The organism is Halorhodospira sp. M38, assembly GCF_022227985.1.
Classification (GTDB): domain Bacteria; phylum Pseudomonadota; class Gammaproteobacteria; order Nitrococcales; family Halorhodospiraceae; genus Halorhodospira; species Halorhodospira halophila_A.
Map to the genome: position 1 here is coordinate 112,704 of NZ_JAJNQP010000004.1, position 57,671 is coordinate 170,374.

Annotated in this window: 51 protein-coding genes and 1 tRNA gene (2 of these 52 cut by a window edge); 14 read left to right on the forward strand and 38 right to left on the reverse strand. The window is 68.4% G+C overall.

Annotated features, from left to right (window positions below; translation table 11 throughout):
- A protein-coding gene (locus tag LRA98_RS04395; RefSeq protein ID WP_238632511.1) for a hypothetical protein crosses the window boundary here: on the reverse strand, positions 1–198 show its 5' portion. It extends 384 nt beyond the left edge of the window; 198 of the gene's 582 nt are visible here — the first part of the coding sequence; it begins with the start codon at positions 196–198; the stop codon falls past the left edge of the window.
- A gap of 108 nt (positions 199–306) precedes the next feature.
- The gene (locus LRA98_RS04400; RefSeq protein WP_238632512.1) at positions 307–909 is read right to left on the reverse strand and encodes a DUF4175 domain-containing protein; all 603 of its coding nucleotides are present in this window, start codon (positions 907–909) and stop codon (positions 307–309) included.
- Positions 910–1,179: 270 nt separating this feature from the next.
- On the opposite strand from LRA98_RS04400, the gene LRA98_RS04405 reads away from it, so the two are divergent.
- A complete protein-coding gene (locus tag LRA98_RS04405) occupies positions 1,180–1,926 on the forward strand; it encodes a glutathione peroxidase (RefSeq protein WP_201171231.1) in 747 nt (248 codons plus the stop codon).
- 75 nt (positions 1,927–2,001) lie between these two features.
- On the opposite strand, the gene LRA98_RS04410 is transcribed toward LRA98_RS04405, so the two are convergent.
- The 22 genes from LRA98_RS04410 to LRA98_RS04515 all read right to left on the reverse strand — a co-directional run bounded on the left by LRA98_RS04410 (position 2,002) and on the right by LRA98_RS04515 (position 28,481).
- Entirely contained in the window at positions 2,002–2,691 is a 690-nt protein-coding gene (locus LRA98_RS04410; protein ID WP_238632513.1) for a TIGR04219 family outer membrane beta-barrel protein, read from the reverse strand.
- 80 nt (positions 2,692–2,771) lie between these two features.
- Positions 2,772–4,331 carry a SpoVR family protein gene (locus LRA98_RS04415; protein ID WP_238632514.1) on the reverse strand — a complete coding sequence of 520 codons (1,560 nt, stop codon included), beginning with the start codon at positions 4,329–4,331 and terminating at the stop codon, positions 2,772–2,774.
- Positions 4,332–4,386: 55 nt separating this feature from the next.
- The gene (locus LRA98_RS04420; protein ID WP_201171240.1) at positions 4,387–5,667 is read right to left on the reverse strand and encodes a YeaH/YhbH family protein; all 1,281 of its coding nucleotides are present in this window, start codon (positions 5,665–5,667) and stop codon (positions 4,387–4,389) included.
- 24 nt (positions 5,668–5,691) lie between these two features.
- Entirely contained in the window at positions 5,692–7,638 is a 1,947-nt protein-coding gene (locus tag LRA98_RS04425) for a PrkA family serine protein kinase (RefSeq protein WP_201242955.1), read from the reverse strand.
- A gap of 192 nt (positions 7,639–7,830) precedes the next feature.
- On the reverse strand, positions 7,831–8,802 hold the full coding sequence (locus tag LRA98_RS04430) for a cysteine synthase A (protein WP_238632515.1): 972 nt from the start codon (positions 8,800–8,802) through the stop codon (positions 7,831–7,833).
- Between the two features lie 143 nt (positions 8,803–8,945).
- Positions 8,946–9,908: a protein translocase subunit SecF gene (secF, locus tag LRA98_RS04435; RefSeq protein ID WP_201242956.1), complete on the reverse strand. Its 963-nt coding sequence runs from the start codon at positions 9,906–9,908 to the stop codon at positions 8,946–8,948.
- Positions 9,909–9,910: 2 nt separating this feature from the next.
- On the reverse strand, positions 9,911–11,767 hold the full coding sequence (gene secD / locus LRA98_RS04440; protein WP_201242957.1) for a protein translocase subunit SecD: 1,857 nt from the start codon (positions 11,765–11,767) through the stop codon (positions 9,911–9,913).
- Between the two features lie 3 nt (positions 11,768–11,770).
- Positions 11,771–12,112, reverse strand: coding sequence for a preprotein translocase subunit YajC (gene yajC / locus LRA98_RS04445; RefSeq protein ID WP_201171261.1), 342 nt, complete (start codon positions 12,110–12,112; stop codon positions 11,771–11,773).
- A 17-nt stretch (positions 12,113–12,129) separates the two neighbouring features.
- Positions 12,130–12,495, reverse strand: a complete 366-nt coding sequence (gene yajC, locus LRA98_RS04450; protein ID WP_201242969.1) for a preprotein translocase subunit YajC — start codon at positions 12,493–12,495, stop codon at positions 12,130–12,132.
- 83 nt (positions 12,496–12,578) lie between these two features.
- A complete protein-coding gene (tgt, locus tag LRA98_RS04455; protein WP_238632551.1) occupies positions 12,579–13,691 on the reverse strand; it encodes a tRNA guanosine(34) transglycosylase Tgt in 1,113 nt (370 codons plus the stop codon).
- A gap of 116 nt (positions 13,692–13,807) precedes the next feature.
- A complete protein-coding gene (locus tag LRA98_RS04460; RefSeq protein WP_201242958.1) occupies positions 13,808–14,455 on the reverse strand; it encodes a carbonic anhydrase in 648 nt (215 codons plus the stop codon).
- 86 nt (positions 14,456–14,541) lie between these two features.
- Positions 14,542–15,204, reverse strand: coding sequence for an MOSC domain-containing protein (locus tag LRA98_RS04465; protein ID WP_238632516.1), 663 nt, complete (start codon positions 15,202–15,204; stop codon positions 14,542–14,544).
- Positions 15,201–16,079 (reverse strand): ribonuclease H-like domain-containing protein, encoded by an 879-nt coding sequence (locus LRA98_RS04470; protein WP_201242959.1) that lies wholly within the window; start codon positions 16,077–16,079, stop codon positions 15,201–15,203. Before LRA98_RS04470 ends, LRA98_RS04465 begins: the two co-directional genes overlap by 4 nt.
- Before the next feature lie 22 nt (positions 16,080–16,101).
- The gene (locus tag LRA98_RS04475) at positions 16,102–16,923 is read right to left on the reverse strand and encodes a TlpA disulfide reductase family protein (protein ID WP_201171272.1); all 822 of its coding nucleotides are present in this window, start codon (positions 16,921–16,923) and stop codon (positions 16,102–16,104) included.
- Positions 16,920–17,543, reverse strand: a complete 624-nt coding sequence (locus LRA98_RS04480; RefSeq protein WP_238632517.1) for a gamma-glutamylcyclotransferase — start codon at positions 17,541–17,543, stop codon at positions 16,920–16,922. The genes LRA98_RS04475 and LRA98_RS04480 overlap by 4 nt, the downstream gene beginning before the upstream one ends.
- A 19-nt stretch (positions 17,544–17,562) precedes the next feature.
- Positions 17,563–19,536 carry a putative bifunctional diguanylate cyclase/phosphodiesterase gene (locus LRA98_RS04485; protein WP_238632518.1) on the reverse strand — a complete coding sequence of 658 codons (1,974 nt, stop codon included), beginning with the start codon at positions 19,534–19,536 and terminating at the stop codon, positions 17,563–17,565.
- 175 nt (positions 19,537–19,711) lie between these two features.
- Positions 19,712–20,443: a sulfite exporter TauE/SafE family protein gene (locus LRA98_RS04490; protein ID WP_238632519.1), complete on the reverse strand. Its 732-nt coding sequence runs from the start codon at positions 20,441–20,443 to the stop codon at positions 19,712–19,714.
- Positions 20,444–20,515: 72 nt separating this feature from the next.
- A complete protein-coding gene (locus LRA98_RS04495) occupies positions 20,516–21,949 on the reverse strand; it encodes a coniferyl aldehyde dehydrogenase (RefSeq protein WP_238632520.1) in 1,434 nt (477 codons plus the stop codon).
- A 22-nt stretch (positions 21,950–21,971) separates the two neighbouring features.
- Positions 21,972–23,192 carry an iron-containing alcohol dehydrogenase gene (locus LRA98_RS04500; protein WP_238632521.1) on the reverse strand — a complete coding sequence of 407 codons (1,221 nt, stop codon included), beginning with the start codon at positions 23,190–23,192 and terminating at the stop codon, positions 21,972–21,974.
- A 118-nt stretch (positions 23,193–23,310) separates the two neighbouring features.
- Positions 23,311–25,734: a DEAD/DEAH box helicase gene (locus LRA98_RS04505; RefSeq protein WP_238632522.1), complete on the reverse strand. Its 2,424-nt coding sequence runs from the start codon at positions 25,732–25,734 to the stop codon at positions 23,311–23,313.
- Positions 25,735–25,808: 74 nt separating this feature from the next.
- Positions 25,809–27,896, reverse strand: a complete 2,088-nt coding sequence (locus tag LRA98_RS13125) for an ATP-dependent helicase (RefSeq protein WP_238632523.1) — start codon at positions 27,894–27,896, stop codon at positions 25,809–25,811.
- Positions 27,897–27,899: 3 nt separating this feature from the next.
- Positions 27,900–28,481 carry a DUF1439 domain-containing protein gene (locus LRA98_RS04515; RefSeq protein WP_238632524.1) on the reverse strand — a complete coding sequence of 194 codons (582 nt, stop codon included), beginning with the start codon at positions 28,479–28,481 and terminating at the stop codon, positions 27,900–27,902.
- Positions 28,482–28,872: 391 nt separating this feature from the next.
- Here LRA98_RS04515 and LRA98_RS04520 point away from each other — a divergent pair, with 391 nt between their 5' ends.
- From LRA98_RS04520 to LRA98_RS04530, 3 genes are read left to right on the forward strand one after another with little or no spacing between them, the layout of a single operon-like run.
- Positions 28,873–30,144, forward strand: a complete 1,272-nt coding sequence (locus LRA98_RS04520; protein ID WP_238632525.1) for a metallophosphoesterase family protein — start codon at positions 28,873–28,875, stop codon at positions 30,142–30,144.
- Complete coding sequence (locus LRA98_RS04525) at positions 30,141–33,677, forward strand: ATP-binding protein (RefSeq protein WP_238632526.1); 3,537 nt, start codon at positions 30,141–30,143, stop codon at positions 33,675–33,677. Before LRA98_RS04520 ends, LRA98_RS04525 begins: the two co-directional genes overlap by 4 nt.
- The gene (locus LRA98_RS04530) at positions 33,674–34,189 is read left to right on the forward strand and encodes a SprT family zinc-dependent metalloprotease (protein WP_201171298.1); all 516 of its coding nucleotides are present in this window, start codon (positions 33,674–33,676) and stop codon (positions 34,187–34,189) included. The genes LRA98_RS04525 and LRA98_RS04530 overlap by 4 nt, the downstream gene beginning before the upstream one ends.
- Before the next feature lie 29 nt (positions 34,190–34,218).
- On the opposite strand, the gene queA is transcribed toward LRA98_RS04530, so the two are convergent.
- Positions 34,219–35,256, reverse strand: a complete 1,038-nt coding sequence (gene queA / locus LRA98_RS04535; RefSeq protein ID WP_201171300.1) for a tRNA preQ1(34) S-adenosylmethionine ribosyltransferase-isomerase QueA — start codon at positions 35,254–35,256, stop codon at positions 34,219–34,221.
- Positions 35,253–37,274 (reverse strand): methyl-accepting chemotaxis protein, encoded by a 2,022-nt coding sequence (locus LRA98_RS04540; protein ID WP_238632527.1) that lies wholly within the window; start codon positions 37,272–37,274, stop codon positions 35,253–35,255. The genes queA and LRA98_RS04540 overlap by 4 nt, the downstream gene beginning before the upstream one ends.
- A 176-nt stretch (positions 37,275–37,450) precedes the next feature.
- On the opposite strand from LRA98_RS04540, the gene LRA98_RS04545 reads away from it, so the two are divergent.
- Positions 37,451–37,536 (forward strand) — tRNA-Leu (locus LRA98_RS04545).
- 207 nt (positions 37,537–37,743) lie between these two features.
- Here LRA98_RS04545 and LRA98_RS04550 read toward each other — a convergent pair.
- Entirely contained in the window at positions 37,744–38,775 is a 1,032-nt protein-coding gene (locus LRA98_RS04550; RefSeq protein WP_238632528.1) for an IS30 family transposase, read from the reverse strand.
- Between the two features lie 178 nt (positions 38,776–38,953).
- Between LRA98_RS04550 and LRA98_RS04555 the strand changes: the two genes are divergently transcribed.
- The 5 genes from LRA98_RS04555 (at position 38,954) to LRA98_RS04575 (ending at position 43,689) form a co-directional block, all read left to right on the forward strand.
- The gene (locus LRA98_RS04555) at positions 38,954–39,295 is read left to right on the forward strand and encodes a hypothetical protein (protein ID WP_238640825.1); all 342 of its coding nucleotides are present in this window, start codon (positions 38,954–38,956) and stop codon (positions 39,293–39,295) included.
- 33 nt (positions 39,296–39,328) lie between these two features.
- A complete protein-coding gene (locus LRA98_RS04560; RefSeq protein ID WP_238632529.1) occupies positions 39,329–39,538 on the forward strand; it encodes a DUF3185 family protein in 210 nt (69 codons plus the stop codon).
- 220 nt (positions 39,539–39,758) lie between these two features.
- A complete protein-coding gene (locus LRA98_RS04565) occupies positions 39,759–40,307 on the forward strand; it encodes a hypothetical protein (protein WP_238632530.1) in 549 nt (182 codons plus the stop codon).
- Positions 40,308–40,454: 147 nt separating this feature from the next.
- Positions 40,455–42,851, forward strand: coding sequence for a Lon protease family protein (locus LRA98_RS04570; RefSeq protein WP_238632531.1), 2,397 nt, complete (start codon positions 40,455–40,457; stop codon positions 42,849–42,851).
- A complete protein-coding gene (locus tag LRA98_RS04575; protein ID WP_201171310.1) occupies positions 42,844–43,689 on the forward strand; it encodes a universal stress protein in 846 nt (281 codons plus the stop codon). Before LRA98_RS04570 ends, LRA98_RS04575 begins: the two co-directional genes overlap by 8 nt.
- Here the strand turns inward: LRA98_RS04575 and LRA98_RS04580 are convergent.
- The 7 genes from LRA98_RS04580 to LRA98_RS04610 all read right to left on the reverse strand — a co-directional run bounded on the left by LRA98_RS04580 (position 43,686) and on the right by LRA98_RS04610 (position 51,461).
- Positions 43,686–44,474 carry a hypothetical protein gene (locus LRA98_RS04580; protein WP_201171312.1) on the reverse strand — a complete coding sequence of 263 codons (789 nt, stop codon included), beginning with the start codon at positions 44,472–44,474 and terminating at the stop codon, positions 43,686–43,688. The two genes, LRA98_RS04575 and LRA98_RS04580, sit on opposite strands and share 4 nt — an antisense overlap.
- On the reverse strand, positions 44,471–45,526 hold the full coding sequence (locus LRA98_RS04585) for a hypothetical protein (RefSeq protein ID WP_238632532.1): 1,056 nt from the start codon (positions 45,524–45,526) through the stop codon (positions 44,471–44,473). The genes LRA98_RS04580 and LRA98_RS04585 overlap by 4 nt, the downstream gene beginning before the upstream one ends.
- 19 nt (positions 45,527–45,545) lie before the next feature.
- Positions 45,546–46,622 carry a hypothetical protein gene (locus LRA98_RS04590; protein WP_238632533.1) on the reverse strand — a complete coding sequence of 359 codons (1,077 nt, stop codon included), beginning with the start codon at positions 46,620–46,622 and terminating at the stop codon, positions 45,546–45,548.
- A 115-nt stretch (positions 46,623–46,737) separates the two neighbouring features.
- On the reverse strand, positions 46,738–48,126 hold the full coding sequence (gene mgtE / locus LRA98_RS04595; protein ID WP_238632534.1) for a magnesium transporter: 1,389 nt from the start codon (positions 48,124–48,126) through the stop codon (positions 46,738–46,740).
- Positions 48,111–48,509, reverse strand: a complete 399-nt coding sequence (locus LRA98_RS04600; protein WP_238632535.1) for a nuclear transport factor 2 family protein — start codon at positions 48,507–48,509, stop codon at positions 48,111–48,113. Before LRA98_RS04600 ends, mgtE begins: the two co-directional genes overlap by 16 nt.
- 19 nt (positions 48,510–48,528) lie before the next feature.
- Positions 48,529–49,896 carry a glutamate--cysteine ligase gene (locus tag LRA98_RS04605; protein ID WP_238632536.1) on the reverse strand — a complete coding sequence of 456 codons (1,368 nt, stop codon included), beginning with the start codon at positions 49,894–49,896 and terminating at the stop codon, positions 48,529–48,531.
- Between the two features lie 38 nt (positions 49,897–49,934).
- The gene (locus LRA98_RS04610) at positions 49,935–51,461 is read right to left on the reverse strand and encodes an AAA family ATPase (protein WP_201171333.1); all 1,527 of its coding nucleotides are present in this window, start codon (positions 51,459–51,461) and stop codon (positions 49,935–49,937) included.
- Positions 51,462–51,542: 81 nt separating this feature from the next.
- Here LRA98_RS04610 and hisI point away from each other — a divergent pair, with 81 nt between their 5' ends.
- Entirely contained in the window at positions 51,543–51,980 is a 438-nt protein-coding gene (gene hisI / locus LRA98_RS04615; protein WP_201171338.1) for a phosphoribosyl-AMP cyclohydrolase, read from the forward strand.
- Here hisI and znuB read toward each other — a convergent pair.
- The 3 genes from znuB to LRA98_RS04630 are packed head-to-tail and all read right to left on the reverse strand — an operon-like array spanning position 51,977 to position 54,064.
- Entirely contained in the window at positions 51,977–52,810 is an 834-nt protein-coding gene (gene znuB, locus LRA98_RS04620; protein ID WP_207189713.1) for a zinc ABC transporter permease subunit ZnuB, read from the reverse strand. The genes hisI and znuB overlap by 4 nt on opposite strands.
- Complete coding sequence (locus LRA98_RS04625) at positions 52,767–53,525, reverse strand: ATP-binding cassette domain-containing protein (protein ID WP_238632537.1); 759 nt, start codon at positions 53,523–53,525, stop codon at positions 52,767–52,769. The genes znuB and LRA98_RS04625 overlap by 44 nt, the downstream gene beginning before the upstream one ends.
- A gap of 2 nt (positions 53,526–53,527) precedes the next feature.
- Entirely contained in the window at positions 53,528–54,064 is a 537-nt protein-coding gene (locus LRA98_RS04630; protein WP_274519762.1) for a Fur family transcriptional regulator, read from the reverse strand.
- A 35-nt stretch (positions 54,065–54,099) separates the two neighbouring features.
- Between LRA98_RS04630 and znuA the strand changes: the two genes are divergently transcribed.
- Positions 54,100–55,023, forward strand: coding sequence for a zinc ABC transporter substrate-binding protein ZnuA (znuA, locus tag LRA98_RS04635; protein ID WP_238632538.1), 924 nt, complete (start codon positions 54,100–54,102; stop codon positions 55,021–55,023).
- Positions 55,024–55,030: 7 nt separating this feature from the next.
- Here znuA and tsaB read toward each other — a convergent pair whose 3' ends face one another.
- The gene (gene tsaB, locus LRA98_RS04640) at positions 55,031–55,693 is read right to left on the reverse strand and encodes a tRNA (adenosine(37)-N6)-threonylcarbamoyltransferase complex dimerization subunit type 1 TsaB (RefSeq protein ID WP_238632539.1); all 663 of its coding nucleotides are present in this window, start codon (positions 55,691–55,693) and stop codon (positions 55,031–55,033) included.
- Between the two features lie 200 nt (positions 55,694–55,893).
- Between tsaB and ectA the strand changes: the two genes are divergently transcribed.
- Both ectA and ectB read left to right on the forward strand, forming a co-directional pair.
- Entirely contained in the window at positions 55,894–56,385 is a 492-nt protein-coding gene (gene ectA / locus LRA98_RS04645) for a diaminobutyrate acetyltransferase (RefSeq protein WP_238632540.1), read from the forward strand.
- A 65-nt stretch (positions 56,386–56,450) separates the two neighbouring features.
- Positions 56,451–57,671, forward strand: partial view of a diaminobutyrate--2-oxoglutarate transaminase gene (gene ectB / locus LRA98_RS04650; protein WP_238632541.1) — the 5' portion only. It continues 63 nt past the right edge of the window; only the first 1,221 of its 1,284 coding nucleotides appear in the window; its start codon is at positions 56,451–56,453; its stop codon lies off the right edge, out of view.

A 57,671-nucleotide genomic window follows, 5' to 3' on the forward strand; every position in this document is an offset into this window, starting at 1 on the left:
TTCGTCGCTGGCCTCGAAGGTCTCCTGCTGGATCTGCCCCAGCTGCCGCTGCAGCTGTTGGAGCCGCTGCTGCGCCTCCATCAATTCCGCGTCCTGGGCCCCGGGGGCCTGTTGCTCGCCCCCCTGAGCCAGCGAGGCCTGCAGCGGGGCTGCGGCAATGAGCAACGCCAGGAGCGCCGCCGTCGTCGTGCGAATCATTGGTGAACTCCCTTAGCTATTCCCACCACGGAAGCGGCCCGGTCGCCCCCGCGCTTGTCCATGGTAGCACTCGACGACGACGGCGCACCTGTTTCCCCGAGATGCCGTTTACTGAGGCATCTCGCCCTCAGGCATCGGCTGCTCACCGCCCATGCCCTGCTGCATCTCGGCCTGCAGCTCCTCCATCTCCTGCATCAGGGCCTCGGCCTCGGGGTTCTCGTCATACATGGTGTCGATCAGGTCCTGCTCCAGCTGCTGGCGATCCTCCTGCCACGGCTGGACGAAGTCCTCATCCTGCATGGCCTCCTGCTGGGCCTGCTGCAGCTCCATGTGGATCTCCTGATCCTCCTGCATGCGCTGCTGGACCTCTTCCTGAGACATCTCGCCGGAGTGCATGGCCTCCATGGTCTCCTCCAAGCGCTCGATGTCCTGGCGGACGTTGTCGTAGCCCATGTCCTCCATCTGATCCAGCAGCCGGTCGTCCAGCTCCTCGGCGCGCTCTTCCAGCTCCGGGTTGGACTCGAGGGTGTCCTGCTGCATCTGACCCAGCTGCTGCTGGATCTCCTGCATGCGCTGCTGGCCCTCGGACATCTGCGGCTGCATGCCCTGGCCGCCCTCGGGCGCCTGGCCGCCCTCCGGAGCCATCTGGGCGTAGGCCCCCGAGGTGGCGAGCATCAGCACGAGCGCGGAAGCGGCAGTCTTGCGGAACATATACAACTCCTCATCAAACGAGTTCGGTGCGTTGAAACCGTCGCAACGGCCTTACCCCGGCTGACAGCATCCCGGGGTGGATGGTTCCGGGATAGCGGCACCGAATCGCTCTCCGGCGGACACCGTCGCAAACCGTGCAGCCCCCCCATACGGCGCGTATCAGGACTTGAGGCATCTTGTATCAGTTTTTCTTATTGCAACGCCCGGACCGCTGCCGACAGAATATGGATAGTTTTGATCTGTTCTTATTCCAGAACCAAGGAGGCAACGATGTCGCACCCGATGGAAGGACAGCCTGTCCCGCGTGTCACCTTCCGGACCCGCGTAAACGGCGAGTGGCAGGACGTCAAGACCGACGAGCTGTTCAAGGGCAAAACGGTGGTGGTGTTCGCCCTGCCGGGGGCTTTCACTCCGACCTGCTCCTCCACCCACCTGCCGCGCTACAACGAGCTGGCGCCGGTGCTCTGGGACAACGGCGTAGACGACATTGTCTGCCTGTCGGTGAATGACGCCTTCGTGATGGAGGAGTGGCGGCGGGATCAGCACGCCGAGAACGTCACCTTCATCCCCGACGGCAACGGGGAGTTCACCGAAGGCATGGGCATGCTGGTGGACAAGAACGACCTGGGCTTCGGCAAGCGCTCCTGGCGCTACGCGATGCTGGTCCGCGACGGCGTCATCGAGAAGATGTTCGTCGAGCCGGAGAAGCCCGGCGACCCGTTCGAAGTCTCCGACGCCGACACCATGCTGCGCCACATCAACCCGGATGCACCACACCCGTCTTTTGTGACCCTGTTCAGCAAACCGGGGTGTCCGCACTGTTCCCGCGCCAAGGCGCTGCTTGAGGAGCACGGCTACGACTACGAGGAGATCTGCCTCGGCGAGGGCATCACCACCCGCTCGGTACGGGCAGCCACCGGCTCGGGCACAGTGCCGCAGGTGTTGATCGACGGGCGTTTGGTCGGCGGTGCCGACGACCTGGAGGCGCGACTGGGCCGGGCCCGCTCGGCGGCCTGATCCGGCTGCGGCCGTGTCAAAAGACCCGGGGCGGCCCCGCGCTGCCCCGGGTCTTTTATTGCGTCGGCATCCGGCCTAGAAACGCAGGAAGGCGCCAGCGTAGGGTCCGCTGAAGTCCACGTCCAGGGTCACGTCACTGAAGTCGTCCATGTCCACCGAGAACTCCCGATAGCCAAGCATCGCCCCCGTGTACCAGCGCCGGTAGACCAGGTGGGCGCGGAAGTCGGTGATCGAATGATCCCCCACCGGCAGCGTCTGCAAAGAGCCCTCGAAACCGATCCGCGAACCGGGTATATCCACACCGACCCGACCGAAGAACATCGGTAGGGTTCCGGAAAGTGAGGTGTCGGGATCTGGCTGAGCCTGCGGGGTACGCACCTCGCCATCGAAGTGGCGCGCGGTGACGCCCACATCGATGTCCACCATCGGCAGCGGCAGCGGCGACCAGAACAGGGTCAGGTCCGTGTGGTCGAGGTTGACCACGGTGCTCCCGGTCCCGTCCTGCTCGAGATGGGTCCGCTCCAAGCGGACGCTGGGCACACCGGGGAGGATGTGATCCCACTCGAACCAGAGGTTCCAGTCCCGATCGCTGTCGAGGTCGATGTCATCCCCCTCGACGTCTTCGCCAAGAATCTCCCCTTCCGGGTCGTGGAACCAGAGATTCGCACCGCCGGAGATGCCCATGATCCCGCCGGTGGCGTGCGCGGCTCCGGCTCCGAGAACCAGCGCCGCCGCCGTGAATCCACTGAGTAGGGTTCGCCGCATGCGTTACTCCTGCACTGTCAAAAGCGTTGCCCTGAGCATACCACCCCGCCGCAGCCGCCCCAATCGGCGTCCGCCGCCCTTCAGGCCACCGGATCCGCGGGGGACATCTGGGGAAACTCGTTGATCACCCGTTCCGTCTCCGGGTCCACCTCGTAGAGCTTCACATCGTAGCCCCAGAGGTTGGCCAGGTGCCGCAGCACCGCCGTGGCCTCGCCCTTGTCCAGGATGACCCCGTCGCTGACCCGGTGCTCGAGCACCAGGGTCCGGTCCCCGGCCAGATCCACGTCCACCACCTGGATATCCGGTTCCAGCCGGGCCACGTCGTGGCGCTGCGCCAGTGAGCGCCGCACCGCCCGGTAGCCGGCATCGTCGTGGATCGCGTCGACCACCAGCTCGGGCTCGTCGGCGTCATCGTGGACCCGGAAGAGACGGAAATCGCGGATGACCCGGGGGCTGAGGAACTGCAGGATGAAGCTCTCGTCGCGGTACTCCTGCCAGGCGTGGTGCCAGACACCGAGCCAGTCCCCGCTGCCGGCCACCTCCGGGAACCAGCGCCGGTCCTCGTCGGTGGGATCGGTGGCCATGCGCCGGAGATCCTCCAGAATGGCGAACCCGAGGGCGTAGGGATTGATGCCCGAGTAGCGCGGATCGTCGAACTCCGGCTGGAAGACCACGCTGGTGTGGCTGTGCAGGAACTCCAGAAAGGCGCCGTCGGTCAACTGCCCGTTCTCGTGGAGCCGGTTCATGATGTAGTAGTGCACTGCCGTGGCGCAGCCCTCGTTCATCACCTTGGTCTGCTTCTGCGGATAGAAGTACTGCGCCACATTGCGCACGATGCGCAGCACCTCCCTCTGCCAGTGCTCCAGGCGCGGCGCGCGCTTTTCGAGGAAGTACAGGAGGTTCTCCTCCGGCAGCCCCAGCCGCTGCATACGCAGCTCCACCGGGTCCGCGCCGCCGGGCAGCTCGCCGTCCGGATCCGTGGGCACGGTGCGCCAGAGATCGTTGTAGGTCTGCTCCTCGTAGCGAATCCGCTCGATCTCGCGGTCGCGCTCCTCGCGCAGGCTACGCGTCTGCGGCTTGGGGTAGCGGTGCACCCCCTGGCTCATCAGGGCGTGGGCGGCGTCGAGCACCCGCTCGACCGCCTGCACCCCGTAGCGCTCCTCGCACTCGGAGATGTAGCCCTTGGCGAAATCCAGGTAGTCGAGAATGCCCTCGGCGTCGGTCCACTCCCGAAAGAGGCGGTTGTTCTTGAAGAAGTGGTTGTGGCCGAAGGCGGCGTGGGCCACCACCAGCGTCTGCATGGTGAGCGTGTTCTCCTCCATGATGTAGGAGATGCACGGCTTCGAGTTGATGACGATCTCGTAGGCGAGCCCGGTGTAGCCCTTGCGATAGAGCATTTCGTCCCGGGCGAAGTGCTTGCCGAAGGACCAATGCCGATAAAACAGCGGCATCCCCATCGAGGCGTAGGCGTCGAGCATCTGCTCGGAGCTGATGACCTCGATCTGGTTGGGATAGATGTCGAGCTTGAGCTCCTCGCGGGCAATCCGCTCGATGGCGTCGTAGACGCGCATCACATCGCGGTAATCCCAGTCGAGGCCGGTGAACAGGGGTTTTTGCTGAACCGCCGCATTCGATGCCATCGGGATCCTCTCCAGTCTCTGAGGGTTCAGGGGGTCAAGGTTCAGCGCTCAGGGTTCAAGCCTTCAGTTCAGCCGGCGTGAAGAGGTCCCGGAACACCGGGAAGATGTCTCCGCGGGTCTGCACCCGGCGCATGGCCAGGGGCGACTCCCCGCGGGCCAGCCGGTCGTAGGCCCGCCACAGGTCCGACGGGACATGGAAGGCCTGCCCGCCACCCACCTCGATGTAGGCGAAGTACTGGCACAGGGGAAGGATCCCGTCGGCCATCAGCCGGGTGGTGGCCGGGTTGTCCGCGGGGGTGTTATCCCCGTCCGAGGCCTGCGCCCCGTAGATGTTCCAGTCGTTGACGGGATAACGGTCCTCGATGATGTCACGCATCATCGTCAGCGCCGGCGAGACCAACGTCCCCCCAGTCTCGCGGGAGTAGAAGAAGGTGTCCTCGTCGACCTCCTGCGCGATGTGGGTATGGCGGATGAAGACGATATCCACATGGCGGTAACGGCGCTCGAGGAAGAGGTAGAGGAGCATGAAGAACCGCTTGGCAAGATCCTTCATGTCCTCGGTCATTGAGCCGGAGACGTCCATCAGGCAGAACATCACCGCCTGGGAGATCGGCTGCGGAACGTGGTCAAAGCGGTTATAGCGGATGTCGACCGGATCGATGTAGGGGATCGCCCGGGACCGCTCCTGTTTGCTTCGGCGGAGCTCGATGAGTTCGCGCAGCCGCTCCGGCTCGGCACCGGAGCGCTCCAGACGATCAATCTCCTCGTCCAGGGCCTGCAGATCCTCCCCCTTGGGGCGGCGCAGGGCAATGCGCCGTGACAGGGAGTTGCGCATGGTCCGCTCGACGTTGAGGTTCGAGGGGGAGCCGCTGACCGAATAGCCCGCGCGCTGCTGGGTGTACTGCTCGGTCTTCTTGACCTGGCGCTTGACCAGATCCGGCAACTCCAGGCCCTCGAAGAAGAGGTCGAGGAACTCGTCGCGGCTGACAGCAAAGGTGAACTCGTCTTCCCCCTCGCCGTCGGGGCTACCCTCGCGCCCGCCACCACTGCCCTGCCCTTCGGGGCGCGGAATGGTATCGCCGACCACGTACTCCTTGTTGCCGGGAACCACGTGCTCGCGCACCCCGCGGTCGGCGGCCTTGCGAAAGCTCGGCTCGTGGAGGCCGTCGGCGGGGATGGTGATCTGCTCCCCACCGGCCACGTCGGTCACCTTGCGCCGGCCGGAAGCCTCGTTGACGGCATCCAGCACCTGGCGCTTGGCCCGTCTGAGGAAACGCTGGCGGTTGGCCAGGCTCTTGCCCTTCGGATTGCGGCGCCGGTCGATGATATTGACCAAGGACGCACCCCCCTTCTTGCCGGATCAGCCGGCCTGCTTGACGCGCATGTACCACTCCACCAGGCGTCTCACCTGGCGCTCGGTGTAGCCCCGCTCGACCATCCGCCGGACGAACTCGCTGTGCTTGCGCTCCGTCTCCGAGTCGCCCTTGGTGGTAAAGCTGATCACCGGCAGCAGATCCTCCACCTGACTGAACATCCGCTTCTCGATGACCTCGCGGATCTTCTCGTAGGAGGTCCAGCTCGGCATCTGCCCGCCCTGCTGCGCCTTGGCACGCAGCGCGAACTTGACCACCTCATTGCGGAAGTCCTTCGGATTGGCGATGCCCGCCGGCTTCTCGATCTTAGTCAGCTCCTGGTTCAGCGCCTGGCGGTCCATCAGCTGCCCGGTGTCGGGATCTTTGAAGTCCTGGTCCTCGATCCAGGCATCGGCATACCCCACGTAGCGCTCGAAGAGGTTCTGACCGAAATCATCGTAGGACTCCAAATACGCCTTCTGGATCTCGTTGCCGATGAACTCCGCATACCGCGGGGCCAGCTCGGCCTTGATGATCTCCAGGTACTTGCGCTCGGTCTCCTCCGGGAACTGCTCGCGCTTGATGTTCTGCTCGAGCAGGTACAGCAGGTGGACCGGGTCAGCGGCCACTTCCTCGGTCTCGTAGTTGAAGGTCTGCGAGAGGACCTTGAAGGCGAAGCGCGTCGAGATCCCGTCCATCCCTTCGTTGACCCCGGCCTGGTCCCGGTACTCCTGCATCGACTTCGCCTTGGGATCCGTCTCCTTGAGGCTCTCGCCGTCGTAGATCCGCATCTTCGAGTAGAGGCTGGAGTTCTCGTGCTCCTTGAGCCGGGTGAGCACCGAGAACCGCGCCATGATCTCCAGGGTCCACGGCGCGCAGGGCGCGTCGGCGAGCTCGCTCTCCCGGATCAGCTTGTCGTAGATCTGCCGCTCCTCGGAGACGCGCAGGCAGTACGGCACCTTGATTACCGAGATCCGGTCGAGGAACGCTTCGTTGTTCTTGTTGTTGCGGAAGCTCTGCCACTCCGACTCGTTGGAGTGCGCCATGACCAGGCCGTGGAACGGGATTGCACCGATGTTCTCGGAGCCGACGTAGTTGCCCTCCTGGGTGGCCGTGAGCAGCGGATGGAGCATCTTGATCGGCGCCTTGAACATCTCCACGAACTCAAGGATGCCCTGGTTGGCGCGGTTGAGGCCGCCGGAGTAGCTGTAGGCATCCGTATCGTTCTGGCTGTAGAGCTCCAGCTTGCGGATGTCCACCTTGCCCACCAGCGAGGAGATGTCCTGGTTGTTCTCGTCGCCGGGCTCTGTCTTGGCCACCGCGATCTGCCGCAGCTTGGACGGATAGAGGCGAACCACCCGGAAGCGGTTGAGATCGCCGCCGAACTCGTCGAGGCGCTTGACCGCCCAGGGCGAGAGCAGCCCGCTGAGCTTGCGCCGCGGGATGCCGAAGCGCTCCTCCAGCTCCGGGCCGTGCTGGTCCGGATCGAAGAGCCCCAGCGGGCTCTCAAAGATCGGGCTGATCTCCTCGCCGGCCTTGAGGACGTAGACCGGGTAGCGCTCCATCAGCTGCTTGAGCCGCTCGGCCAGCGAGGACTTGCCACCGCCGACCGGACCGAGGAGATAGAGGATCTGCTTGCGCTCCTCCAGCCCCTGGGCCGCGTAGTTGAGGAAACCGACCAGCCGCTCGATGGTCTCCTCCATGCCGTAGAAGTCCTCGAAGGCCGGATAGATCTTCAGGGTGCGGTTGAGGAAGATGCGCCCCAGTCGCTCATCCTTCGAGGTGTCGTAGACCTGCGGCTCACCGATCGCCGCTACCAGCCGCTCGGCCGGGGAGGCGTAGGCCATCGGGTCGTCCCGGCAGAGTTCCAGATACTCGGCCAGGGTCAGCTGCTGCTCCTGGCGGCGTTCGTAGCTGCGAGCGTAGCGGGCAATCAGGTCTTCGGCGGTATCCATATGCAGCACCCCCCTCACGGAGTCTTGAGGTGAAGTCGCGAAAGAACGAAGGCGGCTCCGTTTGATTGGACGCAAAAATGCGCACGAATGTTCCGGAAGAAAGGCGGCGCCCGGCGCAAACCGCCGGCGGGGTCGACTGGCCATGCCCCCGGACGAGACCGGGCGGCGACCGAACCACGGCAGCGGAGGGGTTCAGGCGAGTCCCCGCTCCGCCAGCCAGGCCTCGTTGAAGAGTCTCGAGTAATAGCGGCCCCCTCCATCACAGAGGATCGTCACCACCGTGTGCCCGGGACCGAGCTCCTCGGCGGCGCGGATCGCCCCGCAGACATTGACCCCCGACGAGCTGCCCAGGAACAGCCCCTCTTCCCTCAGGAGCCGGTAGACCATCGGCACCGATTCGGTATCCGGTATGCAGAACGCGTCATCGATGTCCGTATCCTGAAGATTAGCTGTTACACGGCTACTGCCAATCCCCTCGGTGATGGAATTGCCTGCCGACGGGGATGGCTCACCCTCGCGCACGAAACTATAGAGGGCGCTGCCCGCCGGGTCGGCCAAGTAGATGCGCGTATCCGGCGCGCGTTCCTTGAGCGCCCGAGAGACCCCGGCCAGGGTCCCGCCGGTTCCGGTAGCCGCCACGAAGGCGTCCACCCGGCCACCGGCCTGCGCCCAAATTTCCGGCCCGGTGGTGCGGTAATGGCCCTGGCGGTTGGCGGTGTTGTCAAACTGGTTCGCCCAGACCGCGTTGTCCATCTCTGCAGCCATGCGGCCGGCAACCTTCTGGTAGTTGGCCGGATCACGGTAGGGGGCGGCGGGTACGGTATGCACCTCGGCACCGAGGGTGCGCAGCAGGTCGATCTTCTCCTGGCTCTGCGTCTCGGGGATGACAATGACGCAGCGATAGCCGCGTGCGTTACAGATATGGGCAAGCCCGATCCCGGTATTCCCGGCGGTGCCCTCCACTACGGTCCCGCCGGGGCGCAACTCGCCGCTGCGCTCGGCGGCCTGGATGATCACCAGCGCCGCCCGATCCTTGACGGACCCGCCCGGATTCATGAATTCAGCCTTGCCGAGGATCTCGCAGCCGGTCTCCTCGCTCAGCCTCGGCAGGCGAATCAGCGGCGTATTCCCGACCGCGCCGACGAACCCATCGCAGATCGACATGCTTGACTCCCGCTTGCTTGACTTTCCCCAATCCTCAGGGGGGTGTGGGGACAGCATAGCGCGGAGCCGTCGCAGAAATCAGCGGGAAAGTTGCAGGGCTGACACACGCGGGCTCCCGGGGGGCGCCCCCGGGAGCGCAGCGGTCACGGGCGCTCGGCGGGGGGAATCGCCGATTCGTGATCCTCCTGGTCCTGTCCCTCCTTCTCAGGCGGCAGGAGGTCCTGCTTGCTCACGCCCATGGCCAGCGAGGAGGCGCTGGCGATGAAGATCGAAGAGTAGGTACCAACCAGGACACCGACGAGCAACGCCATGGCGAAGCCGTGGATGATCTCGCCGCCGAGCAGCAGCAGCGAGCCGACCACCAGCAGCGTCGTGAACGAGGTTACCAGGGTCCGGGACAGTGTCTGGTTGATCGCCAGGTTCATGACGTACTCGGTGGTGCCCTTGCGCACCTTGAGGAAGTTCTCGCGGATCCGGTCGGAGACCACGATGGTGTCGTTGAGCGAGTAGCCGATGGTCGCCAGCAGCGCCGCCAGCACGGTCAGGTCGAAGGTCAGGCGGGTGAGCGAGAAGAACCCGAGGATGAGCACGATATCGTGGACCAGCGCCGCCACCGCGCCGAGGGCGAAGCGGTACTCGAAACGGAAGGCCACGTAGACCAGCACACCACCGAGGGCGTAGAGCAGCGCCAGCAGGCCCTGCTCGGTGAGTTCACGGCCAATCTGGGGGCCGACGAACTCGACCCGCCGGAGTTCGACGCCGTCGTGGGCCTCGCGCAGCTTGGCCAGGATCTCCTCGGAGACCGCCGCCTGCTCCACGTCCTCCATCGGCGGGATGCGCACCATGATCTCGCGCGGCGAGCCGAAGTGCAGAACCTGGGCATCCGCATAATCGGTCCCCTGCAGCGCCGCCTCGACCTCGGCGACCTCCACGGACTCCTCGTAGCCGACCTCGACCAGGGTCCCGCCGGTGAAGTCGATGCCCAGATTCAGCCCCTGCCAGAGCAGCGAGCCGATGGAGAGCACCAGGAGCACCGCCGAGAGCCCGAAGCCGATACGGCGCCGGCCGAGGAAGTCGAAGTTGGGATCGTTCTTGAAGATCTCCATGGCTAGATCTTGAGCTCCGAGACCTTACGCCCGCCGTAGATCAGATTGATCACGGCCCGCGTGCCGACAATGGCGGTGAACATCGACGTGGCCAGACCGATGGCCAGCGTCACGGCGAAGCCCTGGACCGGCCCCGTGCCGAAGAGGAACAGCACCAGGGCGGCGATCAGCGTGGTGACATTGGCGTCGGCGATGGTCGACAGCGCCTTGCCGTAGCCCGCATCGATGGCGGTCTGGATCGGCGCGCCGGCCTTCAGCTCCTCACGGATGCGCTGGAAAATGAGCACATTGGCGTCCACCGCCATACCCACGGTCAGCACGATCCCGGCAATGCCCGGCAACGTCAGGGTCGCCTGGAGCATAGAGAGCACGGCGACGATGATCACCAAGTTGCTTAAAAGGGCCAGGTTGGCCACCAGGCCGAAGGTCCGGTAGTAGAGAGCCATGAAGGCGATCACCAGCAGGAAGCCGATCACCACCGCCATGAAGCCGCGCTCGACGTTTTCCGCACCCAGGCTTGGCCCGATAGTGCGCTCCTCGACGATGTCGATCGGAGCCGCCAAGGCACCGGCACGCAGCAGCAGCGCCAGGTTGCTGGCCTCTTGGCTGGAGTCCAGGCCAGTGATCCGGAAGCGGCTGCCGAGCCCCTCACGGATCCGCGCCACCGAGATCACCTCCTCGATCTCGCGGATCACCCGCTCCGGCTCGCCATCGATCATCTCGGTCTCGGAGACCCGCTCCTGGAAGAGCACGGCCATGTGATCGCCGACCCGATCCCGGGTGGCGCGATTCATGATCCGCCCGCCGGTGCCCGAGAGGCGGATGTTCACCTCCGGCGAACCACTCTCCTGATCAAAACCCGACGAGGCGTCGATGATGCGATCCCCCGAGAGGATGCGCTGGCGCTCCAGGGCCACGTAGCCGCCATCCCGCTGCGGGAAGACCTCTGCGCCCTCAGGCGGATCATCCGGGTCGCCGGTGAAAGGGAAGTTGGCGTGATCGACAAAGCGGAACTCCAGGGTCGCCGTGGCGCCGAGGATCTCCTTGGCCTGCCCCGGGTCCTGGATGCCGGGCAGCTGGACCACGATCCGATCCGCCCCCTGGCGCTGGACCACCGGCTCGGCGACGCCCAGCTCGTCAACCCGGTTGCGCAGCGTGGTGATATTCTGCTGGACCGCCAGGTCCTTCATCTCCTGAAGCTCCTCCTCGTCCATGGAGGCGATCAGGAGGTAGGCGTCTTCGTTCGTCTCCTCGCTGTAGGCGAGCCCGTCGATGTGCTCCTCAAGCGCGCTGCGGGCCCGCTCGCGCAGCTCCGAGTCCACGAAGGCCATGCGGATCTGCTGCTCGTCGGTCACCTCCAGCGCGGAGAAGCGGATCCGCTCCTCCCGGAACAGGGTCCGGATATCCTGCTGGTGCCCCTCCATGGTCTCGCCGACCATGGCGTCGATGTCCACTTGGAGCAGGAAGTGCACCCCACCGCGCAGGTCGAGCCCGAGGAACATCGGCTCGGCTCCCAAGGCCCGGAGCCATTGCGGCGTCGACGGCACGAGCGTCATCGCAACGGAGTAGTCCCGGTCGAGCTTGGCGGAGATCAGATCCGAGGCCCGCATCTGCTCGTCCGTGGAGCCGTAACGCAGCACCCACTGCCCTTCCAGCACCTCCGCCGAGAGTGGCTTGTAGCCTTCCTCCTCGAGGAAGGAGAGGACATCGGACTGGACTTCCTCGCTTGGCACCTCGTCGTCGCCGGTGGTGATCACCACCGACGGGTCCTCGCCGAAGAGGTTGGGCAGCGCGAAGAGGCCGCCGACCACCAGGACGGCGACCACCAGCAGGTATTTCCAGAGCGGATAGCGGTTCAAGAGCTACTTGCCCTTCTTGTCCTGTTCCTTGAGGGTGCCCTTGGGCATGACATTGGCCACGGCGTTCTTCTGGATCTGCAGCTGCACGCCATTGGCCACCTCGATGGTGGCAAAGGTGTCGCCCACCTCGGTGATGCGCCCCAGCGTGCCACCGTTGGTGACCACCTCATCGCCCTTGGAGAGCTCCTCGACCATCTGCCGATGCTCCTTGGCCCGCTTGGTCTGGGGGCGGATCAGCAGGAAGTAGAACAGGGCGATCATGCCCACCAGCAGGATGATGCTGAACCAGACGTTGGGCTCCTCCGGCTGCTGTTGAGCGTGCGCGGCAGAAATCAGAAAATCCATAACGCTCTCCATGGTGTTCACTCAGTGGATTCGGTCGGGGCGTGGCTCTTGCCGCTGCGGGCCTCGTCCAGCGTCCCCTTGGGCAGGACGTGGCCGATCATGTCGCGCTTGACGTTCCACTCGACGCCCTTGGCCACCTCAACACGCACGAAATCCTCGCCCAGGCGCGTGATGCGACCCAGCTCGCCCCCGCTGGTCACGACCTCATCGCCCTCGGCCAGCCCCTCGACCATCTGCTGATGCTGTTTCATGCGCTGGCGCTGCGGGCGGATCAGTAGGAAGTAGAAGACCGCCACCAGCAGGACGGTGAAGATCAGGAAAAACAGCATATCGCCCCCGCCGCCTGCCTGCTGGGCGTGGGCCGGCGAGATGAAGAAGTCCATCAACATGCGCGCATTCCCCCTTCAGAATCTGTCGGTTAGCGCATTGACACCGCCCTCCGGCGGCCCGGATGCGGCGTATTATGTCATAGGGTCGGCGGCGTTTGCCCACGCCGCGCGTAGAAATCGTCCACGAAGCCCGCCAGTGCGCCGTCGCGGATCGCCGCACGCAGGCCGGCCATCAGCTGCTGGTAGTAGTGGAGGTTGTGCAGTGTCGCCAGGCGAGCCCCGAGCATCTCGTTGCACCGCTCCAGGTGCTTGAGATAGGCCCGCGAGTAGTTGCGGCAGGTATAACAGTCGCAGGCCGGGTCCACCGGCGTGGTATCCGTGCGGTAGCGGCTGTTGCGCAGCCGCACCAGTCCCTCGGAGGTGAACAAGAAACCGTTGCGTGCGTTGCGTGTAGGGATCACGCAGTCGAACATGTCGACACCGCGTCGGACGCACTCGACCAGATCCTCCGGCTTGCCCACGCCCATCAGGTAGCGCGGCCGGTCGGCCGGCAGGCACGGCTCCAGGTCCTCGAGCACGGCGTCGCGCTCCTCGCGGGGCTCACCCACCGACAGGCCGCCGATGGCGTAGCCGTCGAATCCGATGTCCATCAGCCCCGCCAGCGAGGCCCGGCGCAGCTCGGGGTAGATGCCGCCCTGGACGATCCCGAACAGCGCCGCCGGATTGTCGCCATGGGCGCGGCGGCTGCGCGCCGCCCAGCGCAGCGACAGCTCCATGGAACGCTGCACCGCCTGACGCTCGGCCGGGTACGGGGGGCACTCATCAAAGATCATGACGATGTCCGAGCCCAACTCGCGCTGGACGGCCATCGACTCCTCCGGCCCCATGAACACCCGGGCGCCGTCCACCGGTGAGCGAAAGTGCACCCCCTCCTCGGTGACCTTGCGCAGTTCGCCGAGGCTGTAGACCTGAAACCCGCCGGAGTCGGTGAGGATCGGCCGGTGCCAGTTCATGAAGTCGTGCAGATCGCCGTGGAGGTGGACCACTTCGGTACCGGGGCGCAGCCACAGATGGAAGGTGTTGCCGAGGATGATCTCCGCGCCCAGCTCGCGTAGCTCCTCCGGCGTCATGCCCTTGACCGTGCCGTAGGTGCCCACCGGCATGAAGGCCGGGGTCTCGATGGTCCCGCGCGGCAGATGCAGTCGTCCGCGGCGCGCCGCCCCATCCGTCGCCATACGCTCAAAGCGCAGCGCCCCGGTATCCGTCAATGCCGCATCCGCCTGCACCAGCCCCTCCAAGGTCGCCCAAAACGAAAACGGCTCAGGATAGCGATGCAGCGGCCGCAGTGCACCCGCCAGCGCCCGCGTTAGCGCTGCTCAGGTGGCGGCAGCGCCCCCGTCTCGGCCACCCCGTCAAAGAAGTGCACCGCCCCGGAGGCCAGGTCGTATTCGGCACCGACCACAGCCAACCCCTGCTCGGCGCGCAGCCGGGCGAGGATCGGCGACTCCTCGCGCAGCATCTGTGCCGCCATGCGCACGTTGGCCCGCACCGCCTCGCGGGCCAATTCCTGCGGATCGAGGGACTCGGCAAACAGCGGCTCCACCGCCGGGCGCACCCGGTCGAGGATCTTGCGCAGCCCCTCGGTGGGGGCCTCGACCTGTTCGCGCAGCGCCTCTACGGTGGCGTCGATGGCCCCGCAGCAGGAGTGGCCGAGGACCACCACCAGGCGCACGCCCAGTTTCTCGGCAGCGAACTCCAGGCTACCCATCTGCGAGGGCGCAGCGATGTTGCCGGCCACCCGGACCACGAACAGATCCCCGAGCCCTTGATCGAAGACCACCTCGGCGGGCACCCGCGAGTCGGCGCAGGAGAGGATCGCCGCAAACGGGGTCTGGCCGCGGACGAGTTGCCCGCGGCGCTCGGCATTGAACCGGTCGGGGTCACCGGGGGCATCGGCCATGAACCGCTGATTGCCTTCGATCAGCCATCCCAGGGCCTGAGCGGGATCCGCCATCGGGAAGCTCCTTATGTTCTAACGTTTGCCCGTGTACCGCATCGCGCGGCACCCGATACTACGGCACGGCGAAGGCTTCGGGCGCATCAGAGGCGACCCTGGCGCTGCAGCCACACCACACGCTGCTGGAAGCGATCGCGCCACGCCGCCGCCAGCTCCGGCATCTCGGCGGCCAGGGCCATACGCTCCGGATCCGCCTGCGGCTCGCGATGCAGCGCCCAGAGTTCATCCATCGTCAGCCGCTGCGGGTGGCTCGTGCACCGCTCCAGGGCCGCCCCCGGCTCGACCGTACCCGGCTCGATGACCCGGTAGAGCCAACCGGTCCGCCCGGTCTCGACCATGGTCCGCGCCATGCGCTCGACGTCGAACCGGCGATCCACCTTCCAGCAGGGCAGCCGCGGCTGCGATACCTCGATCAATGCCGCACCGAGACGGAAACGATCCCCCACGGCGACATCGCCCTCCAGCCACCCTTTGGTGGACAGGTTCTCGCCGAACGCCCCGGGAACAAAGCGGTGCGCCGCCGTCGGGAACCGTTGCGACCACCACGGCAGATGCTCGGCAGGATAGTGATTGACGGCCCGCTCGGGGCCACCGTGGACGCGCCGGTCGGCGTGGTGATCCCCTTCCAGGCCCTCCGGCCCCAACCAGCAGGCGGCGGCAATCTCCTGCTTGTAGAAGCCCGTGGGATGGCGATCCGGCGGCAGCGCCCCCGGCCCACCGGCGAAGACCCGCGCGTTCGTCGTCACGGGGCTCTACCCTCCTCGCAGTAGACCCGATCCAGTGCCGCCCAGAGGGCCGCAAGGGCCAGGATATCGTCGCTGTTATGACGCACCACGGCCGGCAGCTGTCGCGGATCGCCCCGTTGTAGGAAATCGAGCCAGGCCGCCGGCGCCTCGGCACCGGGCAGATCGTCGAGCCGCTCGTGACCGAGGAGCCGGCGCTCAGCGGTCGCCAGGCGGCAATTGGGCCAGCGGCTGCGGAAGATCCGCCGTGTCGGATGCAGCAGATCCAGGTGCTCCCGGTTGTCCAGGCCCAAGTCGACCCCGTGGAGCCGCGCACGGCTCTTGAGCAACGGGGCATCGAAGGACTTCCCGTTATAGGTCACCAGTGCCTGCGTCTCATCCAGCACCTGGCCCAGCCTCGCCAGCAGCGCCGGCTCGCCGCTGAACCCGGTCAGCAGCCAGTGGCGCACTGTCAGGCCGCCGCCCCCCAGACTGCCGACGCCGATCAGGAACACCACGGTGCCGGCCCCGCCCGCCAACCCGGTGGTTTCCGTATCCAGCAGCAGCGCCCGCTGCGGGTCCAGCCCGCCCCCCTCCGGCACCCCATCCAGGCGCCCCGCGAGCGGTGCCAAGGGCTGCTGCCCGTAGGCCGTCTCCAGCCCAACCACGCGCTCGACTTCGACCAGCCCGGGCGCGCACACTGCACCACCAAGCTGCTCGGCCACCGCCTGATCACCGGGGCGCTGACCACCGGCTCGCGACGCCGAGCGCCGCTGTCGCGTTTGGACACGCGCCAGGCGCTCGCGCACCCCCGGTGTCGCCGGCTGCTCCGGCGACACCGCCGCCGGACGCCCACCGGCCTGGGCCCGCAGCCGGTCGATCCGCTTGGACAGGCTCACTGCTTCGCTTCCCTCCCTCGAGTCAACGCAGGCGCTCCAGCCCCCGTTCCAGCGAGGCGCTCGATACCTGGCCGGTGTGGGAGTCGACCAACTGGCCGTGTTCATCGTAGAAGAAGGTGGCGGGCAGACCGCGGGTGCCGGTGGCATCACTCCAGCGCTGGTGCGGATCCATCAGGATGTTCTCCAGCGATGGCGCATGCTCTTCCAGGTAGCCCTGCACCTGACCGGCATCCTCGCCCTGGTTGACGAAGACGAACTTGACGCCATCCTCGCGTTCCTGCGCCTGCTCGAAGACTGGCTTCTCCTGCTGGCAGGCCGGGCACCACGTCGCCCATAGATTGACCACCACGGGCTGGCCGGTCTCATCGATCAGGCTGGGCAGATCCGTGCGCTCGCCCTCCAGGGTGCTCACCGCTACCTCCGGCGCCGATCGGGATTGCTGATCGATCACCAGCAGCGGGCCCGCGGTCACTCCCCAGACGATGCCGCCGGCGACCACCGCCGTCGTCAGGGCCCGGCGCTGCTGGGGAACCCGCCAGAAACGCCAGACCAGGTAGGCCAGACCGGCGACAACACCACCGAGGGGATCGAAGCCGCCGTCGCGGATATCCACCACCCCCCAGAGGCTGTCGAAGCTCTCCCAGTAGTGGACGACGAACAGCAGCCGCGCCCCCACCAGCCCAACCAGGACCAGGCTGAACAGGCTGTCGCTGACCCGCACACCGCTGCGCCGAGCGGCTAGGCCACCGGCGACCAGGGCGACGGCCAAGGCCAGAACAAGCAGGATCTGTCCGATGGAGAGCACAAGGGGGCCCAGCGCCACCGTCTGATTCAGGACACTCATGGGCGGACGACTCCGGTTGAATGGGGAAAAAACTCCTCGATGGCCTCCTCCAGGGCGAACACGTGCCGATCCTCCTCGCCCAGGGCGCGCAGGGCCCGCGCCAGCTCGATCAGGTAGTCGCGGTTGGGACCGCTCGGACCGCTGCAGCTGGCAATCTGCCGGGCCATCTCCGGAATCGGCGCAGGCCCGAGGAACGCCGGGTTATCCGCGGTAGCGATGTAGACCAGCCCCCGACCCTCGCCGCCATCCAGAAACCGCAGCGGCGTGGTCAAGCGGAGGTAGCCGTTCTTCTCACGCAGATCCAGCGGTCCCAGGGCCTCGGGCGGGATCCGGTAGGCCATGCCGACACAGCGCACCCCCGGGGCTTCGATCAGGGTGGCCACCCGCCCGGGCGCCTCCGGCGTACCCCGGTGATCGTGGGAGCCCTGCCAGAAACGGCGCTTCCAGCCGTGGATAGCAGCCGGACGGCACTCGAAGTACGGGAAATCGGCCTTGTAGATCAGGGAACCGTATCCGAACAGCCAATGATGGCCCTGATCGGGGAGTGGCTGGTGCTGCCGGTTGATCGCCCTAGTATCCGCAACCATGCCGTCGAGGATACCAGACCTTCGCCGCCGCACTCTGCCCGCCTCGGGCGATCTACCCCGCGCCGAAGAGCCGGGGAGTGACCTGTGCGGCCGGCTCCGGGCGCGCGAAGAAGAACCCCTGGCCCAGCGGGCAACCTTCATGCAGCAGGATATCGCGCTGCTCACGGGTCTCGATGCCCTCGGCGAGCACCGAGAACCCCAGGCTAACGCCGAGATCGATGATTGCCCGGTTGATCTTGATCTGGGTCGCATCCGACGGCAGGCCCCGCACGAAGGAGCGATCGATCTTGAGCTGGTCGATGGGCAGACCGCGCAGGTAGCTCAACGACGAGTACCCCGTACCAAAATCATCCAGGGCGATCAGCACGCCCCGGGCGCGCAGGGCCTCGAGCTGGGCCACCACCGTGCGATCCTGCTCCATCAGGACGCTCTCGGTGATCTCCAGCGCCAGCACCTCGGGCGGGACACCGGCGTGCGCCAGGGCATGCTCCACATCGTCGACCAGGCCGCCGCCGACGAGCTGCGGTGCCGAGACGTTCACGCCGACGCGGCCGAACGCCAACCCGGCATCCCGCCAGGCCCGCGCCTGCTCGCAAGCCTGGCGCAGCACCCAGCGGCCCAGCTCGCCAATAAGCCCCACCCGCTCGGCAACCGGCACAAACTGCGCCGGAGAGACCCAACCACGCTCCGGATGCTCCCAGCGCAGCAGCGCCTCGGCCCCGACCCAGCGGCCACTGCTCAGCTCCGTCTGCAGCTGGAAGTGCAGCGCCAGCGCATTCGACTCCATGGCCTGCCGCAACTGCGAGCCGAGCTCCAGGCGCTCGCGGGCCTCGGTCGTCAGCTCCTCGCTGAAGAAGCGCAGACTGACGCCCTCCTGACGGGCCTGGTACATGGCGGCATCGGCCTGCTGCACGAGCTGCGCCGCGGAAGCGGCCGGCTCCGGATAGCTGCTGACCCCCACGCGCAGGTGGATGGGCACCTCCTGGCCCTGCACCTCGAACGGCGCCCCGGTCACCTCGAGGAAGCGACGGGCCAGCTCGGTGGCGTCACCGGCGGTCCGCAACCGGGGGAGAACGACGGCAAACTCGTCCCCGCCGAGCCGCGCGACCTGCACCGGGCCGCACAGTTGCGAGGGCACATGAACCTCGCTAAGCCGCTGACCCAACCGTTTGAGCACGTCATCACCGGCCTGGTGGCCATAGCTGTCGTTGATCGTCCGGAAGTCGTTGACATCGATGACCACCAGCCCCAGGGGCGCCCAGGGCGGAAGCGCCTCGAGAGTGCGGGCCAGGCGATCCTGGAAGAGCATACGGAGCGATTCGCGGTTGGTGACGTCGTGGAGGTTGATCACCCACGCGCTCCTGCCTTCCCAACCGATGGGCTGGGCGCCCATCTCCACCGTCCGTAAGCCACCCCCGGGGGCAAACAGCTCGACCTGCTGCGGCGCCCCCTGGGGAATCGCCTGGCCGAACCAAGCCCCGACCAGCGCCTGCGGATCCTGCCCGAGAAACCGCCCCGCAGCCGCGTTGGCATAGAGGATGCGACCCTCCGTATCGACGATCACGATCCCCTCTGCGGTGCTGGCCAACAACTGGTGGTACTGCCAGTCGCGCTCGTGCAGGGCCTCGCGGACCGCCTCGCGCTCCGTCACATCCTCCAGGATGTGCAGCGAGTAGGCGTAGCGACCCGCCTCGTCCACCACCGGGTAGGCCCGCGACTGCAGGATCTCGCCCGCGTCCAGGACAAGGTCACAGCACGGCTCCTGCGGGGCGACATCAGCGGAACGCCCAGCTGCGAAGGCCCGCATCCCCGCGGCACAGCGGGGTAGCGGCCCCTCGCGCACGGGGAACACCTCCCAGTAGCAGCGTCCCAGCGCCTCATCGGCCCGGCAGCCGGCCCGCTCCAGATAGGCGGCATTGGCGCCGAGGATGCGGTACTCGTGGTCGTGGACAAAGGCCGCATGGGCAATCGCCTCAATCGGGACCGGCCAGCCCGCCACTCCCTGCTGTCGCTTATCGCGCCCCATCACCTCCACCAGAGGGTCGCCGTCGCCCGACCGGCCGGCACCGGGATGCCGGCCCGCCGCCATCGAACCGGTTCAAGGATAGCCGCGCGGTGTGCAGCAGCACGCCCTTCAGGGCGAACACCCCCGCAGCCGCAAGCACCACAGCCCACGCCATCGCGTCCATTCCGCCCTCGACTCAACCCAGCGCGCGTACACCTTCGACAATCACCGCGACAGCCGACAGCGTACACAGAATCAGGAGAATCGGTCGAATCCGGCCGGCATCCACCCAGTGGAGGATCGACCCAGAGATCCACAGCCCCAGCAACGCCGCCGGCGTAACAGCCAGGGAGAGCATGAGTTCGTCGTGGCCGAAATACCCCAACAGGACCATCCCCAGCAACGAGACCACCGAGCCGACCAGGAAATACCCCCCCAAATTGGCCCGGATATGCGGTCCCCGGGCGTGCTGATAGAGCAGTGCCATCGGCGGACCGCCCACCGAGGTCGCCGTACCCATGAAACCGGAGAGGAACCCGGCCCCCAGAAGCCGGTTGCGGGTCGGGCGGATATCCCCGGGCAGCAGGCTGACCACCACACCCAACAACACCGCCACCCCGAGAACCAGCGACAGCATCCACTGCGATGCCACCGCAAGCAGCCCAAAGGCCGCCACCATCCCCGGCATGCGCCCGATCACCGCGGCCCCGAGTTCGCCGATGGCCAGCCCCGCCCGATTGCGCCAAAGGATGATCGCCGAGATGACCATGGCCACGAAGAGCACCGGTCCCGGGACAAAGGCCGGATCGATGAGAAAGAGCAGCGGGGCGGCGAAGATCGCCAGCCCGAAGCCCAGCGCCCCCTGGAGCAGACTGCCGATGGCCACGAGTAGGGAAGCGAGCGCGAGTTCAAGGGGAGGCAGGGGCAAGAACGGACTCCGGCGGCTTCGTGAGGAGGCGAAGTCTACCACCCCGAACCGCGCGCGGACGCCGCCGGCCGGTCAGCGCACCATCAGTCGCTGCACCCAGCGGTGAATCCTGCGCCCGTAGGGCGGCTCGACCAGGCGCGCGCTGTTCCACCGCCCCTTGCGCAGGACCGCCTTCTCGTTCGAGAACGTCCGGAACCCCTCGAAACCGTGGTAACGCCCCATCCCCGACGCCCCCACCCCGCCGAAGGGCAGATTGTCCTGGGCCACATGGAGCACGGTGTCGTTGATGCAGACCCCACCGGAGTGACTGCCATCGAGCACCTGTTGCTGGCGGCGGCGGTCGTGCCCGAAGTAGTAGAGCGCCAGCGGGCGCGGCCGCGCGGTTATGTAGGCCAGCGCCTGCTCCAGGTCCGCCACGGTGACCACGGGCAGCACCGGGCCGAAGATCTCCTCCTCCAGCACCCGCGCGGAAGCCGGGGCATCCAGCACCAGCCAGGGAGGCATACGACCCGACTCTGGGGCGTTTTCGACCGCCTCGGCCATGGGCACCAGCTCCGCACCCTGTTCCCGCGCATCGTTAAGCAGCGCCTCCAGACGCGCCCGGTGCCGAGGCGTGATCACGGCGGCGTAATCCGGGTTGCGCAGCGGATCGGGATAGAGGCGCAGGGCCGCCCGGCGCAGCGCGTCCACCAGGGCGTCACGCCGATCCGGCGCGCACAGCACATAGTCCGGCGCAATGCAGGTCTGCCCCGCATTGAGCAGCTTGCCGTAGGCGATCCGCCCGGCCGCCGCCTCCAGATCTGCATCCTGATCGACGACCGCCGGCGACTTGCCCCCCAGCTCCAGGGTCACCGGGGTCAGGTGGGCGGCCGCGGCGGCCATCACCTGGCGTCCCACGGCAGTGGAGCCGGTAAATAGCAGATGATCGAAAGGCAGCGCCGCGAACGCCCGGCTCACCGACTCGCCCCCCTCAACCACGGCCACCTCCTCGGCGGAGAAGGCCTGACGAATCACGCTGCCGAGCACCGCGTTGGCCGCCGGCGTCAGCTCGGAGAGCTTGAGCAGCACCCGGTTACCCGCCGCCAGCGCCCCGGTCAGCGGGCTCAGGGCCAGGTAAACCGGGTAGTTCCACGGCACCATGATGCCCACCACACCCAAAGGCTGATGGACGACCTGCGCGGAGGCCGGCTGCATCAGCGGATGGGGCCAGCGCCGGCAGGGACGCATCCAGCGGCGCAGGTGGCGCCGGGCGTGGCGGATCCCGGTGAGCGCCGGCAGCAGATCCACGGTGGCCGACTCCTCCACGGAGCGCCCCCCGAAGTCCTCGTCCAGCGCCGCCGTCAACGCCTCCCGATGGTCGAGCACCACCCGCCGCAGCCGATCCAGTCGCCCCCGGCGCACCGCCAGACTAGGGGCCGGATCCGCGGCGAAGGCCTGGCGCTGGCGATCCAGCAACGTCTGCAACTCCGCGGCTTGATGCTCCGGCATGGGGGTATGTTCACCCATCCTGTCTCCGCCTCTTCTCCGTTCAGGGGCACCGTGGGCCGTTCGCGGTGCCTTCCCGGTTGGCCAGCCCAGCGGGCCTTTCAACCGGCTGAAGCCGACTCATTATCTCCCGCACCTGCGTCGGATCCAGGTAGCGCGGCACGGCATAGGTCCAGCGCACCTCGGCGCAGGCGGCGCGGGCCAGCGCAGGGAGGTCGGCCTGCCTGAGCCCTTCAAAGGCGTCGGGAATACCGAACAACCGGTTGAACTCATGCAGGCGGCGGATCAAGGCCGCCGCGGGAGCACCGCTGTCACCTACCCCAACTGGATCGGCAAGCTGGGCAAGGCGACCCTCTCCCGCGGACCGGTAGGCCTCCAGAACCAGAGGCAACGTCGCGGCGACCACTTCCCCGTGCGGACGGCCACACCACGGCCCCACCTGGTGCGCGATGGCGTGGGCATAGCCGATCCCCGCCACAGTGCAGGCGCGGCCAGCCAGGTGCGCCCCCCGGGCCAGAGCCTGCCGGGCCTCCAGGTCCTTACCCTGGCGCCATGCAGCCTCCAGATTGCCGCTTACCAGTCGCACCGCTTCTCGCGCATCATGGTCGGTCTGCCGCGTCGCGTTGCGTGACAGATATGCCTCCACGGCGTGGCTCAGGGCATCCAGGCCCGTGATTGCGGTCCAGTAAGGCGGCAAACCGGTCATCAGATGGGCGTCGAGGGCAGCGGCCCGAGGCAACAGGCGCAGGTCCATGGCGGCACGTTTGCCGACCTGCCGGGTATCGTCGCGCACGACGGCCCCCACCGTGACCTCGGAACCTGAGCCGGCGGTGGTCGGCGCGGCGTAAAGAGGCAGCATCCCCCGGCGGACCCGCAACAAACCGGTCAGCTCGGCCACGCTGCGGTGGTTTCGGGCACGCGCGGCGATCAATTTGGCAGCATCCAGCACCGAGCCGCCGCCCAGGGCCAGGATGGCCTGGCCATCCATCTCCTGCTGGACCGCCAGCCCGGCCTCGACCTGCGTCACGGAAGGCTCGGTGACAATGCCATCATATTGGACGACCTCGACCCCCTGTTGCTCCAAATCGGTGACCACCGGTGCCACCACGCCCTTTCGCAACAGCTCAGAATCGGTCACCACCAACACGCGTCGGTGACCAACCTCAGCGATGTGCCGACACAGCGCCGCGACCGAACCCGGCCCCTCAAAAACCAGCGGCCAACGAAACGGTAAGAGCGTCACAAAGGCCTTGAATCCGGCCATGTAGGCGTGATGCAACGCCGCCTCGAGTCTTGCAGCCCCCATCAACGTCACGAACTCACTAGAACCCGCGCAGCAGCGTATTCGGCAGATCGTTCATGACTAACCGCGCTCAGCACGCTCATTGCAGGGCCCCGCTTGCATCCGGATCCGTGGCCGGGCCGCTGCCCATCAGCAGCTCAAGCACCGTCAGCGCCGCAGCCCGCGGCGACTGCCCGCGGGTCTCCTCCGAGGCCAGCACCGGCCCCACACAGGCCGGACAGCCGTGGGTGCATGCGCACCCCTGGACCAGGTCGTGGGCATCGGCCACCACGGCGGCCCGCTGGTCGAACAGCGGCGCCGAGAGCCCCACACCACCCGGGTAGTTGTCGTAGAGGAAGACCGCCGGCTGGAACCGCTCGGCCTCCTCAACCCCGCGCACCTCACCGCTGGCATCCCGGAGCTGGCCGCGCCCGCGCGGACCGGTGACGGCAAACCACTCGGCGTCCCCATCGCCCACGGCCCGGCCCAGATCACCGGGCTCGGACATCAGGCGCAGCGCCGCCACGTGGTGCAGGGCATAGGCCGCGCCGAGGAACCCATCCAGCGCCCGGTGGCGCGTCTCGAAGACCCGCTCCAGTGCACCCGGCTCGATGGTCCACCAGGTCGCCGTGGTGTGCATCTCCTGATCGGGAAGTTCGATCTCCCCGAAGCCGATGTTCTCGTGGGTGTAATAGCGAATCTTCTTGTAACCGGCGATGCGCCGGACCAGATGCACCTCGCCGTGGGCGGCCTCGGCATCGCCACTGCGCTGGCCCTCGAAGCGCTCGAGGATCTTGAGCCGGGTGTAGTCGATGGCGTCGGTGTAGTAATCGGCCCGCGTCTCGCGGACGTAGGCCTTGCGGCCGTCCCAGTCGAGGCGCTCCACCTGGTAGGGGCGCGCCTGGATCATGTAGATGGCGCCCTCGTAGAGGGTCATCGGTGCGGCGGTGTAGTCCACCTCGGCGATCACTCGCCGGGCGCCGTCGGTGGTGTCGATGACCACGAAATTGCCGTCGGCCACCGAGCGCAGGCTGACCTCGCTGGCCGGGTAGCTGTCCGCCACCCAGTGCCAACGCTCACCCTCGCGGTGGAGCACCCCCTGCTCGACCAGGTAATCGAGCAGTTCCTCCAGATCCTCGCCGCCGAAGGTCTCGCCGCGCCGGAAGGGGAGCTCGAAGGCGGCGCAGCGCACGTGATCGAGCAGGATCAACAGCTGATCCGCGTCGATGCGGGCGTGCTCCGGCGAGGCACCCAGGAAGAAGTCCGGGTTGCGGACCATGTACTGATCCAGCGGCTCGCTGGTGGCCACGACGATGCCCAGCGCTGTGCGGTTGCGCCGCCCGGCCCGGCCGAGGCGCTGCCAGGTGCCGGCAATGGTTCCGGGATAGCCGTTGAGCAACGCCACGTCGAGGCTGCCGATATCCACCCCGAGTTCCAGCGCTGAGGTGGCCACCACGCACTCAATGTCACCGGCGCGCAGGGCCTGCTCGGTCTGTCGGCGCTCGGTGGGCAGGTAACCGCCCCGGTAGGCGGCCACCCGCGGCGGCCGGCGCGGGTCCCTGTCGAAGACGTCCTTCAGGTACTTGGTCAGCACCTCGACCATCAGCCGGCTGCGTGCGAAGAGGATGCTCTTCAGGCCACTGCGCACGGCGAGACGGGCGATGCGGGTGGTCTGCGAGCGCGCCGAGGCGCGAATCCCCAGGTCGGGATCGATCACCGGCGGGTTCCACAGCAGCAGCCGCTTCTCCCCGGCCGGGGCGCCGCTTTCGGTGATCGCCTCGACGTCCGGCTCCCCGATCAGCCGCCCGGCCAATTCGCGCGGGTTGGCGATGGTCGCCGAGGTGAAGATAAAGACCGGGTCCGCACCGTAGAAGCGGCAGATGCGCCGCAGCCGCCGGAACAGGTTGGCCACGTGGGAGCCGAACACCCCACGGTAGGTATGCATCTCGTCCACCACCACGTAGCGCAACTGCTCGAACAGTTGCGCCCACTTGGTGTGGTGGGGCAACACCCCCTGGTGGAGCATATCCGGATTGGAGACGACGATATCGCCCTTGGTCCGCACCGCCTTACGGGCATCCCCGGGGGTGTCGCCATCGAAGGTGAAGGCGCGCACGCCCAGCCCACCGGCCTGATTGAGCTCGTGCAGCTCGGCCACCTGATCCTGGGCCAGCGCCTTGGTGGGGAAGAGGTAGAGGGCCTTGCCACCGCCGGTCAGCGCCTCGTGGAGGACGGGCAGATTGTAGCAGAGCGTCTTGCCCGAGGCGGTCGGGGTGACCACCACCATATGCCGCCCGGCGCGGACCCGCTCCCACGCCTGGCGCTGATGGCTGTAGAGCTGCTCGATACCGCGCTGGCGCAGCGCTGTGACCAGGGCCGGGGCCAGCTCCTCGGGCAATCCCGCAGTGCGCGCCGGACGGGCGGGCAACACCAGCTCGCCGGCGATCCGCTCGCGGTAACGCCGCTGCAGCCGCCCGGCCAGCCCGCGGACCGGATCCTGCTCACCCTCTGTGCGCTTAGCCAACGTCTCTCCCCCGCAACGGCTCAACCCCCGGCGCGCTCCGAGCCTAAGCACTGCGCCCGACGGCGTAAACGCATTCAGCCGGCGACCGCCTCATGCGCCTGCAGGGCCGCCAGGTAGTCACCGATGACCCGGGTGCGCAGCCGCTCATCGGGCGCCTCGCCGCGGTGCAGCGCCGCCCCGGCGGCGACGGAGCGTTCCGGCTGCGCCTCGGCAAGAAAGCGCGAAGCCACCGCCCGGCTCGGATCAAACTGCTCCGCCCGCCCACGCTGCAGCGCCCGCTCCAGGCGTGGATCCTGGGGATGCACCAGGTAAAGGCGCTGCTGAGCCCGGGTCACCGCCACATAGAACAGCCGCCGCTCGGCCTCCAGATCCGCCGCCGTGGCCTCACCGGCGCCGTAGGGAAAGGTCCCCTCCGCCAACCCGGGGACGATCACCACTGGCCACTCCAGCCCCTTGGCCCGGTGGATGGAGGTCACCCGCACGGCCTGCTCGGGGGGCGCGTCCTGCCACTGCGCCGAGCGGGCGATGAGCTCGTCGCAGCGCTCCAGGAACTCGGTCAGCCCCCAACCGCCACTGGCCGCGAAACGGCGCAGGGCGTCGACCATCATGGTGCGGTCAGTGGCCGTCTCGGCGCTGGGCGAACCACTGGCGATGGCCTCATAGAGCGAAAGCTCGGTGACGATCTCATCGAGCACATCGGCCACGGGATCGTCGCGTCGGAATGCCCCCAGGGCTTCCAGAGAGGCCATCCGCTGGCGCAGCCGCCGCCCCTTCCAGCGGGGCAGATCCCCAGCGGCGCGGGCGAGGCTGCGGGGCAACGGCAGCCGCCCGTCGGCATACCCCTGGGCCACCGCCTGCGCCTCGGGCCGACGCAGGCCGGCCACCGGTAGCATCAGCATCTCGGTCAGCAACTCCGCCGGACCGGCGCCATCGGGCAGCGGCTCGCGCAACAGGCCGGCGGCGTAGCGTAGGTAGCCGAGCAGCGCACGGACCTCGCGACGCTGAAAGAGCCCGGCGCGCCCCTCCAGACGCAGCGGCACGCCGGCCTCCAGCAGCTCCAGCTCCAGCGGCGCGGCCAGGCTGTAGAGCCGGACCAGGACCGCCACATCGGAAAGACGTCCACCGGCGGCGCGGTGCTCGGCGAGGATGCGCCGGTAGAGTTCCGGATCGCTGTCGGTACAGCGGCGCACCTCGGTGGCCGGGTTATCGGGCGCCGCCAGGCAGAGCTTGCCGTCGCGCTGGCGGTTGCGCACCACGGAGTGATTGCCCAGCAACGCCACCGTGTGGCCGAAACGGAAGGTGTGCGGCAGGGTGTAGCCGGCAGCGCCGGGGAAGTCCTCATCGAAACGGCGCACGATGTACTCCGGCCGCGCCCCGCGCCACTGGTAGACGCACTGATCCGGGTCGCCGACGACCATCACCGCGGCCCGCTCGCCGGCGATGCAGCGGATCAGCTGCTGCTGCGCCTCGTTGACGTCCTGGTACTCGTCGATGATCAGGTGATCGAAGTGGTTGCGAAAACGCCGCGCCAGGGCGTCGTCGGCCAACAGAGCCTGGACTGGCTCGTGGATCAAGTCATTGAGAAGGCGCAGCTGCTGGTCGTCGCGCAGGGCCTCGAAGCGCCGGTAGGCCTCGAGATAATGGCCCGGCAGCGACGTGCCCAGCAGGGCGGGGGCCTCGGCATGGATGACGGACGCCTCGCGGGTATCGGCCTTGACCACATCGACAAAGGCCAGGAAGGCATCGACGGCATCGTCTTCCACCGCCTCCGCCTCGTCCCGATCCTCCAGCGCGGCCTCCAGCGCATTGCGCGCCAGCTTGCGGGCGACCCACTCGGCGCTCTCCAGCCGCCGCCGCGGCACCACCCCTTCGGCCTCCAGGCGCTGCAGCAGTCGGTAGCCGGCGCTGTGGAAGGTCTGCACCGAGACCCGGTCCCGCCGACCGGCCTCGCGGATGGCCAGCGCCAGGCGGCGCTCGAAGTCCTCCCGGGCCGAGCGGTTGAACATCAGGACCCGGATTCGTGCCGGGTCCGCGCCGCGGCGCAGCAACTCGATCACCCGGGCCACCAGGGTCGCCGTCTTGCCGGACCCGGCCGCAGCGCTCACCCGGGCGTGCCCACCCGGGTGCTCGATGACCTGCCTCTGTTCGGGGGTGAATGCCACGGTCTAGCGCGGCCTTAGCACAAGCCGCCCCGGCTCGACCCGCACCTCCGCCGGGACCCGACCCAGGACCCTCCCGGTGGCGCTGTCGCGCTCGATCTCGTAGACCGGGGTCCGCTCCAGGTGTTCGCCGACCAGGCCGACCACCGGATCGACGAGTTCCGTCACCTCGCCGTTGAACCAGCGCGACTCCACCCGGCTGGTCACCAGTTCCAGCTCCCGGACGTAGACCGCACCGGCCTCATGGTCATAATCCGGCAGGCCGCGCAGGCGCAGGGCCACGCCCGCGGACTCCTGCCCCATGAGCAGGTCCACGCCGGCACGCCCCAGGATATCGAGCTGGATTCGGTCCGGCGCCTCTTCCGGACCCAGGGTGACATCGGCGGTGCGAACCGAGAAGTCGAAGGCCGCTAGCGGGCTCTGCAGACGCGCATCCCGCAGCGCTTCCAACCGGGTATCGAGGTGGGCCTGGACCTCGTCCTGCTCCACCGAATAGCTAACCAGCTGCGCGCAACCGGACAGGACCGGGAGCGCCAACACGAAAAGCATGCGGCACAGCGCTCCGCTCAGGGATCGCCGACGGTTCACCAGAGCCACCTCCTTCTGCGCGGCGAGGGCCGGCGCTGGACGGCGCGAGGCACGTCCGGCACCACGGACGCACCTAGTATAAAGGCTTTCGGCCAGGAGGCGGGCCCCGCGGGCGGGTGGTCGTCCTTGACCACCCCGCCCCAGGCCCCTACATTCGGCGGGATTCACCGCGGATCTCCCTATCCGCCCCTATCGGGCTCTCACGCCGTTGCTCGGGGTGGCTCGGCAAGCTCCCTTTGCCGAATGCGGGGTTAACGATACCCGCCCCGCGACCCCCCGCGCATGCGACACCTCTGACGGATGCATCTTCCTGCATCCGTTTGTCGACAAGCGCTGCTTGCCGCTTGCGGGTGTTAGCATAGATGGGTTTCCACCACATAATGGGAAAACCGTGCCCGCGCGCATTCTTGCCATCGGCGATCTGCACTTGGGGCGCCGCCCGAGCCGCATCCCCTCGACCATCGATCCGGCCGGCCGTCTGACCCCGGCGGCTGCCTGGGCCATGTGCGTGGAGCGTGCCGTGCGAGACGGTGCCGACGCCGTCCTGCTGGCCGGAGACGTCGTTGAGGACAGCGACGACCTCTATGAGGCGTTCCCCGATCTGCGCAGCGGCGTGGAGCGCCTGGCTGCCCACGGCATACCGGTCGCCGGCGTCTCCGGGAACCACGACGGCGACGTCCTACCCCGCCTGGCCGAGAGCCTCCCGGCCTTTCAGCTGCTCGGTCACAACGGCACCTGGGAAACCGTCGAAATCGGCGGGGTGGAGATCCTCGGCTGGTCCTTCCCCGGCACCACCGCCCCCGACAGCCCCCTGGCGCACCCTGTCCCGCGGCGGACCGGCACCCGGCCACGCATCGGCCTGCTCCACTGCGACCGGGACCAGACCGGCAGCCGCTACGCGCCGGTGCGCTCGGCGGATCTGGAAGCCGCGGACACCGACGCCTGGCTGCTTGGCCACATCCACCGTCCGGACATGCTGAGCGGCCCCCGGCCCATCGGCTATCTAGGCAGCGTACTCGGCCTCGACCCCGGCGAACCGGGCGCCCGCGGCCCCTGGTGGATCCAGGTCGACGGTCCCGGGCGCATCGAGGCCGAGCATGTCCCGCTGGCCCCGCTGCGCTGGGAGTCGCTGGCGGTCAGCGCCGAGAGCATCGACCACGCCGATGAGCTCCACCCACGGGTGATGGCGGCGCTTGACGCCCTCCACCTAGAGCTGAGCCGCAACGGCGCCGAAGCCCAGGCGGTGGGTTGCCGGCTGCAGATCACCGGGCGCCCCGCACCCGGTGCCGGAATCGAGGCGCGCCTGCAGGAGACCGGTCTGGCCGAGCTCCACGAGGTGCGCGATGGGGTCCACTACTTTGTCGAGGCCGTGCGCATGGCCACGGAGCCAGCGCTCGACCTGGAACGCCTGGCACAGGGCAGCGATCCGGTTGGACTCCTGGCACGGCGCCTACTGATCCTGCGGCGCCAGCCGGGCGATGCCGAGCGTGCCGAACTGATCCGCCGCGCCCGGCCGGAACTCGAGGCGGTCGCCCGGCAGCGCACTTTCTGGGGGCTGGAGTCTCCCCGCCTGGACGAGGCGCGCATCGCCGAAGCCCTCGAACAGGCTGCCCGCCAAGCCCTGGAGCGCCTCCTGGCCCAGGACCGGGAGGCCGCATCGTGAGACTGCGCCGGCTGCGAATCCTGCGCCTGCCCGGCATCGATCCGGGCTTCACCGTCGAGGATACCGCCGACGGGCTGCAGCTGATCGTCGGCCCCAATGCCTCGGGCAAGAGCAGCCTGATCCGTGCCCTTCGCGCCCTGCTTGAGCCGGGGCGGCGCATGGCGGGCACGGTGCACCTGGAAGCCGACGTGGAAACGGCCGTCGGACCCATGCAGGTCACCCGGGTCGGCGACCGGGTCACCTGGTACCGCGACGGCGCCCCGGCCGATCCGCCGGCCCTGCCCCCGCCCCACCTGCTCGGTTGCTACGCCCTGCAGGTGGAAGGACTGACCGATCCGGGGGCCACCGACGCCGAAATCGGCCGAGAGCTGGTCCGCGAACTCGCCGGCGGGTATGACCTGGCGGCGCTGACCGCCCAGAACGGCCCGTTCCACCTCAAGCGCAACCACGGCGATGCCGAGGCCCGCGCCCTGGAACGGGCGCGCAAGGAGTGGCGGGAGCGGCGACATGAACACGAGAACCTGATCGCCGACGAGCAGCGCCTGGCGGAGCTCGAGGCGGAGTACCGCGCCGCCGAGCAGGCCCGACACGAGGCCGAGCAGCTGCGCCAGGCCGGCGAACTGGCGGCGGCGCGGACCGAGCTGCGACGCATCGACGACCAGCTGGCGCACTTCCCCACCGGGATGGACCACCTGCACGGCGACGAACTCCAGCGCCTGGAGCAGGAAGAGGCGGCCCGGGACCGCATCCACACCGAGCAGGAGAAACTCGCCGAGGCGGAACAGGCCTGCGCCCGGCAGCTGGCCGATACCCGCCTGCCCGATGCCGCCCCCGACGCTGAGACCCTGCAGCGCCACCGGCAGCTGCTGCGCGAACTCAGCGAACGCGAGCGGGAGGGCCGCCAGGCCGAGGAGGATGCTGCCGCCGCCCGGCGGCGGCAGCAGGAGATCGCCGAGGCCCTCGGCGCCTCGGAACCCGCCGCCGTGCGCATCGACCCGGCGGCGCTGCGCACCCTGGAGGAGCAGCTGGAGCCGTACCAGCGCGCGGAGGCGGAGCTAACCGCCCTGGAACGGGAGCTGACCCGCCTCGCCGATCCGGACCATCCCCGCCTGCCCCGGGCCGAAACGGTGCGCGCCGGACGGCGCGAGCTGATCCACTGGCTCAGCGCCCGCCAGCCGACCCGCCCCGGCATCCTCGCCGGCACGGCCGGCGTGCTGGGCATGGGCGCCCCGCCGGCGCTGGTCGGCACCCTCTTCTGGCTCGAGCCGCAGTGGCAGTGGCATCCCGGTTGGGTGGCGGCCGCCGTCGGTACCACCGCAGCCCTGATCTACGCCGCCAGCGCGGTCCTGCGTGCGCCTCAGGCCGACGCGCTGCGCGATGCCGCCCGGCGACGCTACCCGACCGAGCTCCCCCAGCCCCGCGCCTGGGAACACGAGGCCGTCGGCTCCTGCCTGGAACAACTCGACGCCCTGCTCCACGCCGCGGAGCGGCGCGAACAGCACAACCAGCGCGCCGCCGAACAGCAACGGTGCAAGCGCGAGCTGCAAGGCCTGCGCGAGGATCTCTCGCGCCGCGCCCGCCAGCTCGGCGGCGACGGCAACCGGCTGGCAGCGAGCACCCTGCACTACCTGCAGAGCCTACGCGACTGGAACCAGGCCGCCGCCGACCGGGCCGAGGCCGAAGCCCGGCGCGAGGCGCGCCGCAACGAGGCCGAGCGCCTGCGCACCGAGATCGGCGACTTCCTGAAGACCTGGCAGTCCTTGCCTCCAGATGGCGGTGACGACGTCGAGGCCCTGATTGCCGCCGTCGACGCGCTGGCCAACCGGGCGCAGCAGCGCACCGAGGCGCTGCGCCAGCAGCAGGACCTGGAGCGCTGGCGGGCCGATCTGGCTCGACAGACCGAGGAGCGGCGCCAGGCCATCGAACAGCTCTTTGCCCGCGCCGGGATCACCGACCAGGATCGGGACACGCTGCACCGGCGACTGGAGCAGCGCCCGGAGTGGCAGCAGCTCCAGGAACAGCGCCGTCAGTGGCAGGCCGAAGAGCAGGCCGCCCGCCGCGCCCTGGCCGACGCCCCGGAGCTCCTCGAACGCGCCGGACAGGTCTCGGCCGAAACCCTGCACGCCGAGGCCGCCGATCGCCTGGCGCGGGCCGGCGACGCGCAGCAGATCAGCGAGACCATCGGCTCGATCCGCCAACGGATCCGTGACGTCCAGCAGACCCGCCCGCTGGAACAGGCCCGCGCCGAAATCCAGGCCGCCAGCGATGCGCTGGGTGAACGCCTGCAAGAGGCACTGCTCAGCCACGCCGGGCGCTGGCTGATGGACGATGTCCGCCAGGAGCACACCAGCGAACGCCGCCCCGAAGCACTTCGCCGGGCGGAGGCGTGGCTGCAGCGCTTCACCGACCACCAGTACACGTTGCGCTTTGTGCCCGATGCCGACGGCAACGGCCGTTTCCTGGCCCGGGATCAACACGCCGGCACCGACCGCAGCCTGGCCGAGCTGTCCACCGGCACACGCATGCAGCTGCTGCTGGCCGTGCGGGTCGCCTTCGCCCTGGAGGCCGAGCGCGGCCGCGAGCCGCTGCCGCTGTTCCTCGACGAGGCCCTGACCACCACCGACCACGACCGCTTCGCCGCCGTGGCCGGCGCCCTGACCACCCTGGCCGAGGAGGACGGGCGGCAGATCTTCTACCTCAGCGCCCAGACCACCGAGCCGCAGCTCTGGCGCCAGGCGGGCGTCGAGCCGCCGGTGATCGACCTGGCCGAGGTCCGCCGCCTGGCCCGCGGCAGCGCCTCCGCCGGGGATCTTTCCCTGCCGCAGCGCCACCCACTGCCGGCGCCGGAGGACCACACCGCGGCCAGCTACGGCGCCGCGCTGGAGGCCCCATGGATCGATCCCTGGCAGGGCACCGGGGCCATCCACCTCTTCCACGTCCTGCGCGACGATCTCGACCGGTTGCACCGGATCCTCGCCGCCGGCTTCGAGTACCTCGGCCCGCTGCGCGGCCTGCTCGACAGCGACGCGGCGCAAACGCTGTTCACCGCGCAGGAACGCGCCGAGCTGGCCGTACGGATCATCGTCGCCGAGGCGTGGCTGGAGGCCTACGCCATCGGTCGCGGCACTCCCATCGACCGGGCCAGCCTGGCCGCCGCGGCGCCCATCGCCGGCAGCAAGATGTGCGACGACGTGGCCGCACTGGCCGACGGCCACCAGGGCGACGCCGCTGCCATCCTCCAGGCGCTGGAGAACAAGGCCGTCCCCGGCTTCCTAACGCGCAAGATCGGCGAGCTGCGCGAATGGCTCGAACAACAGGGCTACCTCGACCCCCGCCCGCCGAGCCGCCGCGAGGATCGCCTGCAGCGGGCCCTGAGCGCCGCCGGCGGGGCGATCCACGAGGAGACCGTCACTGCCGCGCAGGTCCGTCGCTGGGTGGATCAGCTGGAGGCGGGGCTGGCCCCCTTGCAAGAGGAGCACCCCGATGGGAGCGCCGCGACCACCGAGCCGGGGACCGCGGAGGCCTCCTCGTGAACGCGCCGGGGTCGGTGGCCGAACGGGCCCGGGTGGTGGAACGGGAGACCGGGGCGTGGTGGGAGCGGTTCGGCGCCACCTACCCCGCGCTGCGCCAGGCCTCTACGCCACGGGTCGAGTGGCTGCGCCGCGGCTCGACTGCCGGCCGGGCCGACCTGCGCCGCTGGGTGGTGGCCTTCAATCGGCCCATGCTCCGGCGCGAGGACGGCTTTCGCATCATCCTGCCGGATACCGTGGTCCATGAGCTGGCCCACCTGGCCGCCTTCCACCTCTACGACAGCCGCGGCCACGACGCCGCCTGGCGCGGGATGATGGAGCGCATGGGCATCCCGCCACGGCGCACCCACGACCTCGACATCACCGGCCTGCCCGGGGTCCAGCGCCGCTGGCGCTACCGCTGCGGCTGCGGCGAGGTGCAGCTGAGCACCACCCGCCACAACCGCATTCTGCGCGGCACCCAGATCTACCGCTGCACCCGCTGTCACCGGCAGCTCGAACGCGCCGACGACTAGCCGGACCGCGATGCCGGTGCCCGAGCGGATCAGATCAGCAGCATGGCATCGCCGTAGCTGAAGAAGCGGTACTCCTCGGCAACGGCGTGGCGGTAGGCGGCCATGACCGATTCGTAACCGCCGAAGGCGCTGACCAGCATCAGCAGCGTCGACTCGGGCAGGTGGAAGTTGGTGAGCAACCCGTCCACGACACGGAACCGGTAGCCCGGCGTGATGAAAAGCCGCGTCTCGCCACTGTGGGGTGCCAGCTCCCCGTCGGCCGCCGCACTCTCCAGCGCGCGGACCACTGTGGTCCCCACCGCCACCACCCGGCCGCCGCGCTCGTGGGTGGCGTTCACCGCCGCCACTGTCTCGGCGCCGACCTCTAGCCGCTCGGCGTGCATGGTGTGGGCACTCAGGTCGTCGCTCTCCACCGGGGCGAAGGTCCCGGCCCCCACATGCAGGGTCACCCGGGCTGTCTCCACCCCATCGGCACGCAGGCGCTCGAGCATGGCGTCATCGAAGTGCAGCCCCGCCGTCGGCGCGGCCACGGCCCCGGGGCGGGCGGCGAAGACGGTCTGATAGCGGGTGCGGTCCTCGTCGTCGTCCGGGCGACGGATATAGGGCGGCAGCGGCACGTGACCGACCCGCTCCAGATAGTCCCACAGGCTGTCGGCCAGGCCGGTCAGGTGCAGGCGGAAAAAGCGGCCCTCGCGCCCGAGCACCTCGGCCTGCACCCCCTCGGCCAGCTCCAGCCGGCCACCGGGCTTCGGCGCCCGGTTGGCGCGCAGCTGACAGATCAGTACCCCGGCGGCGGCATCCTCCACTCGCTCGATGAAGACCTCGACCCGCGCCCCGGTGGGCTTGGCCGCCTCCAGCCGCGCCGGGATGACCCGGGTGTCGTTGAGCACCAGCAGATCCCCGGGGCGCAGGTAGTCGGGCAGATCGGCAAAGCGGCGGTCGGCCAGCGCCCCATCCTCGGTGCGCAGCACCAGCATCCGGCTGTCGGATCGCCGCGCTGCCGGCCGATGGGCGATCAGGCCTTCGGGCAAGTCGTAATGGAAGTCGCTGCGCCGCCACTCGGTCACGATCGTTCGCTGCCCTCATCAATCTTGAACTGTTGAACAAGCGCCTGCAGCCCCTCGGCCTCGCGGCGCAGTTGCTGGGCCGTCTGCGCCGCCTGATTGACGCCGCCGCTGGTCTGCTGGGTGACCTGATTGACCGCATCCACATTCTGGGCGATCTCGGCGGCGACGTTGGACTGCTGCTCGGCGGCAGTGGCGATGGACTGCACGTTCTCGGCCACGCTCTGCGCCTTTTCGACGATCCGCTGCAGCGCCGCCCCGGCCGCCTCGGCCTGCCCCAACCCTTCGTTGACCTGCCCCGAACTCTGCTCCATGCCCGTGACGGCCGTATCGGTGCGCTCCTGGATCTGCTGCAGTGCCTCGGAGACCTGCCGCGTGGCGTCCACCGTCCGCTGGGACAGAGAGCGTACTTCGTCGGCCACCACGGCGAAACCGCGCCCCTGCTCACCGGCGCGGGCCGCCTCGATGGCGGCGTTGAGCGCCAGCAGGTTGGTCTGCTCGGCGATCCCGTCGATCATCGAGATGATCTCGCCGATCTGCTCGCCGCTGCGCCCGAGGGCGGTCACCGCCTCGCTGGCCCGCTCGACACTGGCGGCCACCTCGTGCATTCGCGTCACCAGCCCCTGGACCGTCTCCTGGCCGTCGGTGGCCGTCTCGCCGGCCTGCACGGCGGCCGTGGCCGCCTCGCTGGTCTGGCGCGAGACATCGTGGATCGAGCTCGACATCTCCTCGATGGCGCTGGAGACCTGCTGGGTCTGGTCCGACTGCTCGACCATACCCGATTCGATCTGGGCATTGCTGGCGGCGATCCGCGCCACACCGTCCGTAACATCCCGGCTGGCCCCGGAGAGCTGCACGATCATGCCGTGGATCCGGTCCATCAGGCGATTGAACCAGTAGCCGACCTCGCCCAGCTCATCGGCACGGCGCTCATCCACCCGGCGGGTCAGATCGCCGTCGCCCTCGGCGATATCGCGCAGCCCATGAACCAACTGACCCAGCGGCCGGGTCAGCGACCGCGTCGTCCACGCCGCCGTACCGAAGGCCAGCAAGCCGACCAGCAAAAGACCGATGACGAGGGTCGCCCCCGCCTCCCGGACAACTCCGACCACACCGTCGCTGGCCCGCTCACCACTCTCGGCGGTGTGCCCGGCCAGCTCGGATACCGCAGCCAGGGCCCGGGCGCTGGTCTCGGCGCGCTCCTCGCGCAGCTCGGCCAGCTCCTCCTGCGCCGCGGCCAGCCCCGTCGCGTAATCCTGATACTCGACAATCGCGTCGTTGATCTCCTCGAGGAGCTGCCGCTCCTGCTCGTCGGCAGCGGTGGCGCGCAGGATGCTGAAGTGCACCTGCACCTGCCCAAACCCCGGCAGGGCCCCCTGCAGACGGGTCGGGTCGCGCGTCTCCAGCGAGTGCAGGGCAGCCCGGTGGATATCGCCGGTGACCATGCGGATCTCGTTGAGCCGCGAGAGATCCTGCAGTCGCTGACTGCGCACCTCGGCAGCACTCTGCCCGGCCGGCGGCTGGAAGTCCGCCGCCTGGGCGGCCTCGACCCGCTCGCGCTGCTCATCGAGCAGGTACTGCGTCTCCTCCAGGGCAATGTTGGCCGATCGCAGCAGGCCCTCGCGCTTCTCGCGCAGCCGCCCGACGGCCTCGGCGGTGGCGTCGGTGGCCTGCCGGTAGGCGTCCATCGCCGCCTCGGCCTCCTCGGCGAACTCGGCGATGCGACCGCCACGCGCCGCGCGCACCTGCTCGATCTGCGCCACGGCCTCATCGTGGGCCTCGGCGGCGCGCTCGGCGGCCTCGGGCGCGTGGGTCAGCCCGTACTCCTGCCAGCGCTGGGCACTCTGCTGGACGTGCGCCTCGATCTGACGTGCCGCCAGCAGCTCCGGCAGCACCTCCTCACGGAGCTCCGAGGCATGATCGTCGATGGTGCCCAGCTGCCACACCGCCACCGCCCCCAGGGCGCCAGCCAGACCGATCACCAGGCCGAATCCCGTCCCGAGCTTCCATCGGATGCGCATGCATTGCTCCTTATCCCCGGCCGTGAACACCGCCACGCGGCAGCCCAACCACCTCACGACCGACCACGCGACTGACTGCATCATCACCCTTGGCGACCACCGACCGGATTCCTTGAACTTGCTATCCTCCCGGCGGCTGGCCGGCGCCGCGTGGCGTGGTACAATAACGGCACTATGCCGGGATGGCGGAACTGGTAGACGCGCTCGACTCAAAATCGAGTGGGCATCGCCCATGTGGGTTCGAGTCCCACTCCCGGCACCAAGCATCTAGAAAAAACAGCGACTTGAAAACAACAAGCCGCTCTGCCCCACTACCCAACGACTTTACGCTGCAGCCCGGGGACCAGATCTGGGTCAGGGCGCCCATGTAAAACACCTCATTTTCCAAGAAGTATTGCCACCAGAAAACCGCCTACTCCCAAAACCTCAACCTCTCATAGCCTTGTCATCAAACAGTTAGTTCTTGGATTCAAGAATCAAGTGCAACAGTTTTGCCGAGGGCCTGAAGCTCCTCAGCCATGGCTTCTTCGGGCGTGGCGAAGCCCAGCGCCTTGCGGGGCCGCTGGTTCAATAACCGCGCCACATCATTGAGATACGTCTGGCTGTGCTCGCTCAGGTCGGTGCCCTTGGGCATGAACTCGCGCAGCAGGCCGTTGGTGTTCTCGTTGCTGCCGCGCTGCCATGGTGCATGCGGATCGGCGAACCAGATATCCAGTTTCAGTCGCCGGGCCAGCTCTTCGTGGCAGGCCATCTCGCTACCCCGGTCGTAGGTGAAACTCTGGCGCATGATGGCCGGCTGCTTGCCGAGCTGACGACTGAAGCCCTCGAGGGCGTCCAGGGCGGTGCAGCCGTTCATCTTGCTCAGGACCACGTAGCGGGTCTTGCGCTCGACCACGGTGCCCACCGCTGAACGGTTGTAGGCGCCCTTGATGAAGTCGCCCTCCCAATGGCCGGGAAACAGGCGACTCTCGATGTCTTCCGGGCGATTCACGATGCGGAGATCGTCCGGGACCATGGAGCCGCCGGCCGGCGTTGTGCGGCGGCGGCCGCGAGTCGCTTTCTGTTGGCGCAGGGCCTCGATCATCGCCTTCTTCAGCTCCCCCTTGGGGTGGGCATAGATGCTGGCGTAGATGGTCTCGTGGCTGATGTGGCACTCGGGGTTGTCGGGATGCATCCGTCGGAGTCTGCCTGCGATCTGCTCGGGTGACCAGCGCAGGAAGCAGAGCCCGATTTCGACGCGCTTGAAGAGCCAGTTGCCCTGGACCAGACGGGGCTTGCGACCGCAGTGCTGACGGCGCAGCCGGTAGCCCTGAGCTGCCCGTGTCGGGCAGTAGCGCATCGCCTCGTCATCCGGGTCGAGACCGCGTTTCAGCTCACGAGCCACGGTGCTGACATTGCGGCCGAGCATCCGGGCGATGGCCCGAGCGCTCTTGTTGTCGGTGTGGGCCGCCAGGATGGCGCCCCGCTCTTCACTGCTGAGGTGCTGGTATCGTCTGTCCATCGCAACATCCTGCCCCGTAAATGGTGTGGGTGTTGCACTTGAAAGTTGAGTCTAAGCTCCCCCCCCTGCTCGTCCTCAAGCGCCTAGCCCGCCGGCTGGCATTTCCGGAGACACGCCATGCGGTGCGGACCTTGCTGCACGATGCGTCCCGCAACCTGCAACCCAAGGAGTAGCCGCCGTGCTTTCGTTAAAAGATCGGGTCGCCCACCAACGCGATACATTAATAGCCCGCGGCCCGGACATCCGCTTGCGCGCGGAGCGGATCCACAAGCGGCTGCGTCATCCCGCACTCCTCATCCCAGCCTTCCTGGGCGGCATGCTCGCCGCCCGGGGGGCACCGCCGGTGCTACACGCCCTTCCCAGGGTCACCGCGCGGCTAAGGAACACCACGGAAGCCCTTCGCAAGCTCGACACCATCGTCAAACTGAGCGCCGCACTGCCTCTTATCCTCCTGCGTCTATCCGACGCCGAACTCAGTACGTCATCGCACAGAAAGACCCGACAAGAGGTGTTGCCATGACTCGGACCGATCATAGTTACCGGAGGAACGGCCATGCACGGCTATCAGATTTTGGGCATCATCCTTCTCGTTGCAGCCGCAGCGCTCCTATATTTCGGCTACGCCGCCTCGCAGGGCGTCGGCGAACAGGTTCACAAGACCTTCACGGGCCGATTCACGGACGCCACAACCTGGTACTTCGCATTCGGGATTGCTGCAGCCATAGGCGGTTTGGTGATGCTGAAACTTGGGGTTCGAGGTTAGCCGTCCCATTCAACCGCCTATGACGCCAAGTCGCGGGCGGTTGGTAGCGGCCGATGGGCTTATGTGCGGTTACACGCAGACAGCCGAGGGCACAGCGCCCATCCTAAGGGTGCGTTGGCGACGGCTAGCTGCCGCGATGTCGCCGCAGCACGGCCTGCGCCAAGTACACAATGGCGCATTTCGAGTACGCCATCCGAAGCTTAATAGCTAGGAGGATCTTATGATCCGACTCAAGACTGCAGCAGTTACCCTCTGCCTTATCGGCGCACTACCCGTGGCCGCATCCGCACAATCCCCAGGGGTCGGTCCGCAGGAAGGCGAGCGGGAGTTCTCTATCTCCGGTACCGGCAGCACCGATCAGAAGTTCAATAGCGGGACGTTCGGCGTAACCGGCGATATCGGCTGGTATCTGCGGGACGACATGGCCGCCGGTGTTCGGCAAAGCATCAACTACGCCAACATCGAAGGCGAAAGCCTCTCCGATGATTTCTGGAACGGCGCAACCCGTGGTTACTTCAACTACCACTTCCTTGCAGACCGCGCGCGGCCATTTATCGGCGCCAGCCTCGGCGGCATCTACGGCGACGGCGTCGAGAACAGCGCCTTCGCCGGCCTAGAGGGGGGGCTGAAGTACTACGTGCGTGAGAAGACCTATGTCCTCGGCCGCGCCGAGTACCAGTTCTTCTTCAGCAGCAGCAGCGATGCCTCCGATGCGTTCCAAGACGACGGGGCCTGGGCCTATACCGTAGGCTTGGGGTACCACTTCTAAACCACCACACCGGCCACGCAGCGGCCGGCCCCCCGGCCGCTGCAGTTCATACCACAACCGGCCCACGTCCCCCCTCTCCTCGCCGCCACCTTTTCCGCTAGTCTGGGCTGTAGAAGACGGACTAGGCGAGGCACGGAGCGTACAAGCATGGCCGCACCCCAACCCCTTCCGCTGGAACGCCTCTACCGGGTCTGTGACCCGGAGCAGCTCGGTTTCCGCACCACCGAGGAGCTGTCGGCCATGGACCGGCCACCCGGGCAGGAGCGGGCCCTGGAGGCGATGGATCTGGGCGCGAGCATGCGCGCCGCGGGCTTCAATCTGTTCGTGATGGGGCCGGAGGGCGACGGCAAGCTGGAGATGGTCCACCGGCTGCTGGCCGAGCGTGCCGCGCGGGAGGCGACGCCGTCGGACTGGTGCTACCTGAACAACTTCGAGGAGCCGACGCGGCCGCGGCTGCTGCGCCTGCCGCCGGGCCAGGGGGCGCGCTGGCGCCACGATCTGGAGCAGCTGATCGAGGAGCTGCGCAGCACCATCCCGGCCACCTTCGAAAGCGACGAGTACCAGAACCGGCTGCAGGAGCTGCACCAGCAGATCAACCGCCGCCAGCGCGAGGCCTTCGAGGCGATCCAGAAGGAGGCGGAGCAGTACGACGTCACGCTGCTGCAGACCCCGTCGGGTTTTAGCTTCGCCCCGGTCAAGGAGGGCGAGGTGATCGAGCCGGAGCAGTTCCAACAGCTGCCCGAGGAGGAGCGCCGGCGCTATCAGGAGGCCATCGAGTTCCTGCAGGAGCGGCTGCAGGCAGTGGTCAAGCAGATCCCCAAGTGGCGCAAGGAGATCCAGGAGCAGGTCCGCAAGCTCAATGAGGAGATGACGCTGCTGGCGGTCGGCCAGCGCATCCAGGAGCTGCGCCAGCGCTACGGCGAGCTGCCGGTGGCCGCCGCCCACCTGGACGCCATCCGCAACGACATCATCGAGCACGTGGACGCCTTCCGCTCCGGCGAGCAGGACCACGTGGAGTACATCCTCGGCCGCTACCGGGCCAACCTGCTGCTCTCCCACGACCCGGCCGACGGCGCGCCGGTGGTCTACGAGGACATGCCCACCCACCAGCGGCTGGTGGGCCGCACCGAGCACCACGTCCACCAGGGGGCGCTGCTCACCGACTTCAACCTGATCCGCCCCGGCTCCATGCACCATGCCAACGGCGGCTATCTGATCATCGATGCCCACCGCATCCTTACCCAGCCGCTGGCCTGGCCGTCGCTCAAGCGCACGCTCTCCGCCGGCGAAGTCCGCATCGAATCCCTGGAGCAAGTCCACGGCTTCTGGAGCACGGTCACCCTGGAACCGGAGCCCATGCCCCTGCACACCAAGGTGGTCCTGCTGGGCGACCGGATGATCTACTACCTGCTCTCGGCCTACGACCCGGACTTCCCGGAGCTGTTCAAGGTCGAGGCCGACCTGGAGGACGACCTGCCCCGGGACGCCGAGACCCAGCAGCTCTACGCCCGTATGCTCGCCACCCTGGTCCGCCAGCGCCGTCTACGCCACCTGGACCGCTTCGCCGCGGCCCGGGTGATCGAGCACGGCAGCCGCATGGCCGATGACAGCGAGCGGCTGGCCGCCGGCGCGCGGGCCATCACCGATCTGCTGCAGGAGGCGGATCACTACGCCACCGGCGACGGCGCCGAGATTATCGGCCAAGACCACATCGAGCGCGCCCTCGCCGCCCAGGAGCGTCGCGCCGGGCGCATCCGCGATCGCAGCCAGGAGACCATCGAGCGCGGCACGCTGGTGATCCACACCGAGGGGCACCACACCGCCTCGGTCAACGGGCTCTCGGTCCTGCAGCTGGGCGATTTCGGCTTCGGCCGGCCGACGCGGATCACCGCCACCGCCCGCCCCGGGCGCGGGCAGCTGGTGGACATCGAGCGCGAGGCGAAACTCGGCGGCAAGATCCACTCCAAGGGGGTGATGATCCTCTCGCGCTTTCTCGCCAGCCGCTTCGCCCCGGAGGGCGACCTGTCTCTCTCAGCGAGCCTCGCCTTCGAACAGTCCTACGGCGGCATCGACGGCGACAGCGCCTCGGTGGCCGAGCTCTGCGCGCTCTTCTCGGCTATCGGCCGCGTCCCGCTGGATCACGGCATCGCCGTCACCGGCTCGGTGAACCAACTCGGCGAGGTGCAGGCCGTCGGGGGGGTGAACGAGAAGATCGAGGGCTTCTTCGAGGTCTGCCGGCGGCGCGGGCTGACCGGCCGGCAGGGGGTGGCGCTGCCGGCGAGCAACGTGGTGCACCTGATGCTGCGCCAGGAGGTGCGCGACGCAGTGGCCGCCGGGCAGTTCCACATCTACCCGCTGAGCCATGTGGATGAGGCGTTGGAGCTGCTCACCGGCCGGCCCGCCGGCGTTTGGGATGATGCCGGTGCGTACCCGCAGGGGTCGGTGAACCGCGCCGTGGCCGACCGCCTGGAGGCATTCGCCCGGAGCCAGCGCCGGCGCGGCGGGGGCGATGCGGACGAGGCCGCGGAGGATGACGATGACTGAGCGCATGCCGGAGCAGGGGTCACCGCGCCGGGTAGTCGTCCTGCTGGATGCTTCGCGGGCCAGTCTGGAGGCGCTGGAGGCGGCCGCCGAGCTGGCCGCCCAGCTCGGCGCCGAGCTGCTGGCGATCTTCGTCGAGGAGGAGGCGCTGCTGCGCTGTGCCGGGTACCCCTGGGCCCGCGAGATGGGTCTCTCCGGGGCCGTCCGCCCCCTGGAGACCGGCATCGAAGAGCAGCGCATGCGCACCCGTGCCGAGGCGATCCGCAAGGCGCTGGCGCAGACTGGCCGGCACCGGGGCGTGCACTACCGCCTGGAGGTCTGCCGGGGCGGGGTCGTCCGCGAGACCCTGAGCCTGGTTAACCGCGATGATCTGCTGGTCCTGGGCAAGGTGGGCTACGCCCGTGCCCGCGGGCTGCGCATCGGCTCCACGGCCCGCGCCATCGTCTTCGGCACACCGGGGCCGGTGATGGTCTTCGAGCGGCCATTGCAGCCCCGCACGGGGCACGGCGTGGCCGTGGTCGTCGAATCCGGCGAGCCGGGCGTCCGGACGCTGACCCGTGCCGCCGCCCTGCTCGGCGAGGGTGAGATCCTGGCCCGGTTCATCCCCGACCACGCGGCTCCCCTACCCGACGGCGACGACCCGGCCCGCGCCTGGGCGGCCCGGCACTGCCCCAACGCCCAGTGGCTAACGCCCGCCGGATCGCCGACCGCCCTGGCCCGGCACCTGAGCCGTGCCCCCGTGGACAAGCTGATCATCAGCCGCCGCAGCGCCCTGCTAGCCGAACACGACACCCGCTCGCTGATCGAGGCCGTGCAGCTCCCGGTGCTGGTGGTGCCCTAGTCGTCGCCGCGGGGCTGCGGCGGCGACGCTGCCCGGGTGGCGGCCTGGTACTCGTACTCGATCTCCGCCAGGCGGCGCTCGAACTCGGCCCGGAAGCCCGCCTCCACGCCCTCGATCTCCTGCTGCTTGGCGCGCCGAAAGCCGGCGATCAGGTCGCTGTCCACGGCGCGCGAGCCCGGCCGTGCCGCCGGGAAGATCAACACCCCGGTGAGCGCGTAGGCATCCAGCCAGGCCAGCTGGCGCAGGGCCTCCGGGACCAGCGCCGGATCGGCCTCGGCGGCGGTGCCGCGGTGGAGCCAAAGCACGCGACCGGCGCCGCGGCCCTCGAACGCGAAGCGCCGGCGGCCCGCTTCCCGATCGCCGCGGGCCTCCCGGGACCAGCGCGCGGCGCTGCCCTCGGCAAGGACCTCGTCCACCTGGCGGACCAGACCCTGCGCCTCGTCCAGGGCCGCGGCGTACGCCTCCAGGTCGCGGTGGGCCACCGCCACGCAGGCGCCGGCATAGCCCACCCGACGGCTGGCATCCAGGCGGCGGACCAGTGTACCGATCAGATCCAGGCGACCACCGCGCTCGGGGTCGGCGCCGTCCTGGTAACGCACCACGCGGCGGAAGACCAATTGCTCCCCGGCGGCCGGCAGGGCGTGGTCGTCGCCACCGCGGCCGCGGAACTCCACCGCCTGGGGGAACCCGGACAGCCCGGCCAGGGCGCCGCTGCCATGGACGGTGAGTCCGCGCACGGTGGCGAAGGCGCAGCGGCCGAGGATCGTCGGCGCCGCTTCGCTCATAGGCGCAGCCACTCCAGGATGCGCTGCCACCAGGTCGGGCCCATCCGCCCGCCGCCGAACTGGCCGTAGATCCAGGCGAAGATGTCGCGGATGTCGTCGTAGTCCGGCTCCTGCAGCCGCGGCCCGTGCTCGCCGTCGGTCACCGTGCCCAGGTGCAGCGCCATGAGCTGCACCCGATCCTGGTCCGTCCAGCCGTCGAGGATGCGGTAGGTGCGCGGCGCAAAGCGCTGCACGAAGGCCTCGCAGGCGTCGGCGCTGAGCTCCTCGTAACGGCGGTAGTGCTCATCGCGCTCCTGCAGCCGGCGCAGGGCCTGCTCCGGCTTGGAGACCAGTACCGCCAGAGAGGTGCGCCCGCGCAGGGCCGGGAAGTGCAGATCGAGGAAGGCGAGCAGGTTCTGGAAGAGGATGTCGTTCTCCTCGCCGTGCTCCGGGTCGACCACCAACACCAGGATCAGCCGCAGCTGCTCGTTGGCGAAGTAGCGGCTGAGGGTCTCGATCATGGCCGGGTCACGCACCCGGTCGGCCACCACCTGGGTCATGAGCTCACCGGAGGCCTCGAGGAAGCTCAGATCCACCGGTTCGCCAGTACCCTGCAGCGGCCGGACCCGGAAGCTCAGCTCGCGGATGTCGCCCTCGTCCACCGGGTTTGCCGGGGGGAAGCGTCCCTGGCCCCAAATGCGCATCCACTCGTTGAAGATGGCCATCGGCTCCCAGCCCTGGACGCTCTGCTCCGGGGCGATGAGCGGCTGGGCCTCGAAGGGGCCGATGTGGGTGACGTAGTAGGCCAGGAAGGACTGGAAAGTGGTCTTGCCGGAGCCCGGAAAGCCAAAAGAGATCAGGTAATTGCCTTGGCGCTGGTCGATGTTGTCGTCGATCAGCGCGCCGCGCTGCACCGGCTCTACGTCGGCGGCCAGGCGCTCCTCCGGCGAGGGCCACGGCGTGGGGGCCGAGGACGGCTCCTGCTCGCCGCCCTCCTCGGCCGGCGACTCCTGCTCCGGGCGGCGCTCGTAGTAGCGCCGCAGCTGCCAGCGTGACTCCCTGGGCTCGACCACGGTTTCCCCTCCTTGCCCGCTAGCGCGTCGCCACCCGGTTACGTCCCCGACCGGTGGTACCGCCACCGCGCGCGCCGGCTGACGCCGGCGCGAAGATCAGCCAGGCGAAGAGCACCGGGGCTACGTCCACGAACACCCCGAGGATCACCGAGACCGCCGTCACCCCGGGGTTGGGGCGGTCGATGAAGCCGTCGCGCACACTGATCGGGATCTCGCCGAGCTTATCCAGCTCCGAACGGATGACGCGGTGCTGCACCTGATCCGCCTCGGGCAGAAGCACGTTGGCGCGGCGCTGCACCTCGCGGGAGTGGGTGCGCAGGGTAGCAATGATCTCGAAGTCTCGGCGCTCCAGCAGGGCTCGCTCCCGCCGCTCGAGCTCCTCGGCCAGCGCGCGGTACGGGTCGTCGTAGCGCTCGAGCAGGGCGTCGATCTGTCCGATCAGCTCCCGGGTCCGGTGGTACGCCTCGGGCACGACGCCGTTCTCGAAGTCGTTGATGACCGCCTCGCGGAAGTGCTCGTACCAGCGTTCGTTGGCCTCGGCGCCGGCATCCGGCGAGGGCACGGCGAGCTCTGTCGGCGCGCCACCAAGCTGATCGTGGATCTGCTCGATGTGCTCGCGGCAGCGCGCCCCGCAGCCGGGGCGCAGCGGATCGTTGATCTGGGTGTCGAGGTTATCCAGCGCGCGGGCCAGCTCGCGGCGCTGCTCGGCGACCCGGTCGATGATCGGCGCCTCGCCGAGCACGCTGCGCGTGGCGGTCAGGTCGTCACGGAAGACCGAGAACTGGTCGCTGACCACGCGCTCGGCCATGTCCCGCTCCATGAAGTTGGTGTAGAGGAAGTTGTAGTTACTCGCGCCGCTGAAAAAAGCGACGATGACGAAGAAGGCCAGCGGCTTGATCGGGCTGCGCCCCTCGAGCCGGAAGCGGCGCAGCAGCATGTCGGTGCCGAAGAGAAAGATCCCGAGCAGGGCGGCGAAGAAGATCGCCAGCTCTTGGAGGTGGCTGTAGTAGCCGTAGTACGAGAGGTAGACACTGATCCCCACGCAGATGGCCGTGGCCACCACGTACATCAGGGTATAGAGACTGCGGCCCGACATCGAAACGACCTGCGCTGCGCTCCCCCGGGAGCCTGGGCAACGCCCGGTAGTGTCCTACGGACCGGGGGACGAGCGCTAGTACCCGCGTCATCCCGGCGCGGCGAACCGGGGCCGGCTACAGGCCGTAGATCAGGCTGGCGATGACGAAGTAGTTGAGCACCCCGAGCACGTCGATGGCGGTGGTGACGAAAGGCCCGGTCGCCACCGCCGGGTCAGCATTCAGGCGCACGAAGAGCATCGGCAGGGAGACCGCCAGCAGGGCCGCGCCGGCCATATTGGTCAGGATGGTCAGCCCGACCACCTGACCAAGCTGCAGGCTGTCGTACATCCACAAGCCGTAGAGGGCGAGGATCACGCCGTAGAAGGCACCCAGCAACAGCCCCACCCGCAGCTCCTTGAAGACCATGGCCACGGTATCGCGCAGATGGATCGCGCCGGTGGCCAGGCCGCGGACGGTGACCGTGGCGGACTGGACGCCGACGTTACCGGCCATGCCGATGATGATGGGCACGAAGGCGCTGAGGATAATAACTTGGGCGAGGATGTCCTCGTACTGCCCGATCACAGCGGTGGCCCCGAGCCCACCGAGGAAAGCGGCAAACAACCAAGGCAGACGGACGCCGGCGATGCGGAAGACCGAGTCGGTGAGCATCTCCGACTGCCGCGTACCGGCCATGCGCAGCATGTCCTCGGTGGTAGACTCACCGATGACATCGATGATGTCGTCGACGGTCACAATGCCTACCAGCCCGTCGTCCGCGTCCACCACCGGCAGGGCGAGCAAGCGGTACTTGTCGAAGAGCCGCGAGACCTGTTCCTCCTCGGTTTCGGTGCGTACCCGGATCACCCGGCGGCTCATCACGTCGGCCACCTGGGCTTCCCCCGGCGCAAGGAGCAATTGGCGCAGCGAGATCACCCCGGTCAAGTGGCCGCCATCGTCGGTGAGAAAGAGGTAGAAGACCATCTCTGCGTCGGCGTAACCGCGCAGCGCATCGATGGCCTCCTGCACCGTACATGCCTCGTGCAGGGAGAAGAACTCTGTGGTCATCAACCCGCCAGCGGTCCCCGGATCGTGGGCGAGCAGCGTATCCAGCTCGTCCCGGCTCTGCGCAGGCAGCGCAGAGAGCGGGTGCTCTCGCTGCTCCTCGGGCAAGGCCTGGATCAGATCGGTCAGGTCGTCGGGGCGGAAGTTCTCCAACAGCTCAGCAAGATCTTTATGGGGCAGCGCCTCGACGATCTGGTGGCGCAGCCCCTGCGGCATCTCGTTGACGATCTGCGCGGCGTGGCGAGTGTCGCTCACCGCCTGCAGGATATCCACCACCTGCGGCACCGGCAGCTCGGCAAACACGGCGCCGGCGTCGGCGGCATGCAGTCGGCGGATCAGCCGCTCGAGCGGGCGCCACGCCCGGCGCAGGTAGAGCTTGGTGAAGGTCTCTACCAGGCGACGCTTGCGCTCGTCGTAGGAACTGGGATCGGTCGGTGCGGCGGCTAGGTCGATCTGCATGGCTTCCCCGGGGGCTCGATTCCCTCGAACATGGCCCAGTAGGCATGGGCATCGAAGATCGCAACGATGCGCACGATACGCCCCTGCTCGACACTTGCCCAGTGCGCGAGATCGATCTGCTGCTTGTCAGAGAGCTGGATGCAGTAGCGCAGGATGTGGCAGACGTCGGGACCGTCAACGAAGCACTTGACCACCTGGCGCTGCTGGACGATCGAGCCGCCGATCATGGCGTGATCCAGCAGGTCTTCAGCCCGGGTGTAAGCGGCGATGGGGCTGGTATAGCTGAAGCCCTGATCCGCAAGACACGCCCGGGCCGCCTCGTAGTCGCGCTCCTCAAGGGCCTGCAGGTAGCGTTCCACGATCGCCCGCGGGTCCGTCTCCATAGCCCTGCCCCCTGGCTCGCTAATAGGCGTACTCGGTGAAGACCGGATCGAGCGAGCCGCCCCAACGCCCGTGGTAGGCATCGAGCAACTCCTGCGCCGGGCTCCGTCCGGCGTCGACGATCTCCCAGAGCCGCTCCAGGTGGCGGCGCTCATCCCGCCCGCGCTGGTCCAGGCGCTGGCGGTTGCGCAGCCCGTCGCTGGCGATGGTCAGCACCTCCCGCGCCAACGCCCCCACCGTGGTACCTCGGAACGGGGTGTCGAGCGCCGTGCGGGGGACCTCGTGACGCAGGGTGACGATCTCCTCGACGCTCCAGTCGCGGATCAGCGCCTCGGCGGCAGCCAGGGCCGCATCGTCGTAGAGCAGCCCGGTCCACAGCGCCGGCAGCGCACACAGGCCGCGCCACGGCCCGCCGTCGGCACCGCGCATCTCCAGGAACTGCTTCAGGCGCACCTCGGGGAAGAGGGTGGTCAGGTGGTCGTCCCAGTCACTGAGCGTGGGCCGCTCGCCCGGCAGCTGCGGCAGCCGCCCGGCCATGAAGTCGCGGAAGGACTCGCCGGCGCAATCGATGTACTGCCCGTTGCGGTAGACGAAGTACATGGGCACGTCGAGGACGTAGTCCACGTAACGCTCGAAGCCCATGCCCGACTCGAAGACGAAGCCAAGCATGCCGCAGCGATCCGGGTCGGTGTCCTCCCACACCCGGCTGCGGTAACTCAGGTAGCCGTTGGGGCGGCCGTCGGTGAACGGCGAGTTGGCGAACAGCGCCGTGGCGATCGGCTGCAACGCCAGGCCGACACGGAACTTGCGGACCATGTCCGCCTCGCTGGAGAAGTCCAGATTCACCTGGACCGTGCAGGTCCGCAGCATCATGTCCAGGCCCAGGCTGCCGACCTGCGGCATGTAGCGGCGCATGACGCCGTAGCGGGCCTTGGGCATCCAGGGGATCTGTTCGCGTCGCCAGACCGGGTGGAACCCGAAGCCGGAAAACCCGATCTGCAGCTCGCGGGCCACGGCATCCACTTGCTGGAGGTGCTCGCGGACCTCGACGCAGGACTCATGCAGGGTCTCGAGCTGGGCGCCAGAGAGCTCCACCTGCCCGCCCGGCTCGAGACTCACCGAGGCGCCCCCCTCGCGCTTGAGGGCGATGATCCGCCCGTCTTCGCGGACCGGGTGCCAGCCGAAACGCACCAGCCCCTCGAGGAAGGCACCGATACCGCGCGGGCCCTCGTAGGGGACCGGGCTGAAGTCCTCCAGATGGTGGACGAACTTCTCGTGCTCCGTGCCGATGCGCCACTGCTCCGGAGGCCGGGCTCCGCGCTCGAGATGTTCCGCAAGCTGAGCGACATCGGTCACCGGCTCACCGGGCTGGCTGGGGATTCCTGACATTTCGCTCCTCGGTCCGGCTCAGGGCAAGGCCGGCTATCTTACCCGTCCGCGTCGACGGTTTCGACGAAGGCCGCCTCTTCGCCGGACGGCGGCTGGGCCGTGCGCAGCTGCGCATCGAGCACCGCCTCATCAGCCTCGGAGGGATCACGCCCCTCGGCCAGTCGCTTGCGCAGGCGCTCGCGCAGCGTCTGCTCGTCGGCCCGTACATGCAGGATACGGAATCGGCAACCGGTGCGCGCAGCCAGCTCCAGGAAGGGCCGACGCCGCTCGGCCTTGAGGAACGCGGCATCCACCACCACCGAAAACCCGGCCTCCAGCGCACGCTCAGCCTGCTCCTGCAGCCGCTCGTAAGTGCGCTGCGTGGCTTCCGGGGTGTACAACCCGCTGTCCAGGGCGGAGTCGGAGCGCGCCCGCGGATCCAGGCCGAACAGCCGCTTGCGCTCGACATCCGAACGCAGACGCACGAATCCCCGCTCCTCGACCAGGCGACGGGCCCGTGTGCTTTTGCCGGAACCCGACAGCCCGTAGGTGATCACCAGCTCCGGCGTCTGCGCCGCCGTGTATCCATGGGCCAGCTGGACGTGCTCGGCCAGGGCCTCCCGGGCGGCACAGCCGGCACCCTGCTCGGCCTCATGCCCGTTGATCTTGGCCCGCACCAGCGCCCGGTAGACGGCGTAGAGGGGCAGCAGCGGCAGAGCCTGGTAGTCGCCACTGTGCTCCAGGTAGCGGTCAAGGAAGCGATACCGCATCCGCCGGGCACCTTCAAAATCCAGGTCCATGACAGTGAAGGCGATCTCGCTGGCGGTATCGATCCAGCGCAGGGCCGGATTGAACTCGATGCCATCGAAGATGATGGGCGCGTCGTCGTGCCAGGCCACGTTACCCAAGTGCAGATCGCCATGGCACTCACGCACCGAGCCGTTGGCGCGGCGCTGGAGGATCAGCGGCTCCAGCCGCTGCAGCTGCGCCTCGGTCCACCGCTCCAGGGCGCGCAGCTCGGCGCGCAGCGCGGCCGCCGCCGGCAACGCTTCCAGGGCCCGGAAGTTGGCGCGCATGGGCTCGGCCACCGCCTCCAGGGTGCCGTACTCGCTCTCCTCCCCGGCTGCCGGCAGCCCCGCATGGAAGCGCGCCACGGTCTCGGCCAGCCGCTCGACGGCGTCGGCGGGCAGGCGCCCCTCGCGCAGCAAGCGGCTCATCAGCTCGTTCTCGGGGAAGCGGCGCATGAGCACGGCGTGCTCCAGCACAGTGCCGTCGCCGTCGACGCGCGGCTCGCCGGGAGTGCCGACGATCGGAACCCGGCGCAGGTAGATCTGCGGGGCCAGCCGGCCGTTAAGGCGGATCTCTTCTTCGCAGAAGTAGCGGCGTCGCTCCAGATTAGAGAAGTCCAGGAAGCCAAGGTCCAGCGGCTTCTTGAGTTTGACCACGTAATCCCCGGCGAGCAGCACCGTGGAGATGTGGGTCTCGATGCGCTCGACGCTGTGCACCGGCCACGGGTAGCAGGCGGGGTCCTTCAGGGCCTCGGCCAGGGCCCGGTGGGCATCCAGGGTACTGATCGGATCCGACACGGCTAGGCACTCCTCCTGTTGCTCGCTCCATCCAGCTTGCCGGCTTCAGCCGCTCGCCTCCAGTCTGTATCCTCTCCCCCCATGATCGAACAGAATGAGACAGCTCGCCCGGGAGACGGCCTGGACTGGTCGGCAGTGCTCGACAGCCTGCCCTTCAATGCCGACGGCCTCCTGCCAGCGATCGCTCAGCAGCACGACAGCAACGAGGTGCTGATGCTCGCCTGGATGAACCGGGAAGCCCTGGAGGAAACCCTACAGACCGGCCGCGTTTGTTACTACTCCCGTTCGCGCGGGACGCTCTGGCGCAAGGGCGAATCTTCGGGGCAGGTGCAGTATCTGCGCGAGCTGCGTCTCGACTGTGACGGCGACACCCTCCTGCTGCGGGTGGACCAGCAGGGACCGGCCTGCCATACGGGGCGGCGCACCTGTTTCTACAACGTGGTGCAGGGCGACCGGTTGGTGGTCAGCGAGCCGCCCCAGGTCGACCCGCAGGCGCTGTACGGCGACTCGCGTAACTAGAGACGGGCAGCGACCGCACCCCGGACGCTGGTCACCACCGCGAAGAGGGCCGTGGCACTGACCACGATGGCCGGCCCGGTGGGCAGATCCCAACGGAACGATCCGGCCAACCCCCCCAGCACCGCCAGCGCGCCGATCAGTGCCGCTACGACCGCCATCTGCTCCGGGGTCCGGGCGAAGGCCCGCGCCGCGGCAGCGGGGATAATCAGCATGGAGATCACCAGCAGGATGCCGACAATCTGCATGGCCAGGGCGATGGTCGCCGCCACCAGGGCCATGAAGACGAGCTGAACCGGCAGCACGCGCACCCCCTCCACCCGCGCCATCTCCTCGTGCAGCGTGAGGCTGAGCAGCGGCCGCCAGATACCCACCAGGGTGGCGAGTACCAGCACCCCGCCGCCGTAGATCCAGTAGAGATCTGTGGGCGTCACCGCCAGGATATCGCCGAAGAGATACCCCATCAGATCGACGCGCAGCCCTTCCATAAAGGCGATGGCCACGAGCCCGAGGGACAGGGAGCTGTGCGCCAGAATGCCGAGCACCGTATCGCTGGCCAGCCGCTGGTACTGGCGCAGAACGACCAGCAGCACCGCCACAACGACACACACCACCAGGATGCCGAGGTTGAGGTTGATGCCGAAGAGAAACCCCAGGGCCACGCCCAGCAACGCGGAGTGCGCCAGGGTCTCGCCGAAGTAGGCCATCCGCCGCCAGACCACGAAGCTACCCAGGGGCCCGGCGACCATGGCCAGGCCCAGGCCGGCGGCCAGCGCGGTGAGGATGAACTCATCCACGGTCACCTCCCGCCGGGCCGTGCGCCGGATGATCATGGTGGTCGTGAGGGAACACCCCGGTATCCGGCCCCAGGTGAGAACCGAAGAGCTTTTGGTACTCCGGGTGCTCGATCACCGATGCCGGCGCACCGCGGCAAGCGATCCGGCCATGCTCGAGGCAGAGCACCTCGTCACTGGCCGCCATGACCAGGTTCAGGTCGTGGGAGATGACCACCACGGCACAGCCGTAGCGATCCCGGAGCGTGCCGATCAGCCGATAGAGGGCTCCCTGGCTGCGCCCGTCCAGGCCCGCCGCCGGCTCATCGAGCGCCAGCACCGAGGGGTGCTGGAGCAGCGCACGGGCGAGCAGGATGCGGCGCATCTCGCCGCCGGAGAGCCCCTGCAGGGGTTGATCGAGGAGCCCCGCCACGCCGGTGTCCGCCACGACCTCCTGCCAACGGGCGGCGTCCGCGCGCCCGGACAGCGCCATGAACCGCCGCGCCGTGATGGGCAGATTGACGTCCACCGCGAAGTGCTGCGGCACGTAGCCGATGCGCACCCGGGATGCCCGCCGCACCTGCCCTGCAGACGGATGCGTGAGCCCGATCACCACCCGCAACAAGGTGGTCTTTCCGGCGCCGTTGTTGCCGACGAGCGTCGTGATCCGTCCAGCCACGACGTCCAGACTGACATCCTGCAGGATCGAACGCCCGCTGAAGGCCACGGCCACGTCCTGCAGGCGGATCAACGCGGATGGACCGGACGCCTGCATGGCTAACCGCTGCACCGGGGGCATACACCTTCGAGTTCAACCACGGCGGAATCGGCCTGAAACCCAAGCTGCCCGGCCTTTTGCCGGAGCAGCTGGGCCACGTCGTCGTCGGCGAGCTCGGCCACCGCAGCACAGGAGCGGCAGACGAGCAGCTGCACGGGGTGGACATGCCCCGGATCGCCGCAACCGACGTAAGCGTTGAGCGACTCGACACGATGGATCAGCCCTTCCTGGAGCAGGAAGTCGAGGGTGCGATAGACCGTCGGCGGCGCTGCACCGGTGCGCTCGGCGCGCAGGCGATCGAGCAGCTCGTACGCCTTGACCGGCCGGTGCTCGTCCCAGATCAGCTCCAGCACCCGACGCCGCAGCCGCGTAAAGCGCATACCCCGTCCGCGACAGATGGCATCAGCTGTGGCCAGGACCGTCTCGCGGCAAACGCCGTGATCGTGATCGTCGCCGGGGAAACCCGTTACCAGCGGGCGGTGCAAGCGGGCCATGTCGTGTTCGCCGTTGTTGCGCATTTTGGTATTGTATAACATAACGATTCCATGAAGAAATCCCGGGGATTCGACCCATGCGAGCGCTTTCCGCCATCCTGACCGCCCTCGCCCTGCTGGCCTCCGGATCCGCCGCAGCGGCACCGCAGGTGGTCGTCTCGATCAAGCCCCTACACAGCCTCGTTGCCGGGGTAACCGAGGGGGTCAGCGAGCCGGAGCTCCTGCTCTCGGCCGGGGATTCGCCGCACACCTACGCCATGCGCCCCTCTGAGGCCCGCGCCGTGCGCAATGCCGATCTCATCGTCCACATCTCCCCGCACATGGAGGCCTTCCTGGAGCGTGCCCTGGATGCCCGCGGTGACCCGGAGAGCGTGCTGGTCGCCGCCGACATCGACGGCATTCGCCTGCTTGGCGGCCGCGACGGCGAGGCCTGGGACAAGCACGGGCACGGGCACGACCACGGCGCGGAAGAGGCCCACCGCACCGATTACCATATCTGGCTGGATCCGCAGAACGCTCAACAGATCACCGCCGCGGTGGCCGAACGGCTGGCCGAGCTGTACCCCGAGCACGCGGACACTTACCGCGACAACGCCGAGGCGCAGAAGCAGCGCCTGTCGGCGCTCGAGGCGGAGCTCAGCGAGCGCCTGGAACCCGTCCGCGGGCGCCCCTACGTTGTCTTCCACGACGCCTATCAGTACTTTGAGCGCCGCTTCGGCCTCCAGGCCGTCGGCGCGGTGACGATCCACCCCGAACAGCCCCCGGGGGCGCGCCATCTCAACGAGCTGCGGGCACAGATCCGCGAGCTGGACGCCGTCTGCGTGTTCAGCGAGCCGCAGTTCCAGCCGGCCATCGTCCGCTCGCTGGTCCGCGGCCTGGATGCCCGCGCCGGCGAACTCGACCCCCTGGGGGCCGGCCTGGAACCGGGACCGGAGGCGTATTTCCAGCTGCTTGAACAGCTGGCGGAAGGCTTTTTGGACTGCCTCGACCGGGATAAGTAGCGCGCGTCTAGACCCCCTCGCGCAGATAGACCGGGCGCACCGCCTCGGCCTGAATGGCGCGATCGGCCTGCCAAGCGGCCAGCGCCATCGGCAACAGGTCGCGCGCCTCGGGCAGGGCCTCGGGGTCACAGCCGGCACCGGTGTCCGGCAACCGCCCGGCGTAGGCGGCGAAGCCGCGCCCGACCCCGAACCAGTCGGTGCCGCCGCCGTCCACGTCCTCCGGCGCATCGGCGGCCTCGACACCCCCCGCCAGCGCCACCCCCGTGCCCCCCACGGTGCGGTAGCTGCCCCAGTAGACCTGCCCCATGCGGGCATCCAGGGCCGCCAGCACCTGCCCCGCCCCGTGTCGGCGGCGGGCCCCTTCGGCCAGGGCGGCCAGGGTGGAGACCGGCAGCGCCGGCACCCCCCACGCCGTGCACAGCCCCTGGGCCGAAGAGGCCGCCAGGCGCACCCCGGCGAAGGCCCCGGGTCCCTGGCCAAAGGCCACCGCCGAGACCTGCTCGCCACGGATACCGGCCTCCGCCATCACGGCCTCGAGCATCGGCAGCAGCCGCGCCGTGTGCCGACGCGGGGCCTCTTCGCTGTGCTCGAAGATATCACCGTCCCGGTAGACAGCCACCGAGCACCCCTCGGTGGCTGTCTCCAGGGCAACGATGACGGTCTGTGTCATCCCATCCCTCCTGCGCTGCCCGCGCCCCAGCGGCGGGGGCGCCGACGGTTTCTGCGGGCCTTGCGACGGGGCAATATACCGCTGATCGACGCCCCCGACGACCCGGGCGCTGCCGCGACGGCGCCGGGACCACCTCGCTTGACCGCCCCCCGGGCGGCTGCTGTAATTAATGCGTATCTCGCGAACAAGAGCGCAGCTCGTTGTCCGAAGAACCATCCATCGTCTTTCGTCCGCCCGAGCGGGAAGACGGCGCCGCCATCCATCAGCTGGTCCAGCGTACCGGCATCCTGGACGTCAACTCCTGCTACCTCTACCTGCTCCTCTGCACGGAGTTCGCGGACACCTGCGTGGTGGCCGAAGAAGACGGCGCCCTGCTCGGTTTCGTCACCGGCCTGCGCCTGCCGCAGCGGCCCGATTCGGTCTTCCTATGGCAGATCGGCATCGCCCCGGACGCCCAGGGTCGGGGGCTGGGCAAACGCCTAGTGCGCGCTTTCCTCGAGACTCCGGGCGCCCGTGATGCCCGCGTCCTCGAGACCACCATATCGCCCTCCAACGCGGCCTCCCGCGGCCTGTTCACGGCCATCGCCCGTGAGCACGGAGCCGAGATTCAGGTCAGCGAATACTTCCGCGAAGATCACTTCCCGCCGGGCCATGAGTCCGAAGAGCACTACCGGATCGCCCCTATTCGCTAAGTCTGCGGCGCCGGGCGCCGCAGACCGCCCAATCCATTGCAAGTCACAACCGAGGCAAAGACGCCATGACCCTTGATGTAATGCAGACCATCGAGCAGCACGAGTCGGTCGTGCGCTCCTACATCCGCACGTTCCCCAAACCGTTCGACAAGGCCAGCGGCGTGCGGGTCTACGACACCGACGGCCACAGCTATCTGGACTTCTTCGCCGGGGCGAGCGTGCTGAACTACGGGCACAACAACCCGGAGCTCAAAAAGCCGCTACTCGAGTACCTCCAGGACGACCGCATCGTCCATAGCCTGGACATGGCCTCGGTGGCCCGCGCCGAGTTCCTGGAGACCTTCCACCGGCTCATCCTTGAGCCGCGCGGCATGCACTACCGCGTGCAGTTCCCCGGGCCGACGGGCACCAACGCCGTCGAGGCAGCGCTGAAGATCGCCCGCAAGGTCACCGGCCGTCAGCGCATGGTCTCGTTCACCAACGCCTTCCACGGCATGACCGTCGGCTCCCTGGCGGTCACCGGCAACGCCTTCAAGCGCAAGGGCGCCGGGTTCCCGCTGACCTACAGCGAGAGCATGCCGTACTGCGGCTACTTCGGGCAGGACGTCGACACGCTGGAGTACATGGACAAGCTCCTGGCTGACAAGGGCAGCGGCGTGGACCACCCGGCGGCGATCATCACCGAGACGGTCCAGGGCGAGGGCGGCCTGGCCGCCTGCAGCATGCAGTGGCTCAAGGGCCTTGAAGAGCTCTGCCGCAAGCACGACCTGCTACTGATCGTCGACGACATCCAGACCGGCAACGGCCGCACCGGACCGTATTTCAGCTTCGAAGAGGCCGGCATCACGCCGGATATCGTCACCGTCTCCAAGTCGATCAGCGGCTACGGGCTGCCCATGTCGCTGACCCTGGTCAAGCCGGAGCACGACATCTGGGAGCCGGGCGAGCACAACGGCACCTTCCGCGGCCACAACCTGGCCTTCGTGACCGCTAAGCGCGCCCTGGAACTGTACTGGAGCGACGACACCCTGCAGCGCGAGACCGAGCGCAAGGCCCGTCGCATCTACGAGGCGCTGCAGGAGTTGATCGACAAGTACCCCCGCGCCGGCGGCGAACACCGCGGTCGAGGCATGATGCGCGGGATTCGCTTCACCAAGGACAAGGAGCTGGCCAGCACGATCTCGGAGATCGCCTTCGAGCACGGGCTGATCATCGAGACCTCCGGCCCCGAGGACGATGTGCTCAAGCTCCTGCCGCCGCTGATCATCGAGGACCGGGACCTCGAG

Excerpts from the sequence above, each read along its gene's own strand:
- LRA98_RS04400 (WP_238632512.1), bottom strand. The coding sequence starts at position 909 with ATGTTCCGCAAGACTGCCGCTTCCGCGCTCGTGCTGATGCTCGCCACC.
- LRA98_RS04405 (WP_201171231.1), top strand. The coding sequence starts at position 1,180 with ATGTCGCACCCGATGGAAGGACAGCCTGTCCCGCGTGTCACCTTCCGG.
- LRA98_RS04410 (WP_238632513.1), bottom strand. The coding sequence starts at position 2,691 with ATGCGGCGAACCCTACTCAGTGGATTCACGGCGGCGGCGCTGGTTCTC.
- LRA98_RS04415 (WP_238632514.1), bottom strand. The coding sequence starts at position 4,331 with ATGGCATCGAATGCGGCGGTTCAGCAAAAACCCCTGTTCACCGGCCTC.
- LRA98_RS04425 (WP_201242955.1), bottom strand. The coding sequence starts at position 7,638 with ATGGATACCGCCGAAGACCTGATTGCCCGCTACGCTCGCAGCTACGAA.
- LRA98_RS04430 (WP_238632515.1), bottom strand. The coding sequence starts at position 8,802 with ATGTCGATCTGCGATGGGTTCGTCGGCGCGGTCGGGAATACGCCGCTG.
- secF (WP_201242956.1), bottom strand. The coding sequence starts at position 9,908 with ATGGAGATCTTCAAGAACGATCCCAACTTCGACTTCCTCGGCCGGCGC.
- yajC (WP_201171261.1), bottom strand. The coding sequence starts at position 12,112 with ATGGATTTTCTGATTTCTGCCGCGCACGCTCAACAGCAGCCGGAGGAG.
- yajC (WP_201242969.1), bottom strand. The coding sequence starts at position 12,495 with ATGGACTTCTTCATCTCGCCGGCCCACGCCCAGCAGGCAGGCGGCGGG.
- LRA98_RS04460 (WP_201242958.1), bottom strand. The coding sequence starts at position 14,455 with ATGGCGGATCCCGCTCAGGCCCTGGGATGGCTGATCGAAGGCAATCAG.
- LRA98_RS04475 (WP_201171272.1), bottom strand. The coding sequence starts at position 16,923 with ATGAGTGTCCTGAATCAGACGGTGGCGCTGGGCCCCCTTGTGCTCTCC.
- LRA98_RS04485 (WP_238632518.1), bottom strand. The coding sequence starts at position 19,536 with ATGGGGCGCGATAAGCGACAGCAGGGAGTGGCGGGCTGGCCGGTCCCG.
- LRA98_RS04495 (WP_238632520.1), bottom strand. The coding sequence starts at position 21,949 with ATGGGTGAACATACCCCCATGCCGGAGCATCAAGCCGCGGAGTTGCAG.
- LRA98_RS04500 (WP_238632521.1), bottom strand. The coding sequence starts at position 23,192 with ATGGCCGGATTCAAGGCCTTTGTGACGCTCTTACCGTTTCGTTGGCCG.
- LRA98_RS04540 (WP_238632527.1), bottom strand. The coding sequence starts at position 37,274 with ATGCGCATCCGATGGAAGCTCGGGACGGGATTCGGCCTGGTGATCGGT.
- LRA98_RS04550 (WP_238632528.1), bottom strand. The coding sequence starts at position 38,775 with ATGGACAGACGATACCAGCACCTCAGCAGTGAAGAGCGGGGCGCCATC.
- LRA98_RS04560 (WP_238632529.1), top strand. The coding sequence starts at position 39,329 with ATGCACGGCTATCAGATTTTGGGCATCATCCTTCTCGTTGCAGCCGCA.
- LRA98_RS04565 (WP_238632530.1), top strand. The coding sequence starts at position 39,759 with ATGATCCGACTCAAGACTGCAGCAGTTACCCTCTGCCTTATCGGCGCA.
- LRA98_RS04570 (WP_238632531.1), top strand. The coding sequence starts at position 40,455 with ATGGCCGCACCCCAACCCCTTCCGCTGGAACGCCTCTACCGGGTCTGT.
- LRA98_RS04575 (WP_201171310.1), top strand. The coding sequence starts at position 42,844 with ATGACTGAGCGCATGCCGGAGCAGGGGTCACCGCGCCGGGTAGTCGTC.
- LRA98_RS04580 (WP_201171312.1), bottom strand. The coding sequence starts at position 44,474 with ATGAGCGAAGCGGCGCCGACGATCCTCGGCCGCTGCGCCTTCGCCACC.
- LRA98_RS04590 (WP_238632533.1), bottom strand. The coding sequence starts at position 46,622 with ATGTCGGGCCGCAGTCTCTATACCCTGATGTACGTGGTGGCCACGGCC.
- mgtE (WP_238632534.1), bottom strand. The coding sequence starts at position 48,126 with ATGCAGATCGACCTAGCCGCCGCACCGACCGATCCCAGTTCCTACGAC.
- LRA98_RS04600 (WP_238632535.1), bottom strand. The coding sequence starts at position 48,509 with ATGGAGACGGACCCGCGGGCGATCGTGGAACGCTACCTGCAGGCCCTT.
- LRA98_RS04605 (WP_238632536.1), bottom strand. The coding sequence starts at position 49,896 with ATGTCAGGAATCCCCAGCCAGCCCGGTGAGCCGGTGACCGATGTCGCT.
- hisI (WP_201171338.1), top strand. The coding sequence starts at position 51,543 with ATGATCGAACAGAATGAGACAGCTCGCCCGGGAGACGGCCTGGACTGG.
- znuB (WP_207189713.1), bottom strand. The coding sequence starts at position 52,810 with ATGATCATCCGGCGCACGGCCCGGCGGGAGGTGACCGTGGATGAGTTC.
- LRA98_RS04625 (WP_238632537.1), bottom strand. The coding sequence starts at position 53,525 with ATGCAGGCGTCCGGTCCATCCGCGTTGATCCGCCTGCAGGACGTGGCC.
- LRA98_RS04630 (WP_274519762.1), bottom strand. The coding sequence starts at position 54,064 with ATGTTATACAATACCAAAATGCGCAACAACGGCGAACACGACATGGCC.
- znuA (WP_238632538.1), top strand. The coding sequence starts at position 54,100 with ATGCGAGCGCTTTCCGCCATCCTGACCGCCCTCGCCCTGCTGGCCTCC.
- tsaB (WP_238632539.1), bottom strand. The coding sequence starts at position 55,693 with ATGACACAGACCGTCATCGTTGCCCTGGAGACAGCCACCGAGGGGTGC.